The sequence below is a fragment of the Shimia sp. genome (assembly GCF_039969785.1).
Classification (GTDB): Bacteria; Pseudomonadota; Alphaproteobacteria; order Rhodobacterales; family Rhodobacteraceae; genus Shimia.
Window position 1 is genome coordinate 1 of record NZ_JBDVNC010000008.1, and the last position, 56,588, is coordinate 56,588.

Genomic DNA, 56,588 nt, shown 5'->3' on the forward strand with positions numbered 1-56,588 from the left:
AACGGATACGGCACATAACTATGGGTTGCCTGATCAGCGCAATATCACATTGGCCTATGTCTTAAGTGCGGTATTCGCGGCGTTCGCCGGTATCTTTGTGGCCGGGCGTATTGGCTCTGGCGATCCGAACGTTGGCACACAGTTTGCGCTGGACTCCATCACCGCTGTCGCCATCGGTGGCACGCACTTATCCGGCGGTGTGGGTGGTCTGCACGGCACCATCCTTGGTGCAGTTTTGATGGCGTTGCTCGCCAACGGTATGAATCTCGCTAACCTATCGGCCTTTTTGCAAGGTGCGATCAAAGGCGCGATTTTGCTGACGGTCGTCGCGTTGCAATCACGTAAAAAGATGGGGCTGTAGCCGATGACCGCCCTGAAACGTACACTCAGCCTTCCACCGGCATATTTTGTTTTTACCGCACTTCTTGTGACGCTGTGGATCACCAAACCGCAATTGATGAACCTTAATGTGCTTGGCATCTTTGTGCGCCAGGTCGCCCCACTTGGGATACTTGTGTTGGGTCAACTGCTGGTGATGCGCGTACGGTCGATTGACCTTTCCGGTGCCGGCGTGCTGCTGCTGATCAACTATATGATTGCGTCCGGGCTGTTGAACGGTGTTCCGCTGTCGCTGGTTCTTCTCCTGTCGCTTGGCATTGGCAGTTTGATTGGCCTGTTCAACGGTTATCTCGTGGCCAAACGCAAGGTATCAGCGGTGATCGCGACCCTTGCGGTCACCGTGATCATCGCGGGTTTTGTGCAGTTTCTTGCCAGCGGCAAGCCGCCGGGAAACATGCCCGAGCTGATGAACAGTACCTACAAACTGAAGTGGGGGCCGCTGCCGCTGCCGGTTTTGTTGTGGATCGCCCTGACTGGGTTGATGGCGGTGTTTTTGTCACGCTTCGTCTTTGGGCGTTTCATCATGGCCGTCGGTGAGAATCCAACGGCCTCCCATTTTGCGGGCGTCCCTGTCGAGCGCACTGTTCTCATTGCACACGTGATTGCCGGGCTCTTCGCAGGCATGGCAGCGCTGGTGCAGTCCGCTTCCGTAGCTGTTGGCAGCTTACGGTTAGGGCTGGAAATGCCAATTGACGCTGTCGCCGCAACCATTCTTGGCGGCGTCATATTCGGGCGCGGCGATGGTGGCGTCTGGGGACCATTCTTTGGGGTTTTGTGCTTCGCATTGCTGTTCGTCGTCATGACCAGCTTTGGCGTGCCGGAACCCGGCAAACAGATCGCACGCGGCTTAATCATTCTCTTGGCTGCGATTTTCTACGGTCTGCACGCCAAGAACACTTAACGAACGATTGAAAGGACCCACCCATGACCGAGAAACGCATTATGTGCTTTGGCGACTCCCTGACTTGGGGATGGGTGCCAGTTATCGAAGGCGTCCCGACAACACGCTATCCAGCAGACGTGCGTTGGACAGGCGTGATGCAAAGGGAATTGGGTGAAAGCTACGTTGTGATCGAAGAAGGTCTCAGCGCACGCACCACTTCGCTAACTGATCCAACAGACCCGCGTCTTGATGGAAGCGCATACCTTCCTTCTGCACTTGCGAGCCACTTCCCGCTTGATCTTGTCATCATCATGTTGGGCACAAACGATACCAAAGCCTACTTCCACCGCACGCCCTTTGAGGTAGCTGCGGGTATGTCGAAACTGGTTGGGCAGGTGCTGACTTCGGCCGGTGGCGTTGGAACGATATACCCGGCTCCCCAAGTCCTGATTCTTGCGCCACCGCCACTCACGCCAATGCCACACGCCTATTTCCAGTCGCTCTTTGGAGGCGCACACGAAAAATCAAACACGTTCAGCAAGCACTATGCTGACTTGGCGGACTTCATGAAGGTCGAATTCTTCGATGCGGGAAGCGTGATTTCAACAGATGGAGTAGACGGTATTCACTTCACTGAGAAGAACAATTCTGAACTTGGACAAGCGCTTGCTGAGAAAGTCCGTGATTTCCTCGGTGCAGGATCATTAAATGCGCCCGCCTGAATATATGTGCATCCAGGTTGGACCAGTCAGATCGTCTAAATCAAATATTGGAAACCGACATTCAATGACCCCTTCCGCGACTTGAGCTGCGATGCAGAAAGAAATTCGCCGCCATACAGAGCGATGCTGCATCAGCGAGGTACGAAAACCCAATGTCGGCGAAGTCCGCGCTGTGTAGATCGAAGGCAAGACCTTGAAGGTACGGTCCTGGTCAAAAATGCTTGACGTTTGGATCAGTATTGCGTGACGCAATGACGGCGTGGATTTAGGAAATCGTCGTGCATCGGGTCAACGGCTCGTGACGTTCCAAACACATCCGACGCCCACGGGCCATTTCCCGCCGCCCAAAATTCCCAACCTTGTTTTGCCAGACCTGTGCGACCATCCTGACCGGGTCCGACCCGAAAGGTGACCAATGCTCAAAGCTCTGACCGCCCTTGCCCTGCTGCCCACAGCCCTGATTGGTGAAACTATTCCCATCGACGCCCCGGTCACATCGGCCGTGCTTTATGCCAATGGTGCCACGCTAACCCGCGCCGTATCCTTCACCGCACCTGCTGGTCATCATGACCTGCTCATTACCGGCCTGCCCGCCTCGCTTGATCCGGCGTCGGTGCGCGTAGCCATTGATGGCGCCAGTCTGGGCAGCGTCATCGTGCGCCAGAACCGGGTTTTGCCATCTGACCTGACCGATAGCTCCGAGCTGATAACTGCCAAGAACGAAGTAGACCGGCTCGAAGCTGAGGTTCTGCGCATTCAGGACTCGCGCAATGACATTCTCATGCGCGCGCAGGCCGCCAATGCCCGCCTGACCTATCTGGCAACGCTTAGTGCCGGGTCTGACATTGCGCCGTCTCCCGAAACGCTTCAGGCCACGCTTGACCTGATCAGCGCCCAGACCCTCGCCGCACATCAGGAAGCCGCCGCCGCGCAGCGCGAAGCACGCATGTTTGCCAAGGCGCTCGAAAAGCTCAAGGAGGCCCTGGAAAAGGCACACCAGACCGTGATCGCGCTCACTCCGTCCCATGGCAACGGCGCCATGTTGTCAGTGGCCGTTTCCACAGAACACCCCACCAGCGGCACGCTGACCCTGACCCATCTGGTGCATCAGGCAGGCTGGCAACCGGTGTATGATCTGCACCTCACCCATGGCGACTCCAGCGAACTTACGGTCAGACGCGGCGCGCTGGTTGGACAAAACACCGGCGAAGACTGGAGCGATGTTGCACTGACTCTGTCCACAAGCCGCCCCAACGACCAAACCCGCCCCAGCAACCTGAACCCGGACCTGCGCTGGATCACAGACCGCAACGATCACGGACGGCGCAGCGAAAAGGCCGGCGCCGACTATGTCATGGCCGAGCCCGCACCGGCCCCCATAATCGAAGAGATTGCTTCGCTTGGGTTCGCGGACGGCATCACGGCAACCTATGCCTATCCAACCGACGTTTCGATCACGTCACAGGCTGATTTCCTACGCCTGTCACTGGACACGCTTTCAACCCCACCTCAGGTATTTGCACTCGCCAACCCCTTGCGCGACGAGACCGCGTATCTCATGGCCTCGATCATCAACGACACTGGCGAATTGCTGCTGCCCTCACATGAGGCCAGCTTTTACCTGAACGGCCAGTTTATCAGCCGGGGCGCGCTGCCATTGATTGCTGCCGGGGACGAAATTGACCTGTCCTTTGGGCCCATAAACGGTCTGCGCCTGTCTCATACACTAAGAGATCGCGAATCCGGCGATACCGGCGTTCTGACATCGCGCAACGAACAACGCGAAACTCATGAGTTCAGCATCCGGAACCTGACCGACCGGTCTTGGGATATGCGCATTTTGGGGCATGTTCCTTATTCAGAACAGGAAGACCTTGAGGTGACGTGGCAATCCAACCCGCACCCGGATGTCACCAACTACAAAGACAGGCGTGGCATTCTCGCGTGGCACCATACATTGGGCGCTGACGAAACGTTGGACATCACCCTGTCACACCACCTGAAATGGCCAAAAGACATGGTTCTGCGCTGAGTTTCATTAACCAAACAACCATATTTTCACCATTTTACACCCACGAATTGCCGGAACGCTGCCATAATCGGAACACGAAGCGCCCGTATCACACTTGGCACGCCGACCAGTATTCCCCTCAATTTGGGGTCGGTCGGCAAGCCCGTGCACAGTGTCGGGCAGAGGGGCAGAATTTGCTCAGGGTCCGCTGACATGCGTCGCGGCGAATGGGTGATCCTGCGACAATAGAATATGCAAGGGGGCTCTCCAACCATCGGTTGCGAGGTTCGAAACGCTGTGTTTCCTAAATCCCGCCTCAATTCCGCCTTTCCGCCACAATTCGCGCCACTTCCGCCGCATTCCGGGGGCACAGTGGTATCAGTCATAAAGACCAGGGCAATAACGATAAACTGGAGGCTAACATGCCAAAGCGGATCTACAAGGACAACACCATGGAAAATGCCAACATCGAGTTCAAATCGCTTGCTGAAAAAGCCCGCGAACGCCGTCTGCGCGCTCTTATGGCCAGCAACCGGGAACTGTCCAATATCTTCGTCTGATCCACATCAGACAACCATTTCAGGATACAGCCCGCCCCATGGCGGGCTGCCTCATTTTCAAGGCTTAAATTCCAAAATCAGACCCCGGCAAACGTGCCGATCTTACTGTCATAGGCCTCCAGCCCACCTTCAGCGATGTTGTGCCACAAGCCGTGCATGCTCAGATCACCATTGGCGACACGCTCTTTGACAAACGGAAATGTCATCAGATTTTCCAGCGATACAAGCACTGCCCGTTTTTCAAAGGCCTGCGCCTGTTCCAAGCTGTCATCGATATGCGCCACATCGTCATAACCCGGGCGCAACACATCCATCCAGCGTCCGACAAAGCTGTCTTTGCTCTCCAGATGCGGTGCATTTCCTTTACACATGTCCAGACATCCCTGAACGCCGCCACATTGCGAATGTCCCAAAACCACCAGATGCGCCACTTTCAATGCCGTCACCGCGTATTCCACAGCCGCTGACGTGCCGTGCTGTGCCCCATCCGGTTTGTACGGCGGCACCAGATTCGCAATATTCCGGTGAATGAAAAACTCACCCTGATCCGCTCCAAATATGGACGTGACATGCACACGGCTGTCGCAGCAAGAGATAATCATGGCTCGGGGATGTTGCCCCTGCGCGCCCAGATGACGGTACCAGCTTACATTCTCAGCATACGAGGTCGCCTTCCATCCCTTGTACCTTTGAACCAGGTAAGATGGCAGCGGCTTTACCTTATCCATGTCTTCTCCCTTTCTGAAATCTCCGTGGAGATAGGTCTGTTTTAAACCAATTTCGAGAGGAATGGAGGTCGCGTATCAACTTTTTGAGAAGTATTTGCCCGCAATCTCGCAAGTGGTGTGGGTAGAACTGAGAACTAGGGGTGAGACATTGACACTTGTTGCAATCCTGCAACCGACCGAGGATGTCTCGGTCGATCAGGACGAACTTGCGCGCATTTACATACAGATGGACGGCGCAGCAGATGAAATGGTGGCGCAATCCATCGAAGAACTGGCTCTGCGCCTGCCGCATGCAGAGCTTCTGTATCAACGACAACAGCATGACGAGCTAAAGAAATGCGTGACCGGCATTGCGACCATCGCGGCGCGAATCGGCATGTCGGTGCTGGCGCGCGTTGGCACAGATGTGGCGCAGTGTTGCGACACGGGCGATCCGGCTGCACTTCCCGCAACCCTGTCGCGCATGATCCGTGTCGGAGAAGGCGCGCTGCACGAAATCTGGGAACTTCAGGAGCTGCCAATCTGAACGGGCTTGCAGGCAGCGGCACACCGGCTAACCTGTGTTGTGGTACAAAACCCATCCAAGAGGCCCGCATGTCCCTGACCTTCGCCCCGACAGACGCCAACGCAATCCCCCTCCATGTATTTGACAAGGGTGATTTTGACGTCTGGTTGAACGCGCAATCTCAAACGCTCAGGAATTGGGTGTCCGCCTGTGGGTTCACACCTGCATTTGGGAAATCTGTCCTGATCCCGGACGAGACCGGAACACCCGTCATGGCGCTGGCAGGGTACGGCGACGAAACCGCGCGAGCCCGCACCCGGTTTCCGCTGGCCGCCATTGCCGCGTCACTGCCTGCTGGCACCTATGCACTGGCCAATGATCTGCCTGATGGAGACCTCGAAACCGAATGCCTTGGCTGGTTACTCGCCTGTTATGCCTTTGACCGGTATACTAAAAAATCCGGCGCGACTGCCAGATTGGTCTGTCCTGCAAGCGTTAACGCGCAACAGGTCGAAGCCATTGCCGCCGCCGAGGCGCTGACCCGCGATCTGATCAACACACCCGCCTCAGACATGGGCCCTGCTGATCTGGAAACGGCTGCCCGCGAGCTTGCGCAGGCACATAATTGCAGGGTCACAGTCACCACCGGCGCGGATTTGCTCGCTGAAAACTTCCCGATGATTCACGCCGTAGGCCGCGCCGCCCCCGCATCGCGTGCCCCCCGCCTGATTGACATGCGCTGGGGGCAATCCGGCCCCAGCCTGACATTAGTCGGCAAGGGTGTTTGCTTTGATACTGGCGGGCTAAATCTCAAACCCGGCGCATCCATGGGGCTTATGAAAAAAGACATGGGAGGCGCCGCCACGGTTCTGGGTCTGGCGCAAATGATCATGTCGCTGAACCTGCCGCTTAAGTTACGCGTACTTATCCCGGCAGTCGAAAACGCCGTCTCGGGCGACAGCTTTCGACCCGGCGACATCCTGACATCACGTCAGGGTATGACTGTTGAGATCAACAATACCGACGCCGAAGGCCGTCTGGTTTTGGCCGACGCATTGGCGCTGGCCTCTGAGGAAAACCCTGACCTGCTGATATCCATGGCAACACTGACCGGCGCAGCCCGCGTCGCGGTTGGCCCGGACCTCGCGCCATTTTTCACAGACGATCCCGCGTTTTCCGGGGCGCTGGAACAAGCCGCAACTGACGTTTCTGACCCGGTCTGGCGGCTGCCATTCTGGACGCCGTATGACAAGATGATCGAACCCGGCATTGCCGATCTCGACAACGCACCCGCCGGCGGATTTGGCGGCGCAATCACCGCCGCCCTGTTCCTGCGCCGATTTGCGGCCGGTCAGCGCTATGCCCATTTTGACATTTACGGCTGGAACCCCGCCCCCGCCCCGGCACGTCCCAAGGGCGGTGTCGGCATGGGTGCGCGTGCCATTCTCGCAGCCCTGCCCCGGGCGTTGAACCTTTGACCGACCGTCGCCTGTTTCGCAGCAACGGACGCGTGGCCCATGTCTCGCTGCGCGGCAAAATTAGCGCGGACACTTTCGTAGAAGGTGAGCTTTATCGGGTCGAAGCAGTTGTTGCGGATTTGCGCAGCACCCCGGATGGCGGTCGTGACCGGCAACTTTTGCGCGGAGAACAGTTTCGCGCGCTCACTGTCGAAAACGGAATGGCCTTCGGCTTTGCCGAAAAGGACGGGTATGTCGGCTGGGTCGACAGCGCGGCACTGGTCGGTCATCCGGACGATGAAATAACCCATGTTGTCTCCGCGCCGCGAAGCTATGCAAAAACCTCATCCGGGCTAAAGACGATGGGGCATGTCACGCCTCTGCCCCATGGCGCTCAACTTGCGTCCTTGGAGTCAAAAGACGGCTGGACAAAACTGGCCTGGTCGCGCGGCACCATCCCAAGGAATTTGTTTGTGCCAAGCAATCACATTCGTCCCATAGACAGCTTGGAAACCGACCCCATCACGGTTGCTGAGCGTTTTCTTGGAACCCCTTACTTGTGGGGCGGAAATTCCTCATTTGGCATCGACTGTTCCGGCCTCGTTCAGGCGGCGTTGTTGGCCTGTGGCATTTCTTGCCCCGGCGACAGCGACATGCAGGAATCAGCCTTTCCGACGGCAAAACTGCCTTATCAAAGGGGCGACCTGTTGTTTTGGAAAGGCCACGTCGCGATGGTTTGCACGCCCGACATGCTGATCCACGCCAACGCCCATCACATGGCGGTCGCTTATGAGGCGATCCCGGACGCCATCGCGCGCATCGCCCAACAAGGCGACGGTCCGGTAACGGCGCACACCCACCCTCAACAGGAGAGCCCAAAATGACTGACCCGTTTTTTCATCCGGTGTCGGGAATGGATCTGCCCCGTTTTGCCGGGGTGCCCAGTTTCATGCGCCTGCCGGTGCTCTTGCCGGACAATCCCCGCCGCGCCGAAGTGCAGATTGGCCTGATTGGTGTTCCCTGGGACAGCGGCACCACCAACCGACCGGGCCCACGCCACGGACCACGGCAGTTGCGCGACAGCTCGACTATGATTCGCGCGGAAAATGGCGCAACCGGCGTGCGCCCGTTTGAGCTGGTTAATTGTGCCGATCTTGGTGATGTCGGCCCCAATCCGGCAGACATTCCAGACAGCATGGCCCGTATCACGGCCTTCTATAACGACGTAAAAGCCGAGAATATCCTGCCCCTCACGGCCGGGGGCGATCATTTGTCTTCATTGCCGATCCTGCGCTCTCTGGCGGCAGAAACACCTCTGGGCATGGTGCATTTTGACAGCCACACGGACCTGTATCACAGCTACTTTGATGGCACGATGTACACCCACGGCACCCCATTTCGCCGCGCCATCGAAGAAGGGCTGCTTGATCCAAAACGCGTGGTACAGATTGGTATCCGCGGCACGACGTATGACAGAGAAGACACGGACTTTGCCAGCAGCGTTGGTATTCGCATCATTCGGATCGAAGAGTTCTTTGAACGTGGCGTTTCGGATGTGATGGCCGAAGCGCGCGAGATTGTCGGCGCCGGGGCGACTTATCTGTCCTATGACATCGATTTTGTCGACCCGACTTTCGCCCCGGGCACCGGCACTCCGGAAGTGGGCGGTCCGACCTCATTTCAGGCGCTTCAGGTCGTGCGGGAACTGGATGGGGTGAACATCGTTGGCGCAGATCTGGTCGAAGTCTCACCGCCATTCGACCAATCCGGCGGCACAGCTTTCCTCGGGGCATCTGTGATGTTTGAAATTCTCTGCGTCATGGCCAATCGTCTCGGATCGTAATCCAGCGGCGCGCCCTGTCGGGCGCACAGGATGAGCACTGACGTGCGATTTGGCGCCCAGAGATAACACCGCGCCAGATTTCTGCGCTTTGCAATGTGTGAAAGGTCGTCATTTGACCTGATTATGCGTGGGAGAATTGGCCGAAAGGCCAAGAGGGGGCTTTGCCCCCTTAACAGCACGCATGTGCGAAACCTGTGCGCCCGACAGGGCGCGCCGCTGGATCAGTCTACGCTTCGGATCAGTTTGCGTTCTAAGACGCGCAAAACCGTTCTCAGATCATGCCCGCGTTTCAGAACCTGCCCATCAAGACCAATCACCGCATACATACCTTGCCGATTACGCAATTTTGGTCGCTTCTCGATCCGGTACAACGGATGCTCTGCCGTGCGTCGAAATACCGAAAACACCGCCACCTCTTTGAGCAGCGAAATACCATAGTCGCGCCATTCACCCGCCGCCACCATACGCCCGTATAATGACAGGATCACATTCAGCTCGGTACGGTGAAAAGCCACTTGCTGTGGCGTCTGCGGGCCAGTGTTCAGCGGAATAGGCGGTTGGGCATTCATACCCCCAGAGTTGCCGTGTTTTTTAGATAAATCAAGCCTGCCTCTGTTTTGCCTCAGTTTAATCTGCAAATGGCCTCCGAGCGATCCTTTTTCTGCCGCAGCTAAGGGGCATCTTAGTCTCATAGCGAAACTTAAACGCTACCTTCGGCGGCGCGGCGTTATTGCCCCCACCCAGTCCGCGCCGCCGGGGGCCCATTTTTTCAGACATCCTGTTCAGTCAAACGCTCCGTGGCAAAACCAGCCTGCGGACATCGTGCTGCCATGTGCATAATAAAGCCACAGCCGCTCGCCGGTTGCACAGGTGACACGCCAGTAATCACGCACCCCGCTACGCCAGTCAGCCTCCTCCAACCACCATTCCGGCGCGATTCGCTCTGGCCCCCGGGCCGTGACCCACTCCATATCGCGCCCACGCCAGCGGAAAGGCGTTGTCAGACGCGGCGTATCGGGCGCCTGAACCGGTTCCGGGCGCCATAAAAGCACCGGACGCGCCACCGACACATCCGGCCACGCGGCCTGCCACGGCTCGGACCAGGCCGCATATAATGACTGTGCCCCTTTTTCCGGGATATGGCTTGAAGCCGGATGGCGCCGTGTGATCTGCTCCAGCCCGATCCGCGCCCCGATCCGCCCGATCAGGTCATCCAGCACATGGCCCGCTGCCAGCCGGTCTGCCACCGCGCGCCCCGCTTCCAGATGTCCCGCGGCGCGACGGTTGTGCAATGTCTCGGCGCGAATCGCCTCAATCCGCAACATATCAATGCCAAATCCGGCATCGATCTCGTCCAGTTTCATCCGCAACAAAGGCCGGATACGTTCCGGATCATCCGACGCCCGCGCCAGCCCGACATCCACCCATTGCATGGTCTGGTCAGCCCGAAACACCTGTAACCGCACCACCCGCGCGCCCTGCCCCCGCTCCTTCAACCGGTCACACAAGGGCGGCAACAACCGCTCGATTGCCGCCAACAGATCCGACTGAAGCCCAATCGGTTCAGGCAAGGTCATGCGCACAGCAAAAAGCGGCCTTGGCGTGGCCGGACTAACCGGTTCGGGCACGCTGCCCAACGCCTGATCCAGCCGCAAAACCAGTCCTTTGCCAAAACGGCGCGCCAACCCGGCGCGCGGCTGCCCGGACAGATCCCCGATCCGTCGCAAGCCCAGCCGGGCCAGCTCCGCCTGCGTGTCGCGTTCCAGCCGTAACCCGGCCACCGGCAAATCCGCCAACGCGCCATGGGTCTGCCCCGGCGGCGCAATCCGCCCCACCCGCGCTGGCCCGGCCTGTTTCTGTGGTGGGGTCCCGCCGCGGGTCCAATGCCGCCGTTTAACCGCACGCGTCCGGGTCGCCGGCGCCTCCTGGTCAATGTCATCACCGCTGCGATGCGCCGCCCCCGGCTGGGCCGCAAACCGCGCCAGCGCCCAAGCCGCACCCAACGTATCAGCAATGCCCCCCCGCACCGTCAGCCCCAGATCGGTGCAATCCTGTGCCACCGCATCCAGCACCCCCTCTTCTCCACCAAACAGATGTGCGCATCCTGTCAGATCAAGCATCAGCGCATTGGGCGCCTCTTGCGCCACCCATGGCGAAAACTTACCCGCCCAGCGCCGGATTGCGGTCAGAAACGCCGCCTCGCCCTGTATATTCTGCAACCGTGTAATCAGCCCCGGACACACCGCCTGTGCATCGCGCAACGGCTGGCCCAGCTCCAACCCCGCGTCTTCTGCCTGCACATTCAGCGAGGAAATCACCTGCATCTGACCCGTATCGCGCAGCACCGCCAAAGGCGCGTCAAATGTGCCCCGTTCCATACGGATCAGACGTTCGGCCCCCAGACGCGGGAACCACAAAGACAGAATACGGCGGTTTGGCATGATCACTCACATCGGGCAGCAGACAGAGGCAGGCGCTTGAAAAATCCATATGTTCATGAATTGTTCTCATTCAAATTAGCCTGATTCCCCCCCCCTGTCGAGACACCTCAACCACCTCCGGAATGCCGCCCATCCGCTCAAACAGCGACGGTTCGCTTATCGTCAAACTTCGATCTTTGAGATCACGTGTTTCTAAAGCTAAGATGCAGAAAAATCGGAGAATGGCGTGACCTGGCGAACAAAAACCTGTGTGATCATTGCGACCCTGGCGGCCACAGCGGCCGTTGCGCATAATGGCGTGAAAGACGCCGATGTCATGGCCCGCATGAACGCAATGAGCGCCATCGGCAAGGCCACAAAGACCCTTGGCGACATGGCGCGCGGCAAAACACCATTGCATCAGGCCAAGGCCCGAATGGCGCGCGATACAATCAGCCTGAACGCGGCCAAAATCCCCGACCTGTTTGAATCTCAGGCCACCGACCCAAAATCCGAAGCCCTGCCCGCAATATGGGACAACTGGGGTGATTTCACCGGACGCGCCGACACGATGAAAGACGCCGCCTTGTCACTGGATTTCACCGACAAGGCCGCCCTTGCAACCACGATCCGGGATTTGGGTGCCACCTGTGGCGGATGCCACAAACGCTACCGGGTCGAAAAGTAATCAGCCGCACCAGGCACGGGTAATCACGTCCCGCTCGCTGTGTTCCACATTCAGGCGCGCAGGCAGATATTCAGTTGTCACAATGGCACCGGGTGCTATCACACGTGTCTTTTCAGGAATCTCGATTGTGTCCAGCACGCTCAACGGTCGCCCAACCAGCCCTGCGAAAACGTCTTCCTTACAACTGGACGCGCCCACCAGCGGCAGATCCGGATCAATCACCGCCGTGTTTTCAACAGCGTCAGGTTCGGAACATCCGGCCAGCAGCACCAGGGAAATTACAGCAAAGAGAATCGGGCGCATGGCGGCTCCTTAAAGCGAATGCAAAAATCAAATAATCCGCGCCAGTTTGACCGTGCTGCCAACTGCGCGCAACCTCATGTCACGCTTCCCGGAAAATAATTCTTGAAACTGAGGCGGGATCAGGTCGAAATCGTCAGCACTTAAGCCTGCCAACAAGGTTGCAATGACCGTGGCTTTCCACCACGGTTCCGGCAAAACAGTTCAAGGAGGATCGCATAATGATGCGCACACGTGCCGCCGTTGCCATGGAAGCTGGCAAACCACTCAAAGTCATGGAAGTGAACCTCGAAGGTCCCAAGGCCGGCGAAGTTCTGATCGAGGTTAAGGCCACCGGGATTTGCCATACTGACGAATTCACTCTGTCCGGTGCAGACCCAGAAGGATTGTTCCCGTCGATCCTCGGCCATGAAGGCGCCGGGGTAGTAATGGAAGTCGGCGAAGGCGTGACCACGTTGAAACCCGGCGACCACGTGATTCCGCTTTACACGCCGGAATGCCGCGAATGTCATTCCTGCCTGTCAGGCAAAACCAATCTCTGCACCGCAATCCGCGGAACCCAGGGCCAGGGCCTGATGCCCGACGGCACAACCCGGTTCTCGATGCTCGATGGCACCCCGATCTTTCACTACATGGGCTGCTCGACCTTCGCCAATCACACCGTTCTGCCCGAAATCGCGCTGGCCAAAGTGCGCGATGACGCACCATTCGACAAGATCTGTTACATCGGCTGCGGCGTGACCACAGGTATTGGTGCGGTGATCAATACGGCCGGGGTCGAAATCGGATCGTCAGCGGCGGTGTTTGGTCTGGGTGGCATCGGTCTCAACGTGATCCAGGGCCTGCGCATGGCCGGTGCGGATATGATCATCGGGGTCGATCTGAACGACGGCAAAGCCGACATGGCCCGCAAATTCGGCATGACCCACTTTGTGAACCCGTCCAATCTGCCCGAAGGCCAGTCTGTGACCGAGGCAATCGTTGAAATGTCCAAAACCGAAAAGGACCAGTTTGGCGGCGTCGACTATTCGTTTGACGCAACGGGCAACGTTCAGGTCATGCGTGATGCGCTGGAATGTTCGCACCGGGGTTGGGGCGTCTCTGTCATCATCGGGGTCGCACCCGCCGGTGCCGAAATCAGCACCCGCCCTTTCCAGCTGGTCACAGGCCGCGTCTGGAAAGGCACAGCTTTTGGCGGCGCAAAGGGACGCACGGATGTTCCCAAAATCGTCGACTGGTATATGGACGGCAAAATCGAGATCGATCCGATGATCACGCACAAACTCTCTTTGGATGACATCAACGAAGGTTTCGACCTGATGCACGCGGGTAAATCAATCCGCGCTGTGGTGGAATTCTGATCCCGCTCTGATTTTTTGCTCAGACATCAAGGCGCGCTCATTTTAGCGCGCCTTCCAAGACGAAAAACCCTTATGCCTAAACGAGACCGCCCGCTTTATGCCGTCCTGATCGACGCCGATAATATCCCCGCCAGATATGCGGGGCCAATGCTCAAAGAAATTGCCTCGTTTGGGGAACCCGCCTTGCGCCGGGTTTATGGAGACTGGTCAGCCAATCAGCTTAAGGGTTGGGCAGAGGCCGCGCGCACTTTTGGGCTGGTGACCCATCAGGAAACCGCCAACACAAGTCGGAAAAACGCGACAGATATTGGCATGGTCATAGATGCTATGGATATTTTGCATACGGGTCGGTTTGATGGGTTTGTATTGATCAGTTCGGACAGTGATTTTACGGCATTGGCGAACCGCATTCGCGAACAAGGGCTAGAGGTCATTGGTATCGGAGAAGCCAAAACAAATGCGGCCCTTCGAAGTGTCTGTAATCGATTTATTATTGCTGAAAATCTGGTCGAAGAACTCGCACCGGAAAACAAGAAATCGGAAACCAAAAGCAGCAAGAGACCTCCATCTGATGCTATTCCTTTGATCATCTCAGCCATGGAACAGATAGAGCAAGATGACGACTGGTATCCCCTTTCGCAAATCGGCTCCAAGATAATGGCAACGCACTCCGATTTTGACACCCGCACTTACGGAAAACAAAAGCTCAGCGAACTGGTCAAGGGGCTAAAACAATTCGAAACCCGCAAGACTAATAATCAGCTTCAGGTCCGCCGATCAGACTGACGCAATGCCGACGTGATACCGACGCAATGCCGAACCGTTTTTTGGGCCACGTCTCGACCAGTGTACAAAAATTTAAAGGGAAAAATAAATGCCCGTTAAGGCTCAAAAACTCTACACTCACCTCAGGACTATTAACAAAAGGACACGCGAACATGGCCGTTTCACTACAAGTTATCTATCCCGTTGGCGCCGATACTACCTTTGATTTTGACTATTACCTCGGCACCCATTTCGATTTGGTCGGGGAACATATGGGCCCGCATATTGCAGGCACCGTCGTGACCAAAGGTGTCGCCGGCGGCCCCGATGTAGCCGCCGGATATCACGCCATCGCCACCATCACCTTTGCCGATCAGGACGCCTTTAATGCGGCCATGGCGGCATCAGGTCCGGTCATGGCAGACGTGCCGAATTTCACCAATGCGCAACCCGACGTCCTTATTGGCGAAGTCGTAGGCTGATCAGGCCATACCGCCGCGCACAAGCCCCTCGGCCATACGCGCATAGGCTTTGGCCATCTCACTATCCCCGGCGGCGATGGGGGTGCCTCCATCGCCAGCCAACCGGGTATCAAGATCAATTGGCAAGTTGCCCAATAACGGAACGCCCATCTTTTTGGCTTCGGCGGCAACACCACCCTGGCCAAAGATTTGGCTTTCATGGCCGCAGTTCGGACAGTGGAAAACGCTCATGTTTTCAATGAGCCCCAGCACGGGTGTCTTGAGCTGATCAAACATGCCCAGCGCCTTGCGTGCATCCAGCAAAGCAACGTCTTGCGGGGTGGAAACAACAATCGCGCCGGTCAATTCCGTCTTTTGGCACAAGGTTAACTGCACATCTCCTGTGCCCGGTGGCAGGTCAACAATCAGAACGTCCAAATTGCCCCACTGCACCTGTGTCAACATTTGCTGCAGCGCGCCCATAAGCATTGGTCCGCGCCAGACAACCGGTTTGTCCTCTTCCAACATAAAGCCCAGCGACATGATCGTCACCCCATGCGCATGCAGCGGCAGGATGGTTTTTCCGTCCGGGGACGCGGGCCGTTTGTTCACGCCCATCATACGGGGTTGCGAAGGTCCGTAGATGTCAGCGTCCAGCAGCCCGACTTTGCGCCCCTGCCGCGCCAAAGCCACCGCGAGGTTTGACGACACTGTTGATTTGCCAACACCACCCTTGCCGGACCCAATCGCAAGAATGCGATCCACACCTGCAACCTTCATTGGGCCTTGCTGTGGTTTCGGGTGGCCGCCAATTTTCAGATTGGGCGCAGGTTTTGGCGCCGCTGCTGTATCATGCGCCGTCAGAACAACACTGACTGAGGACACGCCGTCCATCTTCGCAACCAAAGATTCGGCAGCCTTGCGCAAAGGTTCCATGTGACGCGCAATCGCCGCCGAAGGGGCTTCAATCACAAAACGCACGCGCCCGTCTTCTATGGTCAGCGCACGCACCATGTCACGAGAGACCAGATCGCCCCCGTCAGGAAGCTCAAGACGGCGCAGGTTTTCCAGAATCACCGATTGTTGGACACTCATTTAGCTCTCCACTTTCTGCGACTGCAAAATAACTCGCGCATTGATAACTTGGATGATTTTTCACTTCTTACCGTATTTTACTCAATGTCGCCAACAAAATAGGCAACTCAGCTTGACCCTACGTCCCTATTCGCGCAGCGCATAGCGGCTTTGCAAAGCCTTCCATTGTGCACCTGCAGCATTGGCCTATATGGTTTGTATCAACGACGAACAGAAACGCACTACAAAAGGAAACGAAATGGCATACGCAGCAAATCAAAACGCAGTTGCACCGGCAATCGGCCGCAGCCTTTCGACAATTTACAACGAACTGGTCGCACGCTTTCAGCGCAACCGCAAGTTCCGTCAGACCTTTAACGAGCTCAACACTCTGTCTGATGCCGAGCTGGCTGACCTGGGCCTGAACCGTTCGATGATCCGCCGTGTTGCTCTTGAGGCAACCAGCGAACACTAAGAAAGAATTCGAAAAGCCTTTCCTCCCTCTGGCTTTTCAAACCTGCGACGATATCTACCTCCTCCCTGATGTCGTCGTAGCGGAACACGGGCCCTAAGGCCCAACGAAATCAAGGCGGCCCTCTCCTCCTCCCTGGGGCGTCTTGAGACTAGAGCGGCGACACCTCTCCTCCTCCCTGGTGTCGTCGCACCAGAAATTCGGGCCTCAAGGTCCAACGGAATCAAGGTGCCCCTCTCCTCCTCCCTGGGTCATCTTGAGACTAGAGCGACGGCACCTCTCCTCCTCCCTGGTGTCGTCGCACCAGAATTCGGACGAAACGTCCAACGAAATCAAGATGTTCCGCTCCTCCCTGGGACGTCTTGAGAAAAGAGCGGCGGCACCTCTCCTCCTCCCTGGTGCTGCCGCACCAAATTATCGGAATCAAGGCGTTCTCCTCCTCCCTGGGCGTCTTGTGACAAAGAACGGCGGCGCGCCTCCTCCCTTGCGCCGCCGTTTCTTTTTTCAGAGTTTGGCGCTGGGACGTTCCTGCATTCGAGCAAACCAATCCCGTGCAGCTGGATGGTCTTCAGGAAGTTTTTTGCGAACGACGCGCGCGAAATCACAAAACACAAACGCAGTGATATCGGCAAAGGTCATGCGGCCAGACGCCAGATATGGACTTTCCTGCAAACGTTTCTCCAGCAACGCAAAAAACACGGCCACTCTGGCAAGCCCACGTACGCCGAGTTCGGGAATTTGTTCATAGTTGTCCGGCCCGGGAATCGCCCGGCCCTTCATCGCCGGATGAGTATTTCTCAGAGCTTCGGCAATTGCCGCGCCGCCCTGCGTTTCGCCAATGGCATTCCACATCTGCACCGACGCTTTTTCTTCGGCGCCTTCCCCCATCAGTGGAGGATCTGGAAACACCTCCTCCAGATAGGTTGCGATGGCGATGTTTTCGCCCAGGACCTGCCCACCTTTGGTGATAAATGTTGGCACAGTGGCGCGCGGGTTGATCGCCAGAAACGCGGGCGAAAGCTGTTCTGCTTTGCTCAGATCGATATTGCGGGTCTCAATTTCGATGCCTTTCTCGGCGATAAACATCCGGGCCCGGCGCGGACTTGGCGCAGTGCTGCAATCGTAAAAAATCATGGTATCCTCCTGTCCTGAAGCACTCAGAACGGGAAGAAAGGTCTTGTCAATCTGAACCGAAGGTCAAAATGGAATGTCATCCGAAGCGGTCACGAATTGGGCAACCACCTTCTTTTCACCTGCTTTTTCGAAATTCACGTTCAGCTTGTCACCTTCGATATTCGAAATGACCCCGTATCCAAATTTCTGATGGAACACACGGTCTCCCACTGAAAAACTCGACACGGCTTGCAGGTCGATCACAGTATTCCGGTTTTCGCGCGGTTGGCTGGTGCCGTATTGCCCCGCCCGCGACTGCATCCGCTTCCAGCCGGGTGAATTATACCCATCTGCCCGCGCTGCCCTTTCCTCGATCGATGAGGCAACCGGTTTTGCGGCGCTGGCGGCTCCGTATCCACCACCATAAAGCCCCGGCGGCGTCAGCACCTCGACGTGTTCATCCGGCAATTCGTCAATAAACCGGGATGGCATCTGAGATTGCCATTGTCCGAAAACCCGCCGGTTGCCAGCAAACGAAATGGTGCATAATTCTTCGGCGCGCGTGATACCGACATAGGCCAGACGCCGCTCTTCTTCGAGCCCCTTAAGGCCACTTTCATCCATCGATCTTTGAGACGGGAACAACCCGTCTTCCCAGCCGGGCAAAAACACCGACGGGAACTCCAGCCCTTTGGCCGCGTGCAGGGTCATGATGCTGACTTTTTGCTCTGAATCGTCGCTTTCATTGTCCATGATCAGGCTGACATGTTCCAAAAACCCTTGCAGATTTTCAAACTGTTCCAATGCCTTGACCAATTCCTTGAGGTTCTCCAGCCGCCCCGGCGCCTCGGGCGTTTTGTCGTTCTGCCACATGGCGGTATAGCCGCTTTCGTCCAGAACGACCTGCGCCAGCTCCACATGCGACAGCTCGGGCTGACCGTCCTGAAACCGGGTTGCCTGAACCGAGTTTTCATCATCAAGAACAGCATCCCCATCCAAAGGCACCTCAATCTGGGGAACGGCGCCCTGACGCCGCCATCGCGCCAGACCGTCAAGCAAGATGGCCAGTTCTTTGGCACCCTTGCCGCCGATGCCTTTTTCTTCAATCAGGATATGCGCGCCTTCAACAAGGCTCACCCCATTTTCGCGCGCACAGGTCTGGATTTTCTGCTGGGCCACATTGCCCAGACCACGTTTGGGCGTATTGACGATGCGCTCAAAGGCCAGATCGTCATCCGGGCTGACCACCAGCCGGAAATACGCCATGGCATCGCGAATCTCCATCCGTTCATAGAATCGCGGCCCGCCGATTACCCGGTAAGGCATTCCAATCGTTAGGAAACGGTCCTCAAAGGCACGCATCTGGTGGCTGGCCCGGACAAGAATGGCCATTTGATCCAGCCCGAAGTCCCGCAAGCCGCGCGTGCCCTTTTGCAGCGCTTCAATCTCTTCACCGATCCAGCGCGCTTCTTCTTCGCCGTCCCAGTGACCGATCAGACGCACCTTTTCTCCGTCTTCGGCTTGCGTCCACAGCGTTTTGCCGAGCCGCCCTTCGTTGCCTTTGATCACGTTTGAAGCCGCCGCCAGAATATGCGGGGTCGAGCGATAGTTCTGCTCTAGTCGCACCACATAGGCGCCCGGAAAGTCCTTTTCGAACCTCAGGATATTGCCCACTTCGGCCCCGCGCCAACCATAGATCGACTGGTCGTCATCGCCCACGCAACAGATGTTTTTGTGCCCACCCGCCAGCAAGCGCAGCCACAGATACTGGGCAACGTTGGTATCCTGATATTCGTCCACCAGCACATAGCGGAACCAACGCTGATAGCGTTCCAGAACATCCGCGTGTTTCTGAAAAATCGTAACGACATGCAGCAGCAGGTCGCCAAAATCCACGGCGTTCAATTCTTTCAGACGTGTCTGATACTGCGCATAAAGCTCGCCGCCTTGGTGGTTATAGGCACCATGATCCGCAGAAGGCAGGTTTTCAGGGGTCAGAGCCCGGTTCTTCCAGCCATCAATCAAATGCGCCAACTGACGGGCCGGCCAGCGTTTGTCGTCAATATTCGCCGCCTTCACCAGTTGTTTGAGCAATCGCAACTGGTCATCTGTGTCCAGAATGGTGAAGTTTGACTTTAGCCCGACAAGTTCGGCATGGCGGCGCAACAGCTTTACGCAAATCGCGTGAAATGTCCCCAGCCACGGCATGCCTTCTATGGAATGCCCCAACATACGGCCAACGCGATTCTTCATTTCGCGGGCCGCTTTGTTAGTAAAGGTCACCGCCAGAATCTCGTTGGGTTGCGCCCGACCAGTGTTCAGCAAATGCACAATCCGCGACGTCAGCGCCTTGGTTTTGCCGGTGCCCGCACCTGCAAGCATCAAAACCGGGCCGTCCAGCTTTTCCACCGCCTCGCGTTGGGCCGGGTTCAGGTCGTCAAGATATGGCGTCGGACGCGCTGCCATGGCCCGCGCCGATAAAGAAGCCCCTTCAAAGGCATCGAATTCGTCAAAACTGCTCATGGCGCCAGATTACTCTTTTCGGTCCGCAAGGAAAAGACACGTTCTTATTCTGTTCTTCTGCATTCATATTTATGACCACCGACCTGCCTGACTGCGTTCAAGTGCTGGACTTTCCCTTGGTAATTTTTGCAAATGGGGTCATGGACTTGCACGCGCGATATCCCGCCTTATCAGACCTGCGCAAGCGGGCAAACAACCGTATTCCGAAATTTGTGTGGGAGTATCTGGACAGCGGAACAGGCCAGGAGCGCACCAAAAACCGCAATCGCGCCGCGTTGGATGAGATTCTCTTTGAACCGTCAATTTTGCATGGCGAATTTGATGCCGACACCTCACGGTCGTTTTTGGGGCAACGTTTTCCTTTGCCGGTTGGCATCGCCCCAATGGGAATGTCCGGCCTGATCTGGCCCAATGCCGAAGTGCTGCTGGCCCAGGCCGGAGCGCGCCTGGGCATTCCATATTCATTGTCGACCGTGGCAAGCCAGACGCCGGAAACGCTCGCGCCGCATCTGGGCGAACACGCCTGGTTTCAAATGTACCCGCCCCGCGACCCCGATATTCGCAAGGACATGTTGGACCGCGCCCGCAAGGCCGGTTTTACCAGCCTGGTTCTGACGGTGGATGTGCCCGTGGCCAGCCGCCGAGAGCGTCAGGTGCGGTCCGGCCTCACAACGCCGCCCCGCCTGTCGCCGCGCCTTTTGGCCCAGATCGCAACTTGTCCGACCTGGGCTATGGGAACCCTGAAACATGGCTTGCCACGGATGCGGTTGATTGATGAATATGCCGAAAACCTGACGGGCCTCAGTTCGACCGCCCATGCCGGGTATCTGCTGCGCACGTCGCCGGACTGGGACTATTTGCGCTGGTTGCGTGATCACTGGCAAGGGCCGCTGCTGGTCAAGGGCGTCATGCGTGCATCTGACGTTGCTCCGCTGGAACAGGCCGGTGTTGACGCAATCTGGATTTCCAATCACGCCGGACGCCAGTTTGACGGGGCCCCTGCCACGATTGACGCGCTTCCCGCGATCCGCGCTGAAACCAAATTGCCAATCGTCATCGATAGCGGGTTTGAGACCGGGCTGGATATCCTGCGCGCCTTAGCGCTGGGCGCGGATTTTGTCATGTTAGGGCGCGGCTTTCATTGCGCGCTGGCTGCTATCGGGGCGGCGGGTCCTGACCATCTTGTCGATATCCTGAGCAAAGATCTGGCCGCCAATATGGGCCAAATCGGCGCCCGCGATTTGTCAGACCTTGCCGACCGGTTGATTGCTTAATCCGTCCGAAATTCGGACGGCATCGCCGCAAGCGCCTCATGTGCAGACACAACCGGCAAACCTGTCGGGATCCAGCCTTTGCCATTGCGCCCGCCCGCCATGCCTTCGGTCACATCCAATACACGCTGAATATTATTGCTGGCCAGGACGTCCACAATATAGCCAGACCGGTTCCCAGATCGACAGATCACTGCAATATCGCGATCCGGATACCGTTCCAGAACAGACATAAGTTTTGCCCCGAACTGACGGTGTCGCATGTCCATCGGCCAGGCACCTTCTGCGACGCCTGTGTCCGCCCATTCCTGAGGTGTGCGAATATCGATCAGGATCAACCGGCCCGCATCCATGTTCTGCTTTGCCTCGGGGGCAGACATCAATCCGTCGCCTGCTAACACGATGCCAGAGGACATTGAAAAGGCTGCAATCGCCCCAAGAATCATTCGCCGGTTCATGACCTATCACATTCCAAAGAGTCTATGTATTACTACTGCCACAAGGCTCAAATATCTTCAACGCACCAAATATCACAAATAACGGAGCATTTTCCGTGATGCTGGCACATGCACACCCAAATTCTTACAGAAATGTAACAATCTCAGTAAAGGTAGGTATTGCTCTGCACTGCGGCATGGCCTTAGGTTCGCGCACCACGAAACCAGGACAGACACCAGACCAGTGAGGAGCCTGCCCATGCCCGATTTCAATAAAATTCTGATTGCCAACCGCGGTGAAATTGCCATCCGCGTTATGCGCGCTGCCAACGAAATGGGCAAACGCACAGTTGCCGTCTATGCCGAAGAGGACAAGCTTGGGCTTCATCGCTTCAAAGCAGATGAAGCGTATCGGATTGGCGAAGGTATGGGGCCTGTCGCCGCCTATCTCTCCATCGACGAGATCATTCGCGTGGCCAAGGAATGCGGTGCGGATGCGATCCACCCCGGCTATGGCCTGCTCTCTGAGAACCCCGACTTTGTGGATGCCTGCGAAGCCAACGGCATCGCCTTTATCGGGCCCAAAGCCGCGACAATGCGCGCGCTGGGCGATAAAGCCTCGGCCCGGAAAGTAGCGGTTGAGGCGGGTGTTCCCGTCATTCCGGCGACCGAAGTTCTTGGCGACGATATGGATGCCATCCGGGCGGAAGCTGCAGAAGTCGGCTACCCGTTGATGCTAAAAGCATCTTGGGGCGGCGGCGGGCGCGGTATGCGTCCAATTCTCTCTGAAGATGAAGTCGAAGAAAAAGTTCTCGAAGGGCGACGCGAAGCCGAAGCCGCATTTGGCAATGGCGAGGGTTATCTGGAAAAGATGATCATCCGTGCCCGCCACGTCGAGGTGCAAATTCTTGGCGACAAGCAGGGCAATATCTATCACCTTTACGAGCGCGACTGTTCGGTGCAGCGCCGTAACCAAAAGGTCGTGGAACGCGCGCCCGCGCCATACCTGTCCGAGGCACAACGCGAAGAAATTTGCGAACTGGGTCGCAAGATCTGCTCGCATGTGAATTATGAATGCGCCGGTACGGTCGAATTCCTGATGGATATGGAGACCGGTAAATTTTATTTCATCGAGGTCAATCCACGGGTTCAGGTGGAACACACCGTCACCGAAGAAGTGACGGGCATCGACATTGTTCAGGCCCAGATCCTGATTGCCGAAGGGAAATCTCTTTCGGAAGCCACAGGCAAGGCCAGCCAGTATGACATTCGTCTGAACGGCCACGCCCTGCAGACCCGCGTCACAACTGAAGACCCACAAAACAACTTTATCCCGGATTATGGCCGCATCACGGCCTATCGTTCGGCCACGGGTATGGGCATTCGACTGGACGGCGGCACCGCCTATGCCGGTGGTGTGATCACCCGCTATTATGACTCGTTGCTGACCAAAGTCACAGCCTGGGCGCAAACCCCGGAAAAAGCGATTGCCCGCATGGACCGCGCTTTGCGCGAATTCCGTGTGCGCGGTGTCAGTACCAATATCGCTTTTGTCGAAAACCTGCTCAAGCATCCGACGTTCCTGAATAATCAATACACCACCAAGTTCATCGACGAAACGCCGGACCTGTTCTCGTTCAAAAAACGGCGTGATCGCGGGACCAAAGTGCTGACCTACATCGCGGACATCACTGTAAACGGCCACCCCGAGGTTCAGGGTCGCCCGATGCCTGCCGAAGACCTGCGGCCTGCGCGGTGTCCTGAGCTTCGTCTTGACAAGGCCCCTGCGGGCACGCGCACGCTTTTGGATGAAAAAGGGCCAAAAGCCGTTGCAGACTGGATGAAAGCCCAGGACCAGCTGCTGTTTACCGACACCACAATGCGTGACGGTCACCAGTCGCTCCTGGCGACGCGGATGCGGTCAATCGACATGATCAAGGCGGCTCCGGCTTATGCCACAAACCTGTCGCCGCTTTTCTCGGTCGAATGCTGGGGGGGGGCGACGTTTGACGTAGCTTACCGCTTCCTTCAGGAATGCCCATGGCAGCGGTTGCGCGACATCCGTGCACGCATGCCTAACATCCTGACCCAAATGTTGTTGCGTGCCTCAAACGGTGTTGGATATACCAACTATCCCGACAATGTTGTGCAGGAGTTCGTACGTCAGGCTGCCGAAACCGGTGTGGATGTGTTCCGCGTGTTTGACTCGCTCAACTGGGTCGAAAACATGCGCGTGGCGATGGATGCGGTGCAGGAAAACGGCAAAATCTGCGAAGGCACCATCTGTTACACAGGTGACGCGCTGGATCCGGCCCGTTCAAAATACGACATCGCCTATTATGTCGACATGGCCAAACAGATGGAGGCCGCAGGCGCCCATGTGCTGGGCATCAAAGACATGTCCGGCCTGATGAAAGTGCCGACTGCCGAGGTTCTGTTCCCGGCTCTGAAAGACGCTGTTGATCTGCCAATTCACTTCCACACCCACGACACGTCAGGCGCCGCAATTGCGACCGTTCTGGCCGCGTCGCGCGCCGGGGTGGATTGTGTGGATGCCGCAATGGACGCGTTCTCGGGCAACACGTCCCAGCCAACAATGGGTTCCGTGTTGGAAGCACTGCGCTTTACTGACCGTGAAAGCGATCTGGACATCGAAGCCGTGCGCGAAATGTCCAATTATTGGGAAGCCGTGCGTGGCCAATACGCCGCCTTTGAAAGCGGCCTTCAGGCGCCTGCATCCGAAGTCTATCTGCACGAAATGCCCGGTGGGCAGTTCACCAACCTCAAGGCGCAGGCCCGGTCGCTTGGTCTGGAAGAGCGCTGGCATGAAGTGGCTCAATCCTATGCGGATGTGAACATGATGTTCGGTGACATTGTCAAAGTCACGCCATCCTCAAAAGTTGTGGGCGACATGGCGCTGATGATGGTGTCTCAGAACCTGACGCGTGCAGACGTAGAGAACCCCAACACCGACGTGGCGTTTCCTGACAGCGTGATCGATATGATGCGCGGCAATCTGGGTCAACCTCCCGGCGGTTTCCCTGCGGCCATCGTCAAAAAGGCGCTCAAAGGTGAAAAGCCCAACACAGAACGTCCGGGCAAACATCTGGAACCTGTCGACCTTGAGGCCATGCGTGAAGAAGTTGCAGCCGAATTGTCAGGATATGCCGTCGATAATGAAGACCTGAACGGCTATCTGATGTACCCCAAAGTCTTCCTTGATTATATGGGGCGTCACCGCACTTATGGCCCGGTGCGGACCCTTCCGACGCGTACGTTCTTTTACGGCATGGAACCGGGAGAAGAGATCGTTGCTGAAATCGATCCGGGTAAAACACTGGAAATTCGCCTGCAGGCATTGGGTGAAACCGATGAAAACGGCGAAGTAAAAGTGTTCTTTGAACTGAACGGTCAGCCTCGCACCATCCGCGTACCCAACCGTCTGGTAAAATCGACCACAACTGTGCGTCCAAAGGCCGAAATCGACAATGCCAATCACATCGGCGCGCCGATGCCCGGTGTTGTGGCCAGCGTTGTCGTCAGTGCAGGACAAGACATCAAAGAAGGCGATCTTCTGCTCACCATCGAAGCAATGAAGATGGAAACCGGCATTCACGCCGAACGCGACGCCAAAGTCAAAGCGGTACACGTTCAGACCGGTGGACAAATCGACGCCAAAGACCTGTTGGTTGAACTGGAATAATATCTAAGGGCCCTGCAATGCGGGGCCCTTGCTACCGGCTAACGGCTACTGCCAAAGCCCGTAATTTTCCTGCATGTATTCGATGGCGCGGCGATTGTGGTCATCCTGATCGCGACCTTCGATGATCGTCAGATGCAACGCATTTTGATGCGCCACTTTCAGGACATCCGGCTCGCGCACCCATGCGGGCACTCTGATCGGGGTGCCATGCGCCGTTGCCATGCCTGACAACCAAATGTCATCGACCTGACGTGCCACTTCGGGGATGTCAAAAACCTGCTCCGGGAAAAACTCAGGGCGCACCATCACCCCGGCGTACCCTTCAAAAACATCCGCATGCCCAGCCCGCCAATACGGGCGTCGCCCGGGGGAAATCACCGGATAGGCCGGATTGTCCGCCTGCCGCTCGGTCCACCATTTGCGCAATGCAAATTCCGGATCAGTTGCACGCCAGTGCCGTCCCGCCTTGGGTATAAACTCGTTTGACGCGGCTGCGTCATGAAACGCGCTGATCTGAATACCGGACAGCGCGATACAAGCGTTTGGATGTCGCTGCCTTTCGTTCAGAAACGCGCGCGCCCATCCCTGCCGGTAATTCATATCGTCGTCGCAAAACAGAATATCCACCGCCTCGTCCTCAAACTCTCGCAATGCATGCAACAGTTTGCTGGCTGGACCAAAATCTTCGTCGACTTGCCGGATTTCCACGCCTTTTGGCACATCCGGCAATGTCCCGTCCCAATCCGGAAAGCGCCGATAGCGTTTGGGCAGATACAGGATGACGGCGTCTGGTTTTGGATCCTGCTGAACCAACAGTTCCAACGTTGGGCCCATTGTCGAAAACCGGGGCGGAATGGTCGAGAGCGAAATCACATACATGGCACGTGCCTCACAACCAGATCCCGTATGTGTCCTGAAAATAGCGCGCTGCTTCGGCGTTCAGAACATGCCGGTCCTTGCCGTCGAACTCAGATTTGAACAGCGCCTGATTGTCGCCATGTGCCGCTTTCATGATCGGTTGCAAAATCGGTTCGAAAAAGCCGCCAACAATCCACGCCCCGTGCCCCTGTCGCATCAAATGGCCAGACAACCACACATCATCCACGGGCCAGGCAAATTCGGGAATATCGAACACTTCCGGCGGGAAAAATTCCGGGCGCACCATCACGCCCATCCACCCTTCAAACCCGTCCGCATAGCCCGGGCGCAGGATCAGACGGCGCGCCAATTCTTTGCGGGGCCGTCCAAACATCTTGCTTGCCAGATCATTCCAGACAGTCCCAATCCGGTACGCCACATTGGTAGCCTTCCAGAGATACAAACGCCTCGGATTTCGGTCGAACTGCCGTTTTGTCCCGGGCAAGGCGTCGTAATCCTGCATCCCGCTGACCGCCAGCGCGTCATTGGGGCGTCGCAGCCGCGCCGCCAGCAATCGTTCCGCAAGGTTCGGGCGATACTCCTGATCATCATCGCAAAACAGAATATCGATGTCCTGTCCGCTAAATTCTTTGACTGCCGGCAAAACCTTGGTCGCTGGTCCATAGTCTTCTTCGACCCAACGAATTTCGACGCCATCAGGCACATTGGGCGGCTGCCCATCCCAATCAGGAAACCGACGATAAGACCGATTCAGATACAGGATGATGTTCCGGGCCGGGACAGTCTGCGCCAAAAGGCTTTGCAACGTCGACTCAAGCTGGTGAAACCGCGGAGGAATGGACGAGAGCGATATGATATAGTGTTGTGCCACGCCTTGCCCGACCAATGATCCTTGCCTTTAGGGGTCATTCCCTACCATGCCGACAAGGGCGGTCAAGCGCAGACAGCACCATCCCGGGTTTTAGCGTCGGTGTGAGAAGCTTTGATCGGCTTGCCCCTTTAGGCATCGCGGAATGACCGGAAAGGAACTCGTCAGGAAATAGGCATAGGTGCCATTTGGATAATCAGCCGTTTTCACATATGCGCCGTTGCATTCATCCAGCGTTCCAGCCCCTTTGACATATTGATAATCCTGAACAAATGTCCCGTCATGGCGCCCCGTTGGTTGGTTTCCGCCCGGCCGTGTGCCCGATTTCAGACGATAAGAGCTGGTCATCTCTGTCACGTGCCCGTTCTGGCGTATGGTCACCGCATAAATGGGGAACCCGTCTGCCGCATACCCAATCAAAGGAGATGCTGCCGATTTGGACCATCCGAGGTTTTGCATCAAGCCGATGGGCAACCCGTGGTAATGATAGGCGCCGGTTGGCTGCACATGGGCATAGTTGCTGTCCAGACCCAGGGGTACAGCACCGCCCAAGGCTTCGTATTGCCAGCCGGATCCAGGCTTTCCCTGCCAGAATTCGGCGGCTCCGGGATCAAATGGCACACCGTTGACCGCAATTCCAAACAACTGACCCAATCTCAGGTTTCTGACCTGGCGTACCTTTGGGTTTGCGGCCATGGAAAAACGGTACCGCTGCAGCCTGATCCGGTTCGGGTTTCCCCGGTTGGGAAACTCACCAACCGCATGCCCGGGCATGCCATTTGACTGAACAACCCGTTTACTGCCCTGAACGGATATCTGCGCCTGACTTGCCTGAATTGATCTGTTGGCTTTCACCAGCGCCAGCGCACTGGATTGCGTGGCGGTGTGTTGGCGCATCGGGGGACGTCCCTGTGCATCACTGCTGGCGACAAACCCGATCGAAATCAGTGCTGTCAAAACGAAAAGCCTAATATTTTGCCCTGTGGTCATCTGAACGCTCCTCGACGTTTCTCACCTCAGACCATCACAACAACCGGACCTTGGCCGTCCTGTCCAAAATCCAGCATGACCGTGAAAATGTTTGGCACATTATGTTCAAAACTCAGCTGAACCCGAAACTCCACCAGCGCACCGGAGGCAATTTTCCCACCCGGGACAAGAACATCGCTGGCCTCATCGGCCGCAACCTGCTCAAGCGTGACCGGTTCGGTTCCCGCATTGAACACGGTCAAAAGGATCGCAACGGTATTGTCGCGCACCCTGACGGCTTCGGCATGGGACACAACATGCGCCACGCCATGCCCGGCATGGGCCTGTACAGTCACCGGCAATGCCAGCAAACCCAGAATCAGTCCGCGGCGGCATAAGGTATGTGTTTGGTCTTTCATGTGAATTGAAACGCTCCCGGTTGCTGTTTCCGTCGCAAAGTTTTCAACTTTTTTCTTCCTCTATACGTTTTACCTCTTGCGGCAAGTCGCGACTCTTTATATCTCACGCCTCACCCAATGGATGCGGGCGTAGCTCAGGGGTAGAGCATAACCTTGCCAAGGTTAGGGTCGTGAGTTCGAATCTCATCGCCCGCTCCAAACAACCTCCAGACGGAGGCACGGTGAAAAAGGCGCAGGGTTTTCCTTGCGCCTTTTCGCATTTTCCAGCCATATTTTGCCAGGTGATTTTCGGGCTTGCAACCCGGTGCAACCAGAGCTATCTCACGCCTCACCCATCGGATGCGGGCGTAGCTCAGGGGTAGAGCATAACCTTGCCAAGGTTAGGGTCGTGAGTTCGAATCTCATCGCCCGCTCCAATAGGGAAACCGCTACAGGGCTGCGCATTGCGCAGCCCTGCGTCGTTTCAGGCAAAGGTTTCACCCTCACCAGATTGACGGCGCACAACACGCCGTCAGATTTTTTATTCAGCGGCAACTCACACTTTGTTGCGCTGTGCGTCCCGGTACAGCGCTTTGGCAAGCGCCACACACATCAGCCCCATCACCATGGTGAATGGCAACGCCCCGATAATCATCGCGTTTTTAAGCGCATCCATCGGATTGTTCTCGCCAGCGGCAAGGATCAGCGTACCGATGACCGCCGTCAGGATCAGACCCCAGACAATGCGATGTTTGATACCGGTTTCCTGCGCCCCACCTGACATGATCGTATTCATCACCAGGATGCCCGAATCTGCAGACGTGACCAGGAAGGTCATGATCAACACCACACACATCACCGTCAGACCTGACAGCAACCCGCCATCGATCATCTGACCAAGTGTAGCAAACAGCTGGTTGGTCTGTGATGCACCGGTGATGGCCCCTGCGGCCCCGCCAGTCAGTTCCAGATCAATCGCCGTACCACCCAGAATGGCCATCCATGCGAAACATACCAAAGCTGGCGCAAAGACGCATCCTACGATGAATTCACGCACCGTCCGCCCTTTGGAGATGCGCGCAAGGAACAGTCCAACAAATGGCGAGAACGCAATCCACCAGGCCCAGTAGAACGTGGTCCAGCCCGCCTGCCAGCCAAACTGACGCTGCGCATTGCCTGCGTCATAAACGGCAGCCAGTGTTGCTTCGTCCAGCTCTGCGGCAGCGCCTTCAAGACCGGATTTGAAAGTTTCAAACCCGTCAGACCCACCCCAGGCGCCCCAGGCGTTGGTGGCACCACCTATCAGATCGTCAGCCAGCGGTTTTGCAGCCTCAGGCAACGCTGCGGCGAAAGATGCCGGATCCTGAGGACCGTATGCACCAAAGCTAATGGATACAAAATGAATGATGTAGTCGATGAAAGCGGATCCATACGTGCTTACAGCAAAGGCAAATGACCCAAAGATCACAAATGTCATCAACAGGATCAGCGACAGAACCAGGTTCAGGTTCGACAGGTATTTCACCCCGCGCCCAACACCCGACACAGCCGAAATGATCGACAGCCCCATGATCACAACCAGACCAGCCACCAGACCAACCTTACTTGGAACGGGAACATCACCTGCCGAGTTCATGATCCACTCAACACCGGTGATCGCATAGACACCGTCAATAAACTGGCTGACACCGAACCCAATGGTTACCGAAACACCCAGGATCGTGGCAACGACACCCAGAACGTCGACGATATGGCCCAGAACGCCATTCATCATACCGCCAAACAGCGGCGTCAGAGCGGAACGGATAGTCAACGGCATATCACGTGTATAGGCGTAATAGGCGAGACTCAGACCGGTTACGACATAGATCGACCATGCATGGAAACCGTAATGAGCAAAGGTATAGCGATAGGCCGATTGCACTGCTTCTTCGGTGTTGCCAGCAGCTTCGCCCGCAACCACCACAGGATTTGACCCCCAAAGGCTCAGCGGTTCTGCTGTTGCAAACACCATCAGTCCAACGCCAAGACCGGCACCGAACATCATTGAGAACCACGAAAAGTTGGAAAACTCGGGTTTCTCACCCTGTTTCCCCATCAGCTGAGACCCCGTTTTCGGCAAAACCGCGACAACCAAGAGGAAGAACGCGAAGAAACCGACGATGTATATGTAAAACTGGTTAAAAACATTCAGCAACTGACTGTTCAGACTGCCCAGAGTGCCGTTGGCATTTGCAGGCCAGATCAATGCCCACAGAACCAATGCAATCATGATCCCCTTACTGAGCAAGGCAATCTCTACGCTATGACCCTCGTAAAAGCCGCCTCCGGCTTTGCGTATCTGCAAGTCCGTGAATGGTGGTTTAATAGACATGTGTTTCCTCCCTGTTCGCACGCGTCCCTGTTTTCCGGATATATTTTTAGTTTCGCGGCAGCGGTCCGGATGTGCTGCCACCTGGTCTCAGGTCAGGATGGCTTCGATTTTCGCAAGGGTTGCTGCATTCACCGCAACCCCATCTTTGCGCGCCGAAAGCCGTTTGGATCTTCTCCCATCCCCAGGTAAGTGTGCGCCGTCCTGAAACCGGATCGCTTCTACAATACCGGCGATTCCCTGGTTAAATGCGCCGCCTGAGGCGGCCAAAGGGTCAATTGCGATGAAAAACTGGCCCGTTTTTGGCGGTCCACCCACGGTCCCGGAGAATGGCGAGGCATGAATACCAAGCGTTGCCCCGGTGAGCGCGGCGGCCAAAACTTCGGTCAGCAACGCAACGCCGACACCTTTGTATCCACCCGACGGGGCCATCGATCCCTTAAGGCCTATATTCGGGTCCGTGGTCGGATTGCCTTCGGAATCCAGCGCCCAACCAACCGGGATGGCTTTGCCTTCGCGGGCATGTTTCATGACCTCGCTTTTGGCAATTGTGCTGGCGCTTTGGTCGATCAACAGCGCCGGCTGCCCATCCGTGCCCGGCACAGCCACCGAAAACGGATTGGTCCCGACAACAGGCTTGGCGCCACCTGACGGCGCAATTGACGCCGGTGCATTGGTAAAGCCCAAGCCAACCAGACCGGCCTGCGCCAGACGATAGGTGTGATATCCCAGAACACCACAATTGTAGCTGTTTCTGATGGCGAGAACGGCCACACCCTGTTCGCGCGCAGCGGACACCAGCGCTTCAAAGCCCAGATCAATCGCGGCATGCGCAAATCCGGTCGCAGCATCAACCGCAACAACACCGGGTCGCGGGCGGGTCAGCACCGGGGCTGCACCGCCATCCACCTTGCCGCACTGCACGTGCTCGCAATAAATTGGAATATACGCCAATCCGTGACTGGCGACCCCATCCGCCTCGGTTGCAGCGGTTGCAACAGCCAGCGGGCGGGCGTTTGCTTCAGTTGTTCCAGCGGCGACAAGCGCCCGGAACGACAAATCCTCAATTTCGGAAAGAGAGAGTGTTCGGGTCTCGTTCATATCATCGCCTCTTCAGTCATTGTCAGAAAGCCCTGCACCGGCCCCCAGAATTCGGGATTCTTCAGTCGCAGGCGCATAGGTTCTATGTGCAAATCGGTTCAAAATGGCCCAGGCGTCCGGATCAGGGTCGGCGCGGGTTGCAAGGGTGCGCGCCCGGACTGCATCGTTGCTAAACCTGACGGTGATATGCTGCGCTTCATCGGGCAAACGGTCGGTCAAAAACACCTGTGTACCGTCTGTCATTGCTTTCACACCGTCGCACTCAAGCTCTATTGTGCAGTGAACCCGCCTGGCGGCATTCCCAACAAACGCCAACAGCACAACAGGATGCACAAGGCGGTGTAAGACAATGGGCCCACTTTCGAGCACTGCTGCACTGTCAGAAAGCAAAGCCCCGGCCATGACCGGACAAAGAGCATCGTCCGCGCGCCATTCGCCGCCTAAAGAAGTCGGCGTGTGATCCTTTGCCGCCATCCCAAAACCACGCTCCAGCAGGCGGGCAAGTTCACCAACGCCATCCAGCCCTTGCTGACACACCCACCGTGTTGCCTTGGCGGCGTCTTCGCTCAGCCCCCACGCATATCCGGCACCGCGCGTTGCGCGCTTGGCCGTGGCTTCAACCTCGTTCAATGAATAGGTCATTGCGCCACCTCGGGATACACCCACATATCCGCGTTCTGTGTCGTCAGCTCGTCCGGATAGGGCGCGCCCGCATACATGCAAATACGTACCCAGCGATCTGATCGCGGGTCAAAATGTGTAGCGCCAAAGAAAGATAATTTCGCCCGCAGCATATCGATCGGAAGAACCGTATCGCTGATCGTATTGTCGTGAATTTCGCCGTAAGGGGCCACGCCCCCCAACTGCGCCCGCCGGATGGTGTGGCGATGCTCGGGAAGCGTTCGCAAGAAATCTGATATGGGTTGATTGTCGCGAAACCCTGAAAGCGCATGATACGCACGCGCAGCATCCCTTGCCGGCGCCAGCGGCTGTTCATACGCCTCGATGGGTTCCTCAAAGCGTTCCCCCATCCGGGGTTCCAGCTTTTCTTCGGATACGTACCATGCACGCGCACAGTTTTCCGGCACGTCCCAGTCCACCTCAAGTGCCCAGCCAAAGCTGGCGCGCATCAGACTACGCACTTCGCTGACAGGCATAGCGCCATCGATCAGGAATGCCATTGAATTGCTGTCCGCCATGCAAGTGGCCAGCCCATCCACAAGATCAGGGTAAGGTTCAAGCACAAGAGACGCGATAAACTCCTGCCCTTCTTCGCTTAGACTGGATTGCGCCCACGTCACAAGCTGATCCCAGGGGTGTTTCCCGCGCAGCACATCTCCGGACAGGAAATCGTTAATGGCAGCGATATCAGCCGCCAGCATTTTCAGCTTTTTAACCTGCTTGGGATGACCGGATTTCCATTGCGCGATAGACAGTTTGCTCCGCTTCAACACATGAAGAAACACCTTTATTTCATCGTCAGATGCGCGTTCAACATTGCGCACCCGGGCAATCGCCTCTTCCCGGGCCATGATCCAGTTGTTGAACAGAACCGGGTGGTTGATGATAAACGGTGCCATACCCAATCCGGTGGAATTTCCAATGCCCAGCTTGCGGGAGATCTGAGGGTCAAGCTGAACCGTTTGGGCACCGCCCTTGGCATTGGCCATGTGCTGCACCAGATCGCGCACAAATGTACGCGTCAGATAGACCGACAACATTTCAGCCTGAAACGGCACCTGCAATTCCGGGCGATCCGCGATGACCTCGCGATCTGCGGCGCCAAATTTACCCGAGCCATAAACAGCCGTTGTGCGCATCAGATACCCGACATCGTCAATTTGCGTCGGATCAGGCTGCCGCCCGGCGGCTAGGCTGCCGACCACATGCGCCCACAATCGCACGGAACGGTTGGCACGCGACAACGACAACTCACTTTCACTGACACGGCCCGCCTCTTGCAGCGGAACATTTTGGGACAAACGGTCTATATCTGCGGTGCTGGGGATACCATCATACAATGCAAATGTTGCATCCCAGGCTTCGGCAATGACCCGGTCGGATCTCATGTCGGCAGGCAGATCATGCGCAAATGCCACCAGCGAATAGGCTCGGTCTGGCCCCTGTGCCGTATAAACGGCCCGCCCAACTCCCGCGTCGTCAATATCGAACACCGGGCGCGTAAACTGCCATGACTCTGCGGCCATCCGGCGGGTCAGGATGCGCATAAAGCTTAGACGACTCTGATGCAGCGACCCCAGCCGTTTAAGCGTCATCACTTTGGCAGGGTCTCTGCGCGGGATATCAGACACGGCCATGTTCATGCGCTTTGAGGTCCAAAATTGTCTGCGAAAAATCTGTACCAGTTGCCGCCCATAATCCCAGCCACCTCTTCGTCAGACATGCCGACCCGGCGCAATCCATCGCGGATATTGCCAAAGCTCCGGTTGTCTTGAAACCAGTCTGGCATGGCCGGAAAACCGGGATTGCCGGCAGACCCTTCGCCATAATCGATCTGTTTGGTCCAGCGACCGACCCGCATCCATTCAACAATGCTGTCGGGTTGATCCTGGCAAAGGTCGGTGCCAATGCCAAAATGCTCGGGCCCAAAAACTTCGGCAGTGCGGGCAATCATCTCGCAAAAGCTGTCCAGCGTGCACTCCGATTTATCCCTCAGATGATGCGGATACACCGAAAAACCCATCATGCCGCCATTTTCGGTCACGGCGCGGATCACGTCTTCACGCTTGTTCCGCAACGCAGGCGACCATTCATGCGGATTGGCATGTGTGATGGCAATCGGGCGCTCGGACATGTCCGCTGCTTCGACGGTTGAACGATCCGCAGAATGGCTCATATCCACGACCAGACCGACGCGGTTCATCTCTTTGATGACCTGCTTGCCCATCCGCGTGATACCGGTGTCATGCGCTTCGTAACAGCCCGTCGCAAGCAATGACTGATTATTATAGGTCAGCTGCATGAACCGCGCGCCAAGCGTATGCAGTATCTCAACCAGCCCAATATCGTCTTCAATCGGGCTGGGGTTCTGAAAGCCAAAGAACACAGCCGTCCGCCCGCTTGCCCGGGCTTTGTCAATGTCGCTGGCCCACTGACCTTTCATGATCAAATCAGGGTAGTCTTCAAACCATCGGTTCCACTTTTCAAAATTCAGAACCGTTTCGCGGAATGTCTCATGATAGGCGATTGTGGCATGGATTGCGTCCACCCCCCCCTGCCGCAGCTGCCGGAAAATCTTTTCCGACCAGTTGGCATATTGGAGCCCATCAATCAGCATTACACCGGACCCGCGCTGATATAAGCGGTTTTGACAGTGGTATAAAATTCCGCTGCTGCCTTGCCCTGTTCGCGTGGCCCATAAGAACTGTCGCCGCGCCCGCCGAACGGCACGTGGTAATCCGTACCTGCGGTGGGCAGGTTGATGGTCACAACTCCGGTACGTGCGTTGCGGCGGAAATGCGTTGCCCGGGCAAGGCTGGTTGTCACGATGCCGGATGTCAGGCCAAAGTTCGTGTCGTTGACCACCGCCAGCGCCTCGTTATAGCTGCCAACTTTGATCACGCTTGTCAGCGGCGCGAACATTTCTTCGCGGTTGATACGCATACTGTTTGTCGTGTTCAGAAACACGCCGGGTGACATGTAAAACCCGTCATGCGGCATCTCAAGCCGCTGACCACCACAGACCAGTTCCGCGCCTTCGGCCTGCCCGACATCGACATAAGCTAGGTTTTCGCTCAATTGCTGAGCACTGATGACCGGACCAATCTGAGTTCCGGCTTCCAACGCGTGCCCCACCTTCATGGCCTGCGCACCGGCCACCAGTTTGTCGACAAATGCATCATGCACACCCTCGTGCACCACCAAACGCGACGACGCCGTGCATTTCTGTCCGGTACTGCCAAACGCCCCACCCAAGGCCAGCGTCACAGCCAGTTCCAGATCGGCATCGTCCATCACGGCCAGCGCGTTTTTGGATCCCATCTCCATCTGCACCTTGGTCAGGTTCTGAATGGCGGCCGACGCAATCCCCTTGCCAACCGGCACCGACCCAGTGAACGAAATCGCATTCACCTTTGGGCTTTCGACCAGGCGCTGCCCGATAGAGCGCCCCGACCCCATCACCAGACTGAACAACCCTTTGGGTATATCCTGCCGTTCGATGATTTCCGCCAGGGCGACGGCGGAGGCAGGTGTTGCATTGGCCGGCTTCCAGACAACCGCATTGCCATAACAAAGCGCAGGCGCAATTTTCCAGGACGCGGTGGCCGTTGGGAAATTCCAAGGGCTGATGATTGCGACAACGCCAACCGGCTCGCGGCGCACGTCAACTTCGATCCCGTCCCGCACGCTATCGGCATTTTCGCCAATCTGGCGCAGACACTCCGCGGCATAATAAGTAAAGAACTGACCTGCGCGAAACACCTCTCCCTTGCCTTCTGCAACCGGCTTGCCTTCTTCGCGTGACAACAAGGTGCCCAGCTCTTCGGCGCGCGCCATCAGTTCATTGCCAATGTTCATCAACACCGCTTGCTTGCGCTCCAGCCCGTAACCGGCCCACGCCACCTGTGCGATTTCGGCCTGCTCCAGCGTGGCGTCCAGCTGATCAGCGCTGGCTTGCGCAAACATCCCCACCAGATCGGTCAAGTCCGACGGATTACGGTTTTCAATTTCGCTTTCACCAGCTTGCCAGTCGCCAGCAATGAGATTCAGTTTGGTCAAGGTCCGCCCCATTTCCAGAAAAGTTGTTTCCAACAGGATGGACTTCTTGCATGACATCAGTCAAACTCAATTAACTTAACTTAACTTCAGGTATTTTGAAGCGTGAGCATCAAAATCGAAATGCTGAGATGCTTTTGCACAGTCGTGCACACCGGCAATCTGACCGACGCTGCAAATCGTTTGGGTCGCACGCAATCTGCCGTTTCTATGACCTTGAAACAGCTTGAAGATCATCTCGGCAAGAAATTGTTTGAAGGCGAACGCAAGAACAAACTCTCTCCTCTGGGCGAGCAAGTGTTTGAATTGGCTGTGAAACAAGTCAGACGTTTTGACGAGACAGTTCAAAGCATCGAAACCGCCGCAGACGCGTCGCATGGGCATATCCGCATTGCGTCGGTGCCCTCTGTGGCGGCTTTGGTTTTTCCGCAAACTCTGGCGCATATGACCACATCATTTCCCGGCATCAAGGTCGAGCTGCGCGACACTGACACTCAACAGGTTTTGGACGCGCTTGCCGAAGGTAAGGCCGAAGTCGGAATTGCGTCAGGGTTTCATCCGTTGAACGGGGTCCGCGCCGTGCCATTGCTCGAAGACCATTTTGGTCTGGTGTGCGCGTCGGATCATCCACTGAATCAACAGGCCAAGGATCCCGACATCGCAGATGTCTTTGCAGCTCCGTTTGTTCGAAATGCCCTGTGTGACCTGATTGAAACGCCAAAATTTGTGGACGCGCTTAAGCAGGCCGACATCACCATCCACAACACCCATTCGCTGATAACGATGGTGGGCACAAAAGACTGGGTAACAGTCCTGCCGCAAACGGTGACCCGTTTTTTGCCCGCCGACGTTTCGTTCCGACCCATTGTGGATTTGCCGGATAAGCGACAAGTCTACCTGTATGTCAGGGAAAAGGCGCGTTTCAAACAAGCTGCCGAGGAATGCAGCGCGTTTATCCTGTCCACCCGTTTTCACTGAAAGGCAGGCGGACGCGCTGCATCAGACATGATTTAGCCAGCCAACGCGCGGGCCAATGTGTTTTGACGTTCAATCGCGCGCGGCAAATCAAAAGTTGAAACCTGCCCGTCCCGCACCACCTGACGCCCTTCTACAAACAAATCGCGCACCCGCGTTGGTCCTGCCAGCAACAGTGCAGCAGGGTCCCAACTCCCGGCACTTTCAATGCCGCTGACGTCCCAAATCGCAACGTCAGCACGCTTGCCCACAGCGATCTGACCGCAATCGGACCGCCCCAAAACCTCGGCTCCGCCGCGTGTGGCAATTTCCAAAGCTTCGCGGGCGCTCATCGCATCCGCGCCACTTGCAACACGTTGCAACAACAAGACCTGACGCGCTTCGGCCACCAGATTACCCGCATCGTTGCTGGCAGAGCCATCGACCCCCAACCCAACCGGCACGCCTGCATCGCGCATGGCCCGCACCGGTGCGATACCGCTGCCCAACCGACAATTCGAACAAGGGCAATGCGCAACACCGGTGCGCGAACGGGCGAACAGGTCAATCTCCTGACCATCCAGCTTAACACAATGTGCATGCCAGACATCCGCGCCGGTCCATCCCAAATCCTCGGCATACTGGCCGGGGCGACAGCCAAATTTCTCAAGAGAATAGGCTATATCTTCTTCGTTTTCAGCCAGATGGGTGTGCATCATCACACCTTTGTCCCGCGCCAGAACGGCCGCGTCCCGCATCAGTTCGCGGCTGACCGAAAACGGCGAACATGGCGCAACACCCACGCGCACCATGGCTCCCTCAGACCCATCGTGATGGGCATCGATCACCCGGATCGCATCGTTCAGGATGTCGGATTCTTCCTCGACCAAAGCATCGGGCGGCAATCCCCCGTCACTCTCGCCAATGCTCATCGCCCCCCTTGTCGGATGAAAGCGCAAACCAACGTCGCGGGCCGCGTCGATTGTATCGTCCAATCGCGATCCGTTTGGGTAAAGGTACAAATGATCTGAAGTCAGGCTACATCCGGACAACGCCAACTCGGCCAACCCGATCTGCGCTGAGACAAACATTTCCTCTGGCCCAAACCGGGACCAGATCGGGTAAAGCGTCTGAAGCCAGCCAAACAACAGCGCATCCTGCCCCCCGGGAACTGCGCGGGTCAGTGTCTGGTACAGATGATGATGCGTATTCACCAACCCGGGCGTCACCACACAACCACTGGCAAGAATCGCTTCCCCGGTTGTTGCCAGACCCTCTCCGATTTCGACAATCACACCATCGCGCAGACGCACATCGCAATCGACAAGTTCGCGACGAGAATCGTCCATTGTCAGAACGGTTCCGCAGGATTTCAACAGGATTTCAGACATATCAGCCCCTTCACACTCCATTTGACCCGCTTCGGTATGAAGTGTGAAAAGCGCGCCGACAGAATGCGGGCAAAGGACTCGGCGCGGCGATAGTTTAACCGCGCTTGCCGTCCCAATTCAAGTCTGTTGCAAAATGGCCAGCGCTTTGGCATGTAATTCAGCATTCGCTGCAGCAAGCACACGCCCGCCGTCATGCGCCGGATCGCCGCTCCAATCCGTCACGACACCGCCTGCCGCTTCGATCACGGCGATGGGGGCCTGAATGTCATACGCATTCAATTGCGACTCAATCACCAGATCCACCTGCCCGGCTGCAATCAACGCATATGCATAACAATCCATGCCATAGCGTGTCAGCTGCACTGTCTTTGAAACGGCCTCAAATCCTTTGCGATCCTCTGGCGAGCCGACTTCCGGGAACGTGGTAAACAATATTGCCTCAGACAGGTCCGTCGTCCCACGGGTCTTCAGCGCCATGTCACCCTGAGGGCCGGAAACCTGCGCGATGCCAAATCCACCAACAAACCGTTCCTGGATATATGGTTGGTCAACGATACCAAATATCGGACCTGTCTCGTCTGACGCCGCGATCAACACGCCCCACGTAGGAGTGCCGCTGATAAACCCTCGGGTGCCATCAATCGGATCAAGCACCCAGGTCAGGCCACTGGTGCCTTCGGTTACGCCAAATTCCTCGCCCAGAATGCCGTCATCAGGGCGCTCATCAGACAAAATTCCGCGCATCGCTTGCTCAGCAGCCCGGTCTGCCACTGTGACCGGATCAAACCCGTCTTCGAGTTTGTTTTCGGCCGCCAGCCCGGCTTGTCGAAAATGGGGTAGAATCGCAATTCGAGCAGCGTCTGCCATCGCATGCGCTACTCGAACAATATCCTTAGTGTCGGAACGTCTCACTTGAATTGCCCTCGCCCTTGGCCGCACAGTCAGCGCTAGCCCAAGGGGGAAGAAAACTCAAGCTACGTCGCTTAAAACCCGCGCAAGTTCAAACAACCTGCGGCGTTGGTTTTCCGGAATTGCGTAATAGGACCTGATCAGATCAAGAGCCTCTTTGTCGCCCATCAGATCAGCAGGCACTTTCTTAGACAGTTCACCTTCCTGAGCGTCCAGACCTTCAAAGAAAAAGCTGACCGGAACATCCAGCGCATCCGCTATGTCCCAAAGCCGCGAAGCGCTTACCCGGTTTGCACCGGTCTCATATTTCTGGATTTGCTGGAATTTAATGCCAACTTGTTCTGCCAGCTGTTGTTGGGTCATCCCCGTCAGCCACCGACGCTGACGAATTCGTTTCCCAACATGCACATCTACCGGGTGCGTCATTACACGACTCCTCTGTTACCTGTACTCGGCCTTGACCGACACGCGCGCCAAATTCAAAGCCCGGCGCGCGACACTCTTGTAATGTCGCTGCGCATCCCGACAGCGATGCCCCACTCTAACAGCTTTGACCTTGCAATCAAGAATTTTGATACAAGCCAACGGTTAACGAATTGCCTACCGTTTCAATCATTACTTGTTTCTGATTCGGGACCATGAGTCGCTAACTGGCACTAAACGACATCTGCTTTTGACACAGTCTGGCACTCACGTGTAGTCAACTGACATCACATAGGAGAAATCACGGCATGCGCGCCTATCAGGTCACCTCGCACGATTCGCCCCCTTCGATCGCAGATATCCCGCGCCCGGCTCCGGAAAAGGGAGAGATTCGTATTAGAATCCGGGCCTGTGCACTCAACTTCGCGGACCTGTTGATGATCAAAGGCACCTATCAGGATACGCCTCCACTCCCGTTTGCGCTGGGTATGGAAGTTGCAGGCGAGATTGACGCGATTGGGCCTGACACAACAGCGCCGCCCATCGGCACGCGTATAGTTGTTTTCGGTGGCAAGGGCGGGTTGGCCGAGTTTGGGTGTTACCCCGCTGATCGCGCCGTACCACTCCCGTCAGAGATGAGTTTCGAACACGCCGCTGCATTCCCAGTTGCCTATGGCACCAGCCACGTCGCGCTGGACCATCGCGCCAGGCTGCAACCCGGGGAAAACCTGTTGGTTCTGGGGGCTGCAGGTGGGGTCGGGTTAACGGCGGTCGAAATCGGCAAACTGATGGGCGCCAATGTCATTGCCTGTGCCCGTGGCCAGGCCAAACTGGATGTCGCGAAACAAGCAGGTGCCGATCACCTTGTAGATGCCCGGACAGACGATATCCGCGAGGCGGTCAAATCTCTGGGTGGCGCTGATGTGGTTTATGACCCCGTAGGCGGCGATCAGTTCAAAGCAGCCTTTCGGGCCTGTCGCCCAGAGGCGCGATTGCTGCCCATCGGTTTTGCATCCGGTGACGTACCCTCGATTCCGGCCAACCATCTGCTGGTGAAAAACCTGACCGTTATGGGCCTCTACTGGGGCGGCTACATGGCTTTCAAACCGTCAATTGTCACCAAAAGCATGGAAACACTTTTTGATTGGTATCGCGCGGGTAAGATCCGCCCACATGTCAGCCATGTTCTGCCGCTGGAAGAAAGCGCAGCAGCCTGTGAACTGCTGCGCAGCCGTCAATCGACGGGCAAAGTGGTGGTACGGCCCGACCGATAGTCAATGCGGGACCACCCGGGCACGTTTCAGCCCACCATATCCAGCCGAACTGAATGCTCTTTGCGGACGCGCATTGGGTGGAACCCGTTTCTGATCAGCGTGGCCAGATGGGCAATCACATCGCCCTTGGATTCATCAGCCCCATACATATTGATGTACTGCTCTCCCAAATCCGGCAATGCCCCGCCGTGATCAATGACTTCCATTTGCATGGGCTCGGTGCCTTCAATCATTGCACCAACGCCCAGATCAGCCGCGATTGTCGCCTCAACCGTGCGATCTGATTCTGTCTCCAAGGCAGATTCCCATTCGATTCCGGCCTTATCCAATGCCGCCAGCGCGCGGGGGCGGAACAGACAATGGCGCCCGGAGGCAAATTGCAGCGGTCTTCGGCGCCAGCTCGCACCACCCGGTGCCCCGATCCACGACAGGGGCAGCTTAACCAAACCCTCTGCATCCTCAGGCTTTTCACCTTCTGTTGTCAGGATCAGATCCATCTCGCCCTTTTGAAACTGCTGCTTCAGTCCCAGCGTAAAAGACGAGTACAAATGCACTTTGACCCGCGGGAACGCGGCGTTGAATTGCTGCAAGACACGGGGAATCGCCGGATAAACGATGTCATGGGGAACTCCGAGCGAAACTTCCCCCTCAAATTCATCATCCGTCAGGCGGCGCATGATCTCGTCATTCAGCGTCACCATACGACGCGCATAGCCCAGCATCTGCTCGCCGGCAGGCGTAAGCGCAATGCCACGTCCGCTGCGATCCAACAGCTGAACACCGATTAACTCTTCCAGTCTTTTCAACTGCATCGACACCGCCGATTGGGTCAGATGCAGAAATCCGGCCGCTTTTGTTACACCACCTAAATCCGCCACAGCCACAAAACTGCGCAGGGTCGTTACATCGAGATTTCTCATATCATCAGCATCCTTGATGTATAACGTCACAACTATTCGTTTTCAAAATAGATCACAGCACTGCATATATATCAAGTAATTTGATGAACCACGAAAAACTCATCGCAAACAACGAAAGGACATGACCATGAATCTTTACAGCACACTCAATCGTCGCTCCGGCTTTTCAACAAACCGGATGCCCTCGCTCTTCAAAGCACTGGCCGTCCTGCGGCAACGCCGTGCGCTGGCCAGGCTGGACAATGCTGCATTGGCAGATTTGGGCCTGACACGCGCTGATGTAAGCCGCGAACTCAAACGCCCAATCTGGGATGTGCCCTCAAACTGGCGCGGCTGATCGGACATAACGGAGCTCGTTTAGGGAAAATCGCATCAACATGTCGCGAAATCCTTGAAAACGGCACCAATCTCACCGATATTCATACTAACGGCTGCCAGAGCGATCTGGCGGCCACTTGGTTTAATATCGGAGGCTTGAATGGCTGAATTTGACACAATCCGGAGCGGTGCCGGCACACGCACGGCCCAGATTGACGAAGGGCTACGCGCCCACATGAACAAAGTCTACGGCACAATGTCCGTAGGTATGCTGATCACCTTTGCCGTGGCATGGGCAGTTGGCAGTACCCCTGCATTGCTGGGCCTGTTCCGCGATCCGGCCACTTTGCAACCAAACATTCTGGGGTGGATCGTGATGTTCGCGCCTCTGGGCATGGTATTTGCCTTTGGTGCCGCGATTAACCGTCTGTCGGCTGCGGCTGCACAGTTGTTCTTTTACGCCTTTGCGGCTGTCATGGGCCTGTCATTGTCGTGGATTTTCGTTGCCTTTACAGGGTACTCAATCGCTCAGGTCTTCCTTGTGACATCTATCGCTTTCGCGGGCCTGTCGCTTTGGGGCTATACCACTAAGAAAGATATTTCGGGTTGGGGTTCGTTCCTGATCATGGGTGTGATCGGTATCCTGGTCGCTTCAATCGTCAATATCTTCCTCGGTTCACCAGCGATTCAGTTTGCGATCTCGATCCTGGGTGTTCTGATTTTTGCCGGCCTCACCGCCTATGACACGCAAAAAATCAAAGCGACCTACCTGCAGATGGCACATTCCGGCGATCAGGAATGGCTGGGCAAAGCGGCGATCATGGGTGCGCTTAACCTCTACCTCGACTTCATCAACATGTTCATGTTCCTGTTGTCGCTGTTTGGTAACCGCGAATAAGACGTTAGACATTTCGATGTCCCACAAGGGCCGGTCCGTTGGACCGGCCCTTTTTCATGCCAAACCGGATCAGGCCACCGCAAGAAGCCTCGCAATAGCCACGGTTTCTGGCTCACACCGTGCCGGAATGGAACATTGAGGCCGCAGACGCGTAGGTCTCGCCGTGGGTCAACTGGTCTGGCGCGCTGAGACGGTTCAGGTCAGGCACCGCCGAACCGGCGTGTGACACCCGCTCTGGCGGTGTGCGGCTGTTTGATCTGCATGGGCACAAAGCGCATGGGGAAATCAATCCCTGGTCATACGTCGGACCGCACCATCTGGATCGCCGGGAAAAACACACCCGGTGCCAGCGTCAGCTCTATTTCGCCCAGTTCATCAAATCCCATCGCCTTGTAAAAGGCGCGCGCCGTCAGCGTGCTCATACAGTGCATTTTCAGGATGCCATGCGCCCGCGCTGACGCGACGGTGTGCTCTATCAAGGCGCGCGCCACCCCTCGCCTCAACCAACCTGGATGGGTGGCCACGTGGCGCACATGGCCTTCTCCGGCACCATTGACCCCACGTGTCGGGCTAAGGTCGGTCCAGCCGCCAGCGCCAACAATCTCTGTGCTGTTTTCAGACTGCGCCACAAAATAGGTGCCACATGCCAATAAAGACGGTTGTGCGGTCGTAATCACCGGCAACACGTCGCGCAGCAGTCGCGCATCATAGTTTTCAGAAAGAAGTTCGGGATATGAACGCCGGAACAGCTGAGTGACCTGCGATCTGTCCTCGATTGCGGCGGGGCGGATAAAGAAATTCTGTGACATCGTGACATCCTGAAACCTTCTTGAAGAAAATTCAGGGCGCGGTGTCTGGTCTTAAAAACAAAAAGCCGCGTCCTGGTTTGGCGCGGCTTTTGCATGTGTCTGAAAGGGTGATCTTACTTGATCTTGCCTTCCTTGTACTCGACATGCTTACGCAACACCGGATCATACTTTCGTACGACCATCTTTTCGGTCATTGTGCGTGCGTTTTTCTTGGTCACGTAGAAATGGCCCGTGCCCGCGGTCGAGTTCAGACGGATCTTGATGGTCGTCGGCTTCGCCATTTGTCTTCTCCTGCGCCGAAGCTGTCACAACAGCCTCGTGAAAATCTCATGAAGCCTGCCTTTTAATGATGCATGGGTCCGAGTCAATGGGGGTATCCCAATAAACTTGACCGCATCACGCATTTCTTCACAATTGTACCACCTGCGCCGGTCTTCGCATGTTTTTGCCGCCTTCATCCGGTGGAAACTCTTTGCTCCTATTGTCTCACCATCGGCCATGTGACCTAATGGCATCAACCCTTTCCAGCCGCAGAGAATCAAGCATGCTTTGGTTCACCTTCGCCACTGCCATCTCAGTTGCCCTGCTGGCTACGGCCGGTTTTGTCGGTGGCATCTGGCCTCTGGCTGCTTTTTGCTATTTGACCATTTTTACATTCGCAATGGACGCACTGATTCACGGCGCAGTCGCCCGCAAACAGTCCAATGGCGAATTTCCTGTTGGGGAAGGTCTCGCCATCACACTTGGGCTGTCGCATTTTGCCCTATTGGGCGTAGCCGTGTTTGCTGTCTCCGGGGCTGGCTCGCACGATTTGCCCGAACGGGTGCTCTGCTTCTTCGCATTTGGCATCTTCTTTGGTCAGATCAGCAATGCCAACGCGCACGAGCTGATCCACAAACAAAACCGCTGGCCGCGCTGGCTTGGGACACTGGTCTATGTATCTTTGTTGTTCGGCCACCACACCTCCGCTCATCCCCGGGTGCACCATGTCTGGGTTGCCACACCCAAAGACCCCAATTCCCCCCTGCCCGGCGAAGGATTCTATCGGTTTTGGCCTCGCGCGTGGGTTGGGTCGTTTGTTCAGGGCCTCAAGGCCGAAAACGCTTTGCGCGCACGTACCACCACGCCAAAGCCAATGTGGACGCATCCCTATGCGCTCTACGTCGGTGGCGCCGGGGGAGTTATGCTGTTGGCGATGGCATCTTTCGGAATGGCGGGGCTAGTCGCCCTGATCGCATTAACAAGCTACGCCCAGATGCAGCTGTTGATGTCAGACTATGTGCAGCATTATGGCCTGAAACGCGCTTATGACGTTGACGGCAAGCCAGAGCCGGTGTCCCCCGCGCACAGTTGGAATGCGCCGCATTTCTATTCGTCTGCGCTGATGCTGAACGCACCGCGCCACTCAGACCATCACATGCACCCGCTGCGCACATATCCCGCGCTTCAGCTGGATGCTGCGACAATGCCCATACTGCCCCGGTCGCTGCCCACAATGGGGGCAATTGCGCTGATCCCGCCACTCTGGCGCCGTATCATGGATCCCCGCGCGGCAGCCTTTCGTCGTTCACGCGAATGAGACTGGAACTTGCCAACCGTCTTTGGCAGCATAGATTTATGAAACATCTTCTCCTGACCGCCTGCCTGCTTGGCACAAATGTATCTGCCCAATCCGCTATGACCGGACCGGAATTTGATGCCTACACTCAAGGCAAAACGCTGTTCTTTGCGGCAGATGGCCAACAATATGGTGTCGAAGAATACTTGCCGGACAATCGGGTGCGCTGGTCCTTTATGGATGGGCAATGCAAAGAAGGTCTTTGGTATGAGCAAGCAAACCAAATCTGCTTTGTTTACGAAGACAGCGTCCGCCCGCAGTGCTGGAGCTTTTATCTCAGCCCAGGGGGCATATCAGCTGTTTTCGAAGACAATTCCGATGGGCGTGTGCTGTACGAGGTACAAGCCAGTTCCGAGGAAATGATCTGTCTTGGCCCGGAGGTCGGCGTCTGAGAGTTCAGAACAGATTGCCCTGATCCGGCATATCTTCTGGGTCAGACTTCTTTTTGGGCTTTGGTTTTGGCGCAGGCGCGCCACCCGGCTCAAATCGGCCATCGGCAAATTCGATCTCAATTGTCGCCGCTTTTTTAGCTGCGGCAACCGATTTAACCAACGCTCCATCGCCGCGCACCACGGCATAGCCGCGCTGCAACGTCGCCTCATACCCCAACGTCTGACGCATACGCTCCAGCGCATCTAACCGCTCTTTCTGTACTTCGATCCGCCGGGTGCCCGCCTCAAACAGACGGCGGGACAAATCCGCAAGCTTCTCCTGGCGACGGCCGTTTTCGCGCAACAACGCCTCGGGCCGCAGCCGGTCGGAACGACGCCCCAATCCTTCGCGCTTGGCTTCGATAATACGCCGCAATGTGCTGGCGCGCAGCGTTCCACTAACTTCTGACAGCTTCACTTTACGGTTTTGCACACCGGCAACCAAAGCACGCGGCAGCCGGTCTGAGGCCTCATCCAGCCGCTGACGCGGCGTCTGCAACAACGCATCAGAGCGCGGCAAGGCGCGCGACAGATCACGCAATCTCTGACCGCGCAGGCTCACTGTGTTGCCCATGGCCCGCGTCAACCGCGCGCCCTGTTCTTCCACCCATGCCAACAGCTCCAACCGCACCGGCACCGCCAGCTCCGCCGCTGCCGTGGGTGTCGGGGCGCGTTTATCTGAGACAAAGTCAATCAGCGTTGTATCGGTCTCGTGTCCAACCGCAGAAATCAAAGGGATCTCTGATGCCGCCGCCGCCCGCGCAACAACCTCTTCGTTAAACCCCCACAAGTCTTCGATACTGCCGCCACCGCGCGCCACAATCAGCAAATCAGGACGCGGGATCGCCCCGCCCGGGGTCAGGCGGTTGAAACCTTCGATGGCGCGCGCAACCTGCGGCGCGCATTGCTCTCCTTGCACCGCAACCGGCCAAATCAGCACCTTGCGCGGAAACCGATCCCGCAGCCGATGCAGGATGTCCCGGATCACTGCCCCCGAAGGCGATGTCACAACGCCAATAACCTCCGGCAGATATGGCAATGCCGCTTTTCGATCTTCGGCAAACAACCCCTCGCCAGCCAGTTGTTTCTTGCGCTTCTCCAACATCGCCATCAGCGCGCCTTCGCCCGCGACGGTCACATCATCCACGTTGATCTGATATTTCGACTGGCTGCCAAAAGTCGTCAGCTTGCCCGTGACAACCACTTCCATACCCTCTTCGGGCATCATCGAAAGACGGCTCACCTGCCCCTTCCAACTGACCGCCGCAATCACGGACCGGTCGTCTTTGACGTCAAAATACAGATGCCCCGAGCGCGCCAGCATCACCCGGCCCACCTCGCCGCGCACCCGCACACGGCCAAATGCACCCTCAATGGTGCGTTTCAGAGCGCCCGAGATTTCAGAAACACTGAATTCCGGTGCATTTTCACCCTCAGAAGGGGAATCGATGAGGTCGGACATTTGGCCTCGCTTGTAAGACGTCGCGCCAGAGCTTAGAACGCCCGCAACCGAAGGCCAAGCAGAAGGGCGACCCCCATGAACATTCTCATTCTCGGCAGCGGCGGACGCGAACATGCGCTGGCATGGGCTGTGCTGCAAAATCCAAAATGTGACAAGCTGATTGTTGCACCGGGAAATGCCGGGATCGCCAAAATTGCGGATTGTGCCGATATCGACATTATGCAGGGCGGCGCCGTGGTCAGCTTTGCCGAAGAAAACGCCATCGATTTTGTGATTGTCGGCCCCGAAGCGCCACTTGCCGTCGGGGTGGCTGATCGCCTGCGCGAAGCTGGCATTCTGGTCTTTGGCCCCTCGTCCGGTGCTGCCAGACTCGAAGCCTCAAAAAGCTTTACCAAAGAAATCTGTGACGCTGCCAATGCGCCAACGGCTGCCTATGGACATTTTAGAGACGCCGATGCTGCCAAGGCCTATATCCGCGAACAGGGCGCGCCCATCGTGGTCAAGGCCGACGGGTTGGCGGCTGGCAAAGGCGTGATTGTAGCGATGGACGAACAGACCGCGCTGGACGCCATTGACGACATGTTCAGCGGCGCTTTTGGCGGTGCGGGTGCAGAGGTCGTGGTTGAAGAGTTCATGGATGGCGAAGAAGCGTCCTTCTTTATCCTTTGCGATGGCAATACTGCCCTGCCATTTGGCACCGCACAAGACCATAAACGTGTGGGTGAAGGCGACACCGGCCCCAACACCGGCGGCATGGGCGCGTATTCCCCCGCTCCAGTTCTGACAGACGAGATCGCGCAAAAAGCATTGGACGAAATTGTCCAGCCAACCATGGATGAAATGGCCAAACGCGGCATGCCGTATCAAGGTGTGCTCTATGTGGGTCTGATGATCAAAGATGGCCAGCCACGGTTGGTGGAATACAACGTGCGCTATGGCGACCCGGAATGTCAGGTGCTGATGTTGCGTTTGGGGGCACAGGCCATGGACCTGATGCATGCCGCAGCAGAACAACGTTTGGATGATGCACAGGTCAACTGGGCCGACGACCACGCTGTCACGGTTGTCATGGCCGCCAATGGCTATCCCGGCAGCTATGAAAAAGGCAGCGTGATTAAGGGGCTGGATGGCCTGCCCGAAGACAGCAAAAACATGGTGTTTCACGCAGGCACAACCGCGCAAAACGGCATGATCACCGCAACCGGCGGGCGGGTTCTGAACGTCACAGCGCGCGGCGCAACGCTTCAGGAAGCGCGCGACAACGCCTATGGCATGATCGATCAGATTGACTGGCCTGAGGGCTTTTACCGGAGCGATATTGGCTGGCGGGCACTCTGAATCTATGTCTGACTTTCGCTTTCAACCGACGCCTTTCAGTTCTGAATGGGCGTTCCGGTTGGAAGCGGCTCAGCTGACATGCCACAAGGGCGACGCCCGGCAGTGGTCGGTCCGGCTAAGTGACATCAAACGCACCGCCTTTGTGTCGTACAAATCGCGCGGACGTATGTTGTGGAGACTGGATCTGATCACGGCGGATCAAACCTTACACATCAGCACCAATCTGCCTACAAAAGACGCATATCTTGACGATAATTTTACGGCTTTTCATGGCTTGGCCACGGCACTTGCAACCGTGCTCGACGCCCTGAATCCCAACATGCAAGTTGGCGTTGGCGAACATGGTGCGGCGCGCAAGGCCATGTTCGGTATCGGTATTGTCTCGGCTCTGGGTGGGGCTGGGCTTTTTGTTGCGGCCCTTTTCACTGGCGTCTCTTCCACCAAAATGGCCGGGGCGGCTGTCCCACTTTTGGGCCTGACGGTTCTGGGCGGTATGTTGATCCGCTCCAACCACCCATGGAAGGCACCAACAACCGTTGCGCTAACACTTTTGCCTCAGGTTTTGACCTATCTCGCCGGCAGCACACCATCAGAACATGGCTGAGCAAAGCGTTTGCCTGTCAGTGCACCGCGCACTACTCTGCCCTCACAAGGGCTAGCAGGGACAGGGCACATGACCGATTTGCCGACAGTCGAAGACGCCTATCAATCAAGCGATTTCACGGAGCTGGCCTTTCAATTTGTGCCGGTTGGGATCGTTGTGACCGAAAACCGCGTCATCCGGGACTGCAACGAAACATTTGCCCATATGTTCGACTATGACCGGGACGACCTGCGCAACCAGACTTTTGCCATCCTCTATCCCACACAGGAAGAATTCGCCAATATCCGAAATCGCGGTATCCAATGCCTGCGCGAGGGCGGGATTTACTGGGATGAACGGGTGATGATGCGCAAGGACGGCGATATGTTCTGGTGCCGTGTGCGTGGCCATTCATTTACTCCCCAAGACCCGCTGATGCGCGCAGTCTGGAGCTTTGCCGATCTTTCTGACACCCGCCCCTATCAGCAACTGACCCGCCGCGAACGCGAAGTGTTTTCGCTGATGAGCGAAGGAATGACTTCCAAGGAAATTGCGCGGATCCTGAAAATGTCCAATCGCACGGTCGAAGTGCATCGCGCTAAGCTTTTGAAGAAATTTGGCGCCAGTAATACGGCCGCCCTGTTCCAGTCGCTGGGAACGATTGGCGGTGATCACGTGATCAATGCGGGGCATCAGTTCTCGGCGCGTTAGTTACGGCACTTCATTGCGTTTTCAAGGTTTCGCTTGCTTTTGAATGGTCCCGCATCGCGTGTCGTCAGCGTCTTGCCAGACAATTCTGTCACCATGATCCGGCTCCAGTCGCTATTGACCGTCACCATTTCAGGTTTCCCGTTGCAGTCCCGAATGCCGCCGGAAATGAAATCCTCACCAATGCGATGATTGGTCAAACCCTTTTTGTCGGCCACATGAACAAGACGTCCATTGTCAAACCGCCAGACACGCAGCGTTCTTGCCAGATGTGGGCGATCGATATAGGCCAGCTCAACCTTGCCATCCCCATCCAGATCAGCCGCACCCAGCGGCGCCAGCCACCGGTTCGAACGTCCGATATATGGCGTCTGGGCGACCTTTCCGGTTTCGTCATAAATGGCCAGCGCGGCGCCCTTGGACATATTTGTCTCGACAACGATGACCTCTGGTGCACCGTCATTGTCGACGTCTGCAAGCCGTGGCGCGATGTCTTCGAAAACGTGGGTGTCTGGCAAGGTGATGGTGATATTGGCGGTCTTGATCCGCGCACAGGCCGGGCACGTGTCAACGTACAGGGTCAAGGTGCCCCATTCAACGGCATCCCCAAGAACGCCATGCGCATAGCGCCCGGTTGGATCCGCGTAGGTCGCTGAAAGTATCTCACGGTCATTTTGGGGACCGGCCCAAACCGGTCCTGCCAGCAATGCGGCGGCAATAATGACCGCGCGCAGCATCAGATCTGCTTTTCGGGCATCTGAACGATCAGACCTTCCAGCGCATCGGTAACTTTGACCTGACAAGTCAAACGTGATCGGGCGGGATCGGGCTCATAGGCGAAATCCAGCATGTCCTCTTCCATGTCATCCTTAGCAGGCAGCTTTTCTACCCAATCAGGATGCACATAGACGTGGCAAGTCGAACAGGCGCACGCGCCGCCGCAATCTGCTTCAATGCCCGGAATGTTGTTGTCGCGCGCGCCTTCCATCACGGTCAGGCCATTGGCGACGTTGACCACATGTTCGGTTCCGTTGTGCTCGACATAGGTGATTTTAGCCATGCCTGCGGCTCCCTTCGAAAAAATCAGTCCGCTCTTACCTAGTCAAGCTATGCCCCGCCTTCCAGCCCCTTTTGCGATGCAGGCCTTGCTCGCTTGCGAAAAAATCAATTTGTTCTATATTTGTTCTATGCAAATTGCACCTCGCCCCACATGGCCACGCCCACCGTCTGCGCTGCCTGCCGTCCGCCTGATCGAACCGCCAAATGGCGCACGCATCAGCGTGGCCGGTTTGGTGATCCTGCGCCAACGCCCCGGCACCGCCAATGGTGTCATCTTTGTCACTCTCGAAGACGAAACCGGCGTGGTAAATGTCATCGTCTGGCGCAGCCTGTATGAACGCTTTCGCCGCGCGGTTATCGCCGGGCGTATGTTGCGGGTTACGGGGCGTATTCAGCGCGAAAACAATGTCACCCATGTCATCGCCGAACGGGTTGAGGATATTTCGCCAATGCTGGACACACTTCTGTCCCCATCGACGGCCTAAGGCTTTTGGCGACGGACAAAACAGGGTAGAACAGGGCAAACAGAACACGAGGCCCGAGCATGCCCACCCGACCCGTCCTTTTCCCGGCCCTGGCCCTGCTGGTCCTTTCGGCTTGCGAAGAAAAGATCGCGGATGTGCCCTATATCGCCGCTCTGGCGGAACCCGAAATCCTGCGGGCCGAAGACGCTGGCGTTCCCCCAGGCGCACGTCCGGGCAGCTGTTGGGGACGTGACATTATTCCGGCTGTTGTAGAAACCGTGACCGAACAGGTTGTCGTACAACCGGCCGAGGTGCTGGATGACGGCACCGTGCTGAACCCGGCGATATATCGCACCGAAACCCAACAACGCATTGTCCGCGAACGGCGCGAAACATGGTTCGAAACACCCTGCCCCGAGGTCTGGACCCCGGAATTCACCGCCTCGCTACAACGCGCCCTCAAGGCGCGCGGATTGTTTTACGGTTCGATCTCGGGCGAACAAGACTCGCGAACCCGCGCTGCGATCCGCCGCTACCAAAAAGCAGGTGATCTCAACAGCGCGATCCTGTCACTGGAAAGCGCACGGCGCCTTGGACTAATCGCTGTCCAGAGGGAATAAAAAGGGGCGCCAAAAGCGCCCCTGAATGCCTTCATGCAACGTGCTTAGGTCAGTCTTCCAGGCTCAGCGCCACAAACCGCGGCTCGCCTGCACGACGCACCAGCAGCAACAAGGATTTGCGCCCGGCCTCCACCGCTTCGGAAATGCGGTCTTCAAGATCGGTCACGCTCAGCAGCTTCTGCTGGCTTGCTTCGGTCAGGACATCACCTGCGCGCAGCCCCTTTTCAAACGCTTTGGAGGCTTCATCCACGTTTGTAACCACAAGCCCGGTTGTGCCGCTATCCACACCCAACTCTTCGCGCAGCTCTTCGGTCAACGGAATCACCGTCAGGCCAAGGATTTCTTTTTCCTGCGGTTCGTCTTGCGGTACTGGCTGGCTGGCGGGCACTGCTTCGGCCTCTTCGCGCCGACCCAATGTCACTTTCAACGTCTGCGTCTTGCCGTCCCGCAACACAACAACCCGTACGGCCTTGCCAACTTCGGTGTTACCGACCTGTTTCACCAGACCACGCACATCCGCGACCTCTTTGCCGTCAAAGCTCATGATGATGTCACCGGACTGCATACCGGCTTCCATCGCAGGTCCTTCGGGCACATCCGTGATCATGGCGCCAGATGCCGTTTCCAGGCCATCAATGGCATCAATCATGTCCTCCGACACGTTCTGAATACGCACACCCAGCCACCCGCGGCGAGTTTCACCAAATTCCTGAAGCTGTGTGACAACCTTTTTTACAACGTTAGACGCCATCGAAAAGCCAATCCCGATTGATCCGCCGTTGGGCGACAGAATCGCCGTATTCACACCAACAACTTCGCCATTCATGTTGAACAACGGACCACCCGAGTTACCCCGGTTAATCGCCGCATCCGTTTGAATGTAGTCGTCATAGCTGCCCGACAATGCCCGGTTGCGCGCAGAAACGATGCCAGCGGATACCGAGAAGCCCTGCCCAAGCGGGTTGCCCATTGCAATAACCCAATCGCCAACGCGCGATGTATCGCTGTCGCCAAAGTTCACAAACGCCAGAGGTTCGTCCGATTCCACCTTCAACAGCGCGATATCAGTGTTCTTGTCGGTACCAATCACCTTGGCTGGCAATTCTCTGCCAGAATAAAATTCGATCAGAATTTCATCCGCACCTTCAATCACGTGGTTATTTGTCACCACATAGCCGTCTTCGGAAATCACAAAACCAGACCCAAGCGCCGACGTCCGGCGCGGCCGGTCGCCATCCCCGTCACGGTCCTGAAACTCACGAAAAAAATCCTCAAACGGAGACCCTTCGGGCACAACACCTTGCGGGCCGGTGCGTCCGGCGACCACGGTCGACGTCGTTATATTCACCACTGACGGGCTGATTTTCTCAGCCAGATCAGCAAAACTTTCGGGACGGGCCTGTGCTGCGATGGATTGCGCAAGCAATAACATCATGGCCAACGCAGACAGCCAGATTACTCTGAATTGCGCCAGGTTCTGACGTGGGACAGCCATTGCTTGAATGGTCACTTGGTATCTCCTGTATAACTCTGTTCGGGTCGGCCGCCGTTTCAAAAAGCAAACCGTTGACGACAACATGGATGTAGGCACCATCTTGTGCAACTCAACGCCCTTCGCAAGTCTGCAATTTGATGTGATGAAATCGTGAGATGATTAACAAGTCGAAAACTGCGCGTTCTGTCAAAATCTGAACGACGCATTTGCACAAACCTGGAAATCCCGAGCGATTAGACTTGGCGTTTTTCGGACTCAAAATACGATCATGAAACTCGACTTCCTGATAATATAATTCAACAAAAACATAAGGGTACGATGATATGTGACAGAAATACTGTTGCAAATAATCTCACTCGCAGCCCGACGGACACAGCACATCAGTCTGTTGTGGATTAATAAACGCGTTATGGCATCAGCAACAAAAACCGCAATGATCCTGGCAATGGCGGAATTCCACCGATGCTTCACAACATAGTGACAGTTCGGTGCGCGCGTTTAATTTTCGCGTGTTTCATTTGTCGTAAAACCACAAACCCCGCGTCAGGCACCCAGCGATTTTGCCACCCAGACGAACACAACACCAACGCCCAGCGCCACCAGCCCCAGGGTCCGTCGCTGGCCCTCTGGCAGGCTACGCAACGCCTCCAGCAGGTCTTCCACAAGCGAAGGGGCCAGTGCATACACCAGCCCCTCTACAATCAACACCAGCCCAAAGGCCAATAGCGCTGTTCCAATCATGGACGTCCCTGATCGCTCTTCAGATAGTTAAAGAACTCGCTGTCGGGCGACATGACCATTGACGAATTTCCCGCCCCCAGCGCCGCGCGATAAGCTTCTAACGACCGATAGAAATCAAAGAACTCGGGATCCGCACCGTAAGCCGAGGCAAAAATGCCGTTGCGTTTGGCATCCGCCTCACCGCGTGTGATCTCGCTCTGACGATTGGCATCCGAAACAAGCTCAACCACAGTCCGATCCGCTTGCGCCCGCACGCGCTGCGCGGCTTCTTCACCACGCGCGATTTCGTCCGCAGCTTCCCGTTCGCGTTCTGCCCGCATCCGGGCAAAGGTCGCTTCCAGGTTGGCTTGTGGCAAGTCAGTCCGTTTCAGGCGAACGTCGATCACTTCAAGCCCAAGGCCACGCGCCTCGAATATTGCAGCGTCACGAATCCGGTTCATCAGCGACACACGATCCGACGACAAAACCGAATCCGACCGCACCGAACCCAGAACTTCGCGGGTTTGCGACCTCAGGATGTTATCCAGACGTTGTTCAGCCGCCTCGATCCCACCGGAACCAACAGCTTGCCGGAACTGTTGCACGTCAGCAATGCGATAACGTGCAAAAGCATCAACAACCAAACGGCGGTCATCCAGAGGCGTCACCTCCAATGGTCCTACTTCGCGGCTCAGAATACGGTCATCATACGTGACGACTTCCTGTATGACCGGAATTTTAAAGGCCAGTCCCGGCTCTTCCTTGACCGTAACGACCCGGCCAAACTGCAGCACCAACGCCTTCTCGCGTTCATCCACGATGAACAAAGACGACAGTGCCGCCGCGACAATGATCACCGCAATGGGCAAAAGATACGTAGCTTTCCGCATATCATTTCTCCCCTTTGCGAAGTTCGTTCAGCGGCAGATAAGGCACCACGCCCTGACCCGAGGACTGTTCGTCGATGATCACCTTGTCGATGCCACCCAGCACTTCTTCCATTGTTTCCAGATACAAACGCTTACGTGTGACATCCGGCGCCTTGCGATACTCTTCCAACACGGCAGAGAACCGGCTTGCTTCACCTTCGGCTTCGTTCACAACACGCGCCCGATACCCTTCGGCTTCTTCCAGAATCTGCGCCGCTTCACCACGTGCACCGGCCAGCACGCGGT

General features: G+C 56.6%; 57 protein-coding genes, 2 tRNA genes and 1 pseudogene (1 of these 60 running past the window's edge). 29 read left to right on the plus strand and 31 right to left on the minus strand.

Annotated features, from left to right (window positions below; translation table 11 throughout):
• From ABJI08_RS04450 to ABJI08_RS04470, 5 genes and pseudogenes are all read left to right on the plus strand, one after another.
• Positions 1–361: pseudogene (locus tag ABJI08_RS04450) on the plus strand (ABC transporter permease); the annotation flags it as partial.
• A gap of 3 nt (positions 362–364) precedes the next feature.
• Positions 365–1,300 carry an ABC transporter permease gene (locus ABJI08_RS04455; RefSeq protein WP_348400624.1) on the plus strand — a complete coding sequence of 312 codons (936 nt, stop codon included), beginning with the start codon at positions 365–367 and terminating at the stop codon, positions 1,298–1,300.
• A 23-nt stretch (positions 1,301–1,323) separates the two neighbouring features.
• A complete protein-coding gene (locus ABJI08_RS04460; RefSeq protein ID WP_348400625.1) occupies positions 1,324–2,004 on the plus strand; it encodes an SGNH/GDSL hydrolase family protein in 681 nt (226 codons plus the stop codon).
• 415 nt (positions 2,005–2,419) lie between these two features.
• On the plus strand, positions 2,420–4,036 hold the full coding sequence (locus tag ABJI08_RS04465; protein WP_348400626.1) for a DUF4139 domain-containing protein: 1,617 nt from the start codon (positions 2,420–2,422) through the stop codon (positions 4,034–4,036).
• Positions 4,037–4,437: 401 nt separating this feature from the next.
• Positions 4,438–4,575: a hypothetical protein gene (locus ABJI08_RS04470; protein WP_348400627.1), complete on the plus strand. Its 138-nt coding sequence runs from the start codon at positions 4,438–4,440 to the stop codon at positions 4,573–4,575.
• A gap of 77 nt (positions 4,576–4,652) precedes the next feature.
• Here the strand turns inward: ABJI08_RS04470 and ABJI08_RS04475 are convergent, their stop codons facing one another.
• Positions 4,653–5,303, minus strand: coding sequence for a carbonic anhydrase (locus tag ABJI08_RS04475; RefSeq protein ID WP_348400628.1), 651 nt, complete (start codon positions 5,301–5,303; stop codon positions 4,653–4,655).
• Positions 5,304–5,451: 148 nt separating this feature from the next.
• Between ABJI08_RS04475 and ABJI08_RS04480 the strand changes: the two genes are divergently transcribed.
• The 4 genes from ABJI08_RS04480 (at position 5,452) to speB (ending at position 9,108) form a co-directional block, all read left to right on the plus strand.
• The gene (locus ABJI08_RS04480; RefSeq protein WP_348400629.1) at positions 5,452–5,829 is read left to right on the plus strand and encodes a hypothetical protein; all 378 of its coding nucleotides are present in this window, start codon (positions 5,452–5,454) and stop codon (positions 5,827–5,829) included.
• Between the two features lie 68 nt (positions 5,830–5,897).
• On the plus strand, positions 5,898–7,286 hold the full coding sequence (locus tag ABJI08_RS04485) for a leucyl aminopeptidase family protein (protein WP_348400630.1): 1,389 nt from the start codon (positions 5,898–5,900) through the stop codon (positions 7,284–7,286).
• A 32-nt stretch (positions 7,287–7,318) separates the two neighbouring features.
• Positions 7,319–8,149 (plus strand): NlpC/P60 family protein, encoded by an 831-nt coding sequence (locus ABJI08_RS04490; protein WP_348400631.1) that lies wholly within the window; start codon positions 7,319–7,321, stop codon positions 8,147–8,149.
• Positions 8,146–9,108, plus strand: a complete 963-nt coding sequence (gene speB / locus ABJI08_RS04495; protein ID WP_348400632.1) for an agmatinase — start codon at positions 8,146–8,148, stop codon at positions 9,106–9,108. Before ABJI08_RS04490 ends, speB begins: the two co-directional genes overlap by 4 nt.
• Positions 9,109–9,329: 221 nt before the next feature.
• Here speB and ABJI08_RS04500 read toward each other — a convergent pair whose 3' ends face one another.
• Both ABJI08_RS04500 and ABJI08_RS04505 read right to left on the minus strand, forming a co-directional pair.
• On the minus strand, positions 9,330–9,677 hold the full coding sequence (locus ABJI08_RS04500) for a DUF2794 domain-containing protein (RefSeq protein WP_348400633.1): 348 nt from the start codon (positions 9,675–9,677) through the stop codon (positions 9,330–9,332).
• 213 nt (positions 9,678–9,890) lie between these two features.
• Positions 9,891–11,549, minus strand: a complete 1,659-nt coding sequence (locus tag ABJI08_RS04505) for a DNA polymerase Y family protein (protein ID WP_348400682.1) — start codon at positions 11,547–11,549, stop codon at positions 9,891–9,893.
• Positions 11,550–11,775: 226 nt separating this feature from the next.
• Between ABJI08_RS04505 and ABJI08_RS04510 the strand changes: the two genes are divergently transcribed.
• On the plus strand, positions 11,776–12,216 hold the full coding sequence (locus ABJI08_RS04510) for a cytochrome c (protein ID WP_348400634.1): 441 nt from the start codon (positions 11,776–11,778) through the stop codon (positions 12,214–12,216).
• On the opposite strand, the gene ABJI08_RS04515 is transcribed toward ABJI08_RS04510, so the two are convergent.
• On the minus strand, positions 12,217–12,519 hold the full coding sequence (locus ABJI08_RS04515) for an I78 family peptidase inhibitor (protein ID WP_348400635.1): 303 nt from the start codon (positions 12,517–12,519) through the stop codon (positions 12,217–12,219).
• A gap of 221 nt (positions 12,520–12,740) precedes the next feature.
• Here ABJI08_RS04515 and ABJI08_RS04520 point away from each other — a divergent pair, with 221 nt between their 5' ends.
• The 3 genes from ABJI08_RS04520 (at position 12,741) to ABJI08_RS04530 (ending at position 15,124) form a co-directional block, all read left to right on the plus strand.
• Entirely contained in the window at positions 12,741–13,877 is a 1,137-nt protein-coding gene (locus ABJI08_RS04520; RefSeq protein ID WP_348400683.1) for an S-(hydroxymethyl)glutathione dehydrogenase/class III alcohol dehydrogenase, read from the plus strand.
• A gap of 72 nt (positions 13,878–13,949) precedes the next feature.
• Positions 13,950–14,663, plus strand: a complete 714-nt coding sequence (locus ABJI08_RS04525; protein WP_348400636.1) for an NYN domain-containing protein — start codon at positions 13,950–13,952, stop codon at positions 14,661–14,663.
• Positions 14,664–14,815: 152 nt separating this feature from the next.
• Entirely contained in the window at positions 14,816–15,124 is a 309-nt protein-coding gene (locus ABJI08_RS04530; protein WP_348400637.1) for an EthD family reductase, read from the plus strand.
• Here ABJI08_RS04530 and ABJI08_RS04535 read toward each other — a convergent pair whose 3' ends face one another.
• A complete protein-coding gene (locus ABJI08_RS04535) occupies positions 15,125–16,198 on the minus strand; it encodes an Mrp/NBP35 family ATP-binding protein (RefSeq protein WP_348400638.1) in 1,074 nt (357 codons plus the stop codon).
• Between the two features lie 238 nt (positions 16,199–16,436).
• Between ABJI08_RS04535 and ABJI08_RS04540 the strand changes: the two genes are divergently transcribed.
• Positions 16,437–16,652 (plus strand): DUF1127 domain-containing protein, encoded by a 216-nt coding sequence (locus ABJI08_RS04540; RefSeq protein ID WP_348400639.1) that lies wholly within the window; start codon positions 16,437–16,439, stop codon positions 16,650–16,652.
• Positions 16,653–17,153: 501 nt separating this feature from the next.
• Here the strand turns inward: ABJI08_RS04540 and ABJI08_RS04545 are convergent.
• Both ABJI08_RS04545 and ABJI08_RS04550 read right to left on the minus strand, forming a co-directional pair.
• The gene (locus ABJI08_RS04545; protein WP_348400640.1) at positions 17,154–17,783 is read right to left on the minus strand and encodes a glutathione S-transferase; all 630 of its coding nucleotides are present in this window, start codon (positions 17,781–17,783) and stop codon (positions 17,154–17,156) included.
• Between the two features lie 63 nt (positions 17,784–17,846).
• Entirely contained in the window at positions 17,847–20,285 is a 2,439-nt protein-coding gene (locus ABJI08_RS04550; protein WP_348400641.1) for a UvrD-helicase domain-containing protein, read from the minus strand.
• A 140-nt stretch (positions 20,286–20,425) separates the two neighbouring features.
• Here ABJI08_RS04550 and ABJI08_RS04555 point away from each other — a divergent pair, with 140 nt between their 5' ends.
• On the plus strand, positions 20,426–21,559 hold the full coding sequence (locus ABJI08_RS04555; RefSeq protein ID WP_348400642.1) for an alpha-hydroxy acid oxidase: 1,134 nt from the start codon (positions 20,426–20,428) through the stop codon (positions 21,557–21,559).
• On the opposite strand, the gene ABJI08_RS04560 is transcribed toward ABJI08_RS04555, so the two are convergent.
• A complete protein-coding gene (locus tag ABJI08_RS04560; protein WP_348400643.1) occupies positions 21,556–22,014 on the minus strand; it encodes a rhodanese-like domain-containing protein in 459 nt (152 codons plus the stop codon). The genes ABJI08_RS04555 and ABJI08_RS04560 overlap by 4 nt on opposite strands.
• A 238-nt stretch (positions 22,015–22,252) precedes the next feature.
• On the opposite strand from ABJI08_RS04560, the gene pyc reads away from it, so the two are divergent.
• Entirely contained in the window at positions 22,253–25,696 is a 3,444-nt protein-coding gene (gene pyc, locus ABJI08_RS04565) for a pyruvate carboxylase (protein WP_348400644.1), read from the plus strand.
• A gap of 45 nt (positions 25,697–25,741) precedes the next feature.
• On the opposite strand, the gene ABJI08_RS04570 is transcribed toward pyc, so the two are convergent.
• From ABJI08_RS04570 to ABJI08_RS04585, 4 genes are all read right to left on the minus strand, one after another.
• Entirely contained in the window at positions 25,742–26,575 is an 834-nt protein-coding gene (locus ABJI08_RS04570) for a glycosyltransferase family 2 protein (protein WP_348400645.1), read from the minus strand.
• A 10-nt stretch (positions 26,576–26,585) separates the two neighbouring features.
• Positions 26,586–27,446, minus strand: coding sequence for a glycosyltransferase family A protein (locus ABJI08_RS04575; RefSeq protein WP_348400646.1), 861 nt, complete (start codon positions 27,444–27,446; stop codon positions 26,586–26,588).
• Between the two features lie 90 nt (positions 27,447–27,536).
• Positions 27,537–28,433 (minus strand): YHYH protein, encoded by an 897-nt coding sequence (locus ABJI08_RS04580; protein ID WP_348400647.1) that lies wholly within the window; start codon positions 28,431–28,433, stop codon positions 27,537–27,539.
• 26 nt (positions 28,434–28,459) lie between these two features.
• Positions 28,460–28,831 (minus strand): hypothetical protein, encoded by a 372-nt coding sequence (locus tag ABJI08_RS04585; RefSeq protein ID WP_348400648.1) that lies wholly within the window; start codon positions 28,829–28,831, stop codon positions 28,460–28,462.
• Positions 28,832–28,954: 123 nt separating this feature from the next.
• Here ABJI08_RS04585 and ABJI08_RS04590 point away from each other — a divergent pair.
• Both ABJI08_RS04590 and ABJI08_RS04595 read left to right on the plus strand, forming a co-directional pair.
• Positions 28,955–29,029 (plus strand) — tRNA-Gly (locus ABJI08_RS04590).
• Positions 29,030–29,172: 143 nt separating this feature from the next.
• Positions 29,173–29,247: transfer RNA gene (locus tag ABJI08_RS04595), tRNA-Gly, on the plus strand.
• A gap of 119 nt (positions 29,248–29,366) precedes the next feature.
• On the opposite strand, the gene ABJI08_RS04600 is transcribed toward ABJI08_RS04595, so the two are convergent.
• The 6 genes from ABJI08_RS04600 to ABJI08_RS04625 all read right to left on the minus strand — a co-directional run bounded on the left by ABJI08_RS04600 (position 29,367) and on the right by ABJI08_RS04625 (position 37,034).
• Positions 29,367–31,184, minus strand: a complete 1,818-nt coding sequence (locus ABJI08_RS04600) for a BCCT family transporter (protein WP_348400649.1) — start codon at positions 31,182–31,184, stop codon at positions 29,367–29,369.
• A gap of 87 nt (positions 31,185–31,271) precedes the next feature.
• On the minus strand, positions 31,272–32,282 hold the full coding sequence (locus ABJI08_RS04605; protein WP_348400650.1) for an Ldh family oxidoreductase: 1,011 nt from the start codon (positions 32,280–32,282) through the stop codon (positions 31,272–31,274).
• A gap of 12 nt (positions 32,283–32,294) precedes the next feature.
• Positions 32,295–32,924, minus strand: coding sequence for a DUF3726 domain-containing protein (locus tag ABJI08_RS04610; RefSeq protein WP_348400651.1), 630 nt, complete (start codon positions 32,922–32,924; stop codon positions 32,295–32,297).
• On the minus strand, positions 32,921–34,600 hold the full coding sequence (locus ABJI08_RS04615) for a hypothetical protein (protein WP_348400652.1): 1,680 nt from the start codon (positions 34,598–34,600) through the stop codon (positions 32,921–32,923). Before ABJI08_RS04615 ends, ABJI08_RS04610 begins: the two co-directional genes overlap by 4 nt.
• 2 nt (positions 34,601–34,602) lie before the next feature.
• Positions 34,603–35,580: a membrane dipeptidase gene (locus tag ABJI08_RS04620; protein ID WP_348400653.1), complete on the minus strand. Its 978-nt coding sequence runs from the start codon at positions 35,578–35,580 to the stop codon at positions 34,603–34,605.
• The gene (locus tag ABJI08_RS04625) at positions 35,580–37,034 is read right to left on the minus strand and encodes an aldehyde dehydrogenase family protein (RefSeq protein ID WP_348400684.1); all 1,455 of its coding nucleotides are present in this window, start codon (positions 37,032–37,034) and stop codon (positions 35,580–35,582) included. Before ABJI08_RS04625 ends, ABJI08_RS04620 begins: the two co-directional genes overlap by 1 nt.
• Before the next feature lie 90 nt (positions 37,035–37,124).
• Between ABJI08_RS04625 and ABJI08_RS04630 the strand changes: the two genes are divergently transcribed.
• Positions 37,125–37,997, plus strand: a complete 873-nt coding sequence (locus tag ABJI08_RS04630) for a LysR family transcriptional regulator (protein ID WP_348400654.1) — start codon at positions 37,125–37,127, stop codon at positions 37,995–37,997.
• A gap of 32 nt (positions 37,998–38,029) precedes the next feature.
• Here ABJI08_RS04630 and ABJI08_RS04635 read toward each other — a convergent pair whose 3' ends face one another.
• The 3 genes from ABJI08_RS04635 to ABJI08_RS04645 form a co-directional block, all read right to left on the minus strand.
• Positions 38,030–39,364, minus strand: coding sequence for an 8-oxoguanine deaminase (locus ABJI08_RS04635; RefSeq protein WP_348400655.1), 1,335 nt, complete (start codon positions 39,362–39,364; stop codon positions 38,030–38,032).
• A 117-nt stretch (positions 39,365–39,481) separates the two neighbouring features.
• Positions 39,482–40,276, minus strand: a complete 795-nt coding sequence (hisN, locus tag ABJI08_RS04640; protein ID WP_348400656.1) for a histidinol-phosphatase — start codon at positions 40,274–40,276, stop codon at positions 39,482–39,484.
• A 57-nt stretch (positions 40,277–40,333) separates the two neighbouring features.
• The gene (locus ABJI08_RS04645) at positions 40,334–40,699 is read right to left on the minus strand and encodes a helix-turn-helix transcriptional regulator (protein WP_348400657.1); all 366 of its coding nucleotides are present in this window, start codon (positions 40,697–40,699) and stop codon (positions 40,334–40,336) included.
• Between the two features lie 305 nt (positions 40,700–41,004).
• On the opposite strand from ABJI08_RS04645, the gene ABJI08_RS04650 reads away from it, so the two are divergent.
• Positions 41,005–41,970, plus strand: a complete 966-nt coding sequence (locus tag ABJI08_RS04650; RefSeq protein ID WP_348400658.1) for an NADPH:quinone oxidoreductase family protein — start codon at positions 41,005–41,007, stop codon at positions 41,968–41,970.
• Between the two features lie 26 nt (positions 41,971–41,996).
• Here ABJI08_RS04650 and ABJI08_RS04655 read toward each other — a convergent pair whose 3' ends face one another.
• Entirely contained in the window at positions 41,997–42,890 is an 894-nt protein-coding gene (locus tag ABJI08_RS04655; RefSeq protein ID WP_348400659.1) for a LysR family transcriptional regulator, read from the minus strand.
• 127 nt (positions 42,891–43,017) lie between these two features.
• On the opposite strand from ABJI08_RS04655, the gene ABJI08_RS04660 reads away from it, so the two are divergent.
• A complete protein-coding gene (locus tag ABJI08_RS04660) occupies positions 43,018–43,227 on the plus strand; it encodes a DUF1127 domain-containing protein (RefSeq protein ID WP_348400660.1) in 210 nt (69 codons plus the stop codon).
• Between the two features lie 141 nt (positions 43,228–43,368).
• A complete protein-coding gene (locus ABJI08_RS04665; RefSeq protein ID WP_348400661.1) occupies positions 43,369–44,106 on the plus strand; it encodes a Bax inhibitor-1/YccA family protein in 738 nt (245 codons plus the stop codon).
• A gap of 296 nt (positions 44,107–44,402) precedes the next feature.
• On the opposite strand, the gene ABJI08_RS04670 is transcribed toward ABJI08_RS04665, so the two are convergent.
• Positions 44,403–44,915 carry a GNAT family N-acetyltransferase gene (locus ABJI08_RS04670; protein ID WP_348400662.1) on the minus strand — a complete coding sequence of 171 codons (513 nt, stop codon included), beginning with the start codon at positions 44,913–44,915 and terminating at the stop codon, positions 44,403–44,405.
• 113 nt (positions 44,916–45,028) lie between these two features.
• A complete protein-coding gene (rpmG, locus tag ABJI08_RS04675; protein ID WP_106607011.1) occupies positions 45,029–45,196 on the minus strand; it encodes a 50S ribosomal protein L33 in 168 nt (55 codons plus the stop codon).
• 263 nt (positions 45,197–45,459) lie between these two features.
• Between rpmG and ABJI08_RS04680 the strand changes: the two genes are divergently transcribed.
• Positions 45,460–46,494 carry an alkane 1-monooxygenase gene (locus tag ABJI08_RS04680; protein ID WP_348400663.1) on the plus strand — a complete coding sequence of 345 codons (1,035 nt, stop codon included), beginning with the start codon at positions 45,460–45,462 and terminating at the stop codon, positions 46,492–46,494.
• A 38-nt stretch (positions 46,495–46,532) separates the two neighbouring features.
• On the plus strand, positions 46,533–46,925 hold the full coding sequence (locus tag ABJI08_RS04685; protein WP_348400664.1) for a hypothetical protein: 393 nt from the start codon (positions 46,533–46,535) through the stop codon (positions 46,923–46,925).
• Positions 46,926–46,929: 4 nt separating this feature from the next.
• Here the strand turns inward: ABJI08_RS04685 and xseA are convergent, their stop codons facing one another.
• Positions 46,930–48,426, minus strand: coding sequence for an exodeoxyribonuclease VII large subunit (gene xseA / locus ABJI08_RS04690; protein ID WP_348400665.1), 1,497 nt, complete (start codon positions 48,424–48,426; stop codon positions 46,930–46,932).
• Positions 48,427–48,501: 75 nt separating this feature from the next.
• Here xseA and purD point away from each other — a divergent pair, with 75 nt between their 5' ends.
• The 3 genes from purD to ABJI08_RS04705 all read left to right on the plus strand — a co-directional run bounded on the left by purD (position 48,502) and on the right by ABJI08_RS04705 (position 51,058).
• Positions 48,502–49,764 (plus strand): phosphoribosylamine--glycine ligase, encoded by a 1,263-nt coding sequence (purD, locus tag ABJI08_RS04695; protein WP_348400666.1) that lies wholly within the window; start codon positions 48,502–48,504, stop codon positions 49,762–49,764.
• Between the two features lie 4 nt (positions 49,765–49,768).
• Positions 49,769–50,368 (plus strand): hypothetical protein, encoded by a 600-nt coding sequence (locus tag ABJI08_RS04700; RefSeq protein WP_348400667.1) that lies wholly within the window; start codon positions 49,769–49,771, stop codon positions 50,366–50,368.
• Positions 50,369–50,437: 69 nt separating this feature from the next.
• A complete protein-coding gene (locus ABJI08_RS04705) occupies positions 50,438–51,058 on the plus strand; it encodes a LuxR C-terminal-related transcriptional regulator (RefSeq protein ID WP_348400668.1) in 621 nt (206 codons plus the stop codon).
• Here ABJI08_RS04705 and ABJI08_RS04710 read toward each other — a convergent pair.
• Positions 51,055–51,792: a VCBS repeat-containing protein gene (locus tag ABJI08_RS04710; RefSeq protein WP_348400669.1), complete on the minus strand. Its 738-nt coding sequence runs from the start codon at positions 51,790–51,792 to the stop codon at positions 51,055–51,057. The genes ABJI08_RS04705 and ABJI08_RS04710 overlap by 4 nt on opposite strands.
• Entirely contained in the window at positions 51,792–52,115 is a 324-nt protein-coding gene (locus ABJI08_RS04715; protein WP_348400670.1) for a 2Fe-2S iron-sulfur cluster-binding protein, read from the minus strand. Before ABJI08_RS04715 ends, ABJI08_RS04710 begins: the two co-directional genes overlap by 1 nt.
• Before the next feature lie 127 nt (positions 52,116–52,242).
• Between ABJI08_RS04715 and ABJI08_RS04720 the strand changes: the two genes are divergently transcribed.
• Together ABJI08_RS04720 and ABJI08_RS04725 are read left to right on the plus strand one after the other, a co-directional pair.
• On the plus strand, positions 52,243–52,599 hold the full coding sequence (locus ABJI08_RS04720) for an OB-fold nucleic acid binding domain-containing protein (RefSeq protein WP_348400671.1): 357 nt from the start codon (positions 52,243–52,245) through the stop codon (positions 52,597–52,599).
• A 59-nt stretch (positions 52,600–52,658) separates the two neighbouring features.
• Complete coding sequence (locus ABJI08_RS04725) at positions 52,659–53,198, plus strand: peptidoglycan-binding domain-containing protein (protein ID WP_348400672.1); 540 nt, start codon at positions 52,659–52,661, stop codon at positions 53,196–53,198.
• Positions 53,199–53,247: 49 nt separating this feature from the next.
• Here the strand turns inward: ABJI08_RS04725 and ABJI08_RS04730 are convergent, their stop codons facing one another.
• The 4 genes from ABJI08_RS04730 to hflK form a co-directional block, all read right to left on the minus strand.
• Entirely contained in the window at positions 53,248–54,693 is a 1,446-nt protein-coding gene (locus tag ABJI08_RS04730; protein ID WP_348400685.1) for a Do family serine endopeptidase, read from the minus strand.
• A gap of 543 nt (positions 54,694–55,236) precedes the next feature.
• The gene (locus tag ABJI08_RS04735) at positions 55,237–55,434 is read right to left on the minus strand and encodes a DUF2065 domain-containing protein (protein ID WP_348400673.1); all 198 of its coding nucleotides are present in this window, start codon (positions 55,432–55,434) and stop codon (positions 55,237–55,239) included.
• On the minus strand, positions 55,431–56,303 hold the full coding sequence (locus ABJI08_RS04740) for a protease modulator HflC (RefSeq protein ID WP_348400674.1): 873 nt from the start codon (positions 56,301–56,303) through the stop codon (positions 55,431–55,433). The genes ABJI08_RS04735 and ABJI08_RS04740 overlap by 4 nt, the downstream gene beginning before the upstream one ends.
• Position 56,304: 1 nt before the next feature.
• Positions 56,305–56,588, minus strand: partial view of an FtsH protease activity modulator HflK gene (gene hflK / locus ABJI08_RS04745; protein ID WP_348400675.1) — the 3' portion only. Its footprint extends 847 nt past the window's final position; the window shows 284 of its 1,131 coding nt (coding positions 848–1,131); its start codon lies off the right edge, out of view; it ends in the stop codon at positions 56,305–56,307.

Coding starts and splice junctions, on each gene's coding strand:
- ABJI08_RS04455 (WP_348400624.1), top strand. CDS start 365: ATGACCGCCCTGAAACGTACACTCAGCCTTCCACCGGCATATTTTGTT.
- ABJI08_RS04460 (WP_348400625.1), top strand. CDS start 1,324: ATGACCGAGAAACGCATTATGTGCTTTGGCGACTCCCTGACTTGGGGA.
- ABJI08_RS04465 (WP_348400626.1), top strand. CDS start 2,420: ATGCTCAAAGCTCTGACCGCCCTTGCCCTGCTGCCCACAGCCCTGATT.
- ABJI08_RS04470 (WP_348400627.1), top strand. CDS start 4,438: ATGCCAAAGCGGATCTACAAGGACAACACCATGGAAAATGCCAACATC.
- ABJI08_RS04475 (WP_348400628.1), bottom strand. CDS start 5,303: ATGGATAAGGTAAAGCCGCTGCCATCTTACCTGGTTCAAAGGTACAAG.
- ABJI08_RS04485 (WP_348400630.1), top strand. CDS start 5,898: ATGTCCCTGACCTTCGCCCCGACAGACGCCAACGCAATCCCCCTCCAT.
- speB (WP_348400632.1), top strand. CDS start 8,146: ATGACTGACCCGTTTTTTCATCCGGTGTCGGGAATGGATCTGCCCCGT.
- ABJI08_RS04500 (WP_348400633.1), bottom strand. CDS start 9,677: ATGAATGCCCAACCGCCTATTCCGCTGAACACTGGCCCGCAGACGCCA.
- ABJI08_RS04505 (WP_348400682.1), bottom strand. CDS start 11,549: ATGCCAAACCGCCGTATTCTGTCTTTGTGGTTCCCGCGTCTGGGGGCC.
- ABJI08_RS04515 (WP_348400635.1), bottom strand. CDS start 12,519: ATGCGCCCGATTCTCTTTGCTGTAATTTCCCTGGTGCTGCTGGCCGGA.
- ABJI08_RS04520 (WP_348400683.1), top strand. CDS start 12,741: ATGCGCACACGTGCCGCCGTTGCCATGGAAGCTGGCAAACCACTCAAA.
- ABJI08_RS04525 (WP_348400636.1), top strand. CDS start 13,950: ATGCCTAAACGAGACCGCCCGCTTTATGCCGTCCTGATCGACGCCGAT.
- ABJI08_RS04530 (WP_348400637.1), top strand. CDS start 14,816: ATGGCCGTTTCACTACAAGTTATCTATCCCGTTGGCGCCGATACTACC.
- ABJI08_RS04535 (WP_348400638.1), bottom strand. CDS start 16,198: ATGAGTGTCCAACAATCGGTGATTCTGGAAAACCTGCGCCGTCTTGAG.
- ABJI08_RS04540 (WP_348400639.1), top strand. CDS start 16,437: ATGGCATACGCAGCAAATCAAAACGCAGTTGCACCGGCAATCGGCCGC.
- ABJI08_RS04545 (WP_348400640.1), bottom strand. CDS start 17,783: ATGATTTTTTACGATTGCAGCACTGCGCCAAGTCCGCGCCGGGCCCGG.
- ABJI08_RS04550 (WP_348400641.1), bottom strand. CDS start 20,285: ATGAGCAGTTTTGACGAATTCGATGCCTTTGAAGGGGCTTCTTTATCG.
- ABJI08_RS04555 (WP_348400642.1), top strand. CDS start 20,426: ATGGACTTGCACGCGCGATATCCCGCCTTATCAGACCTGCGCAAGCGG.
- ABJI08_RS04560 (WP_348400643.1), bottom strand. CDS start 22,014: ATGAACCGGCGAATGATTCTTGGGGCGATTGCAGCCTTTTCAATGTCC.
- pyc (WP_348400644.1), top strand. CDS start 22,253: ATGCCCGATTTCAATAAAATTCTGATTGCCAACCGCGGTGAAATTGCC.
- ABJI08_RS04570 (WP_348400645.1), bottom strand. CDS start 26,575: ATGTATGTGATTTCGCTCTCGACCATTCCGCCCCGGTTTTCGACAATG.
- ABJI08_RS04580 (WP_348400647.1), bottom strand. CDS start 28,433: ATGACCACAGGGCAAAATATTAGGCTTTTCGTTTTGACAGCACTGATT.
- ABJI08_RS04585 (WP_348400648.1), bottom strand. CDS start 28,831: ATGAAAGACCAAACACATACCTTATGCCGCCGCGGACTGATTCTGGGT.
- ABJI08_RS04600 (WP_348400649.1), bottom strand. CDS start 31,184: ATGTCTATTAAACCACCATTCACGGACTTGCAGATACGCAAAGCCGGA.
- ABJI08_RS04605 (WP_348400650.1), bottom strand. CDS start 32,282: ATGAACGAGACCCGAACACTCTCTCTTTCCGAAATTGAGGATTTGTCG.
- ABJI08_RS04610 (WP_348400651.1), bottom strand. CDS start 32,924: ATGACCTATTCATTGAACGAGGTTGAAGCCACGGCCAAGCGCGCAACG.
- ABJI08_RS04615 (WP_348400652.1), bottom strand. CDS start 34,600: ATGGCCGTGTCTGATATCCCGCGCAGAGACCCTGCCAAAGTGATGACG.
- ABJI08_RS04620 (WP_348400653.1), bottom strand. CDS start 35,580: ATGCTGATTGATGGGCTCCAATATGCCAACTGGTCGGAAAAGATTTTC.
- ABJI08_RS04625 (WP_348400684.1), bottom strand. CDS start 37,034: ATGGGGCGGACCTTGACCAAACTGAATCTCATTGCTGGCGACTGGCAA.
- ABJI08_RS04635 (WP_348400655.1), bottom strand. CDS start 39,364: ATGTCTGAAATCCTGTTGAAATCCTGCGGAACCGTTCTGACAATGGAC.
- ABJI08_RS04645 (WP_348400657.1), bottom strand. CDS start 40,699: ATGACGCACCCGGTAGATGTGCATGTTGGGAAACGAATTCGTCAGCGT.
- ABJI08_RS04650 (WP_348400658.1), top strand. CDS start 41,005: ATGCGCGCCTATCAGGTCACCTCGCACGATTCGCCCCCTTCGATCGCA.
- ABJI08_RS04655 (WP_348400659.1), bottom strand. CDS start 42,890: ATGAGAAATCTCGATGTAACGACCCTGCGCAGTTTTGTGGCTGTGGCG.
- ABJI08_RS04660 (WP_348400660.1), top strand. CDS start 43,018: ATGAATCTTTACAGCACACTCAATCGTCGCTCCGGCTTTTCAACAAAC.
- ABJI08_RS04665 (WP_348400661.1), top strand. CDS start 43,369: ATGGCTGAATTTGACACAATCCGGAGCGGTGCCGGCACACGCACGGCC.
- ABJI08_RS04670 (WP_348400662.1), bottom strand. CDS start 44,915: ATGTCACAGAATTTCTTTATCCGCCCCGCCGCAATCGAGGACAGATCG.
- rpmG (WP_106607011.1), bottom strand. CDS start 45,196: ATGGCGAAGCCGACGACCATCAAGATCCGTCTGAACTCGACCGCGGGC.
- ABJI08_RS04680 (WP_348400663.1), top strand. CDS start 45,460: ATGCTTTGGTTCACCTTCGCCACTGCCATCTCAGTTGCCCTGCTGGCT.
- ABJI08_RS04685 (WP_348400664.1), top strand. CDS start 46,533: ATGAAACATCTTCTCCTGACCGCCTGCCTGCTTGGCACAAATGTATCT.
- xseA (WP_348400665.1), bottom strand. CDS start 48,426: ATGTCCGACCTCATCGATTCCCCTTCTGAGGGTGAAAATGCACCGGAA.
- purD (WP_348400666.1), top strand. CDS start 48,502: ATGAACATTCTCATTCTCGGCAGCGGCGGACGCGAACATGCGCTGGCA.
- ABJI08_RS04700 (WP_348400667.1), top strand. CDS start 49,769: ATGTCTGACTTTCGCTTTCAACCGACGCCTTTCAGTTCTGAATGGGCG.
- ABJI08_RS04705 (WP_348400668.1), top strand. CDS start 50,438: ATGACCGATTTGCCGACAGTCGAAGACGCCTATCAATCAAGCGATTTC.
- ABJI08_RS04710 (WP_348400669.1), bottom strand. CDS start 51,792: ATGCTGCGCGCGGTCATTATTGCCGCCGCATTGCTGGCAGGACCGGTT.
- ABJI08_RS04715 (WP_348400670.1), bottom strand. CDS start 52,115: ATGGCTAAAATCACCTATGTCGAGCACAACGGAACCGAACATGTGGTC.
- ABJI08_RS04720 (WP_348400671.1), top strand. CDS start 52,243: ATGCAAATTGCACCTCGCCCCACATGGCCACGCCCACCGTCTGCGCTG.
- ABJI08_RS04725 (WP_348400672.1), top strand. CDS start 52,659: ATGCCCACCCGACCCGTCCTTTTCCCGGCCCTGGCCCTGCTGGTCCTT.
- ABJI08_RS04730 (WP_348400685.1), bottom strand. CDS start 54,693: ATGGCTGTCCCACGTCAGAACCTGGCGCAATTCAGAGTAATCTGGCTG.
- ABJI08_RS04735 (WP_348400673.1), bottom strand. CDS start 55,434: ATGATTGGAACAGCGCTATTGGCCTTTGGGCTGGTGTTGATTGTAGAG.
- ABJI08_RS04740 (WP_348400674.1), bottom strand. CDS start 56,303: ATGCGGAAAGCTACGTATCTTTTGCCCATTGCGGTGATCATTGTCGCG.